At 71.2% G+C, this 55,439-nt stretch carries 54 protein-coding genes, 1 pseudogene and 1 riboswitch (1 of these 56 only partly in view); of the genes and pseudogenes, 28 read left to right on the forward strand and 27 right to left on the reverse strand.

From position 1 onward, the window contains the following. Positions 1-258 precede the first annotated feature (258 nt). From ACZ4UU_RS19860 to ACZ4UU_RS19875, 4 genes are all read right to left on the reverse strand, one after another. Entirely contained in the window at positions 259-1,323 is a 1,065-nt protein-coding gene (locus ACZ4UU_RS19860) for a hypothetical protein (RefSeq protein ID WP_471904713.1), read from the reverse strand. Continuing rightward, positions 1,323-1,985, reverse strand: a complete 663-nt coding sequence (locus tag ACZ4UU_RS19865) for an RNA polymerase sigma factor (protein WP_471904714.1) — start codon at positions 1,983-1,985, stop codon at positions 1,323-1,325. The genes ACZ4UU_RS19860 and ACZ4UU_RS19865 overlap by 1 nt, the downstream gene beginning before the upstream one ends. Positions 1,986-2,382: 397 nt before the next feature. Continuing rightward, positions 2,383-3,222, reverse strand: a complete 840-nt coding sequence (locus ACZ4UU_RS19870; protein WP_471904715.1) for a hypothetical protein — start codon at positions 3,220-3,222, stop codon at positions 2,383-2,385. A 212-nt stretch (positions 3,223-3,434) separates the two neighbouring features. Then, positions 3,435-4,052, reverse strand: a complete 618-nt coding sequence (locus ACZ4UU_RS19875) for an RNA polymerase sigma factor (RefSeq protein WP_471904716.1) — start codon at positions 4,050-4,052, stop codon at positions 3,435-3,437. 252 nt (positions 4,053-4,304) lie between these two features. On the opposite strand from ACZ4UU_RS19875, the gene ACZ4UU_RS19880 reads away from it, so the two are divergent. After that, entirely contained in the window at positions 4,305-5,195 is an 891-nt protein-coding gene (locus ACZ4UU_RS19880) for a septum formation family protein (RefSeq protein WP_471904717.1), read from the forward strand. Positions 5,196-5,403: 208 nt separating this feature from the next. After that, the gene (locus ACZ4UU_RS19885; RefSeq protein ID WP_471905082.1) at positions 5,404-8,028 is read left to right on the forward strand and encodes an N-acetylmuramoyl-L-alanine amidase; all 2,625 of its coding nucleotides are present in this window, start codon (positions 5,404-5,406) and stop codon (positions 8,026-8,028) included. Positions 8,029-8,155: 127 nt separating this feature from the next. Here ACZ4UU_RS19885 and ACZ4UU_RS19890 read toward each other — a convergent pair whose 3' ends face one another. After that, entirely contained in the window at positions 8,156-8,539 is a 384-nt protein-coding gene (locus ACZ4UU_RS19890; RefSeq protein ID WP_471904718.1) for a hypothetical protein, read from the reverse strand. A gap of 172 nt (positions 8,540-8,711) precedes the next feature. On the opposite strand from ACZ4UU_RS19890, the gene ACZ4UU_RS19895 reads away from it, so the two are divergent. Further along, a complete protein-coding gene (locus ACZ4UU_RS19895) occupies positions 8,712-9,200 on the forward strand; it encodes a DUF1877 family protein (protein ID WP_471904719.1) in 489 nt (162 codons plus the stop codon). 22 nt (positions 9,201-9,222) lie between these two features. Here ACZ4UU_RS19895 and ACZ4UU_RS19900 read toward each other — a convergent pair whose 3' ends face one another. The 3 genes from ACZ4UU_RS19900 to ACZ4UU_RS19910 all read right to left on the reverse strand — a co-directional run bounded on the left by ACZ4UU_RS19900 (position 9,223) and on the right by ACZ4UU_RS19910 (position 12,158). Further along, a complete protein-coding gene (locus ACZ4UU_RS19900) occupies positions 9,223-9,834 on the reverse strand; it encodes a hypothetical protein (RefSeq protein ID WP_471904720.1) in 612 nt (203 codons plus the stop codon). 117 nt (positions 9,835-9,951) lie between these two features. Then, positions 9,952-10,455 (reverse strand): hypothetical protein, encoded by a 504-nt coding sequence (locus ACZ4UU_RS19905; RefSeq protein ID WP_471904721.1) that lies wholly within the window; start codon positions 10,453-10,455, stop codon positions 9,952-9,954. Between the two features lie 89 nt (positions 10,456-10,544). Further along, positions 10,545-12,158, reverse strand: coding sequence for a beta-N-acetylhexosaminidase (locus ACZ4UU_RS19910; RefSeq protein WP_471905083.1), 1,614 nt, complete (start codon positions 12,156-12,158; stop codon positions 10,545-10,547). 214 nt (positions 12,159-12,372) lie between these two features. Between ACZ4UU_RS19910 and ACZ4UU_RS19915 the strand changes: the two genes are divergently transcribed. From ACZ4UU_RS19915 to ACZ4UU_RS19940, 6 genes and pseudogenes are all read left to right on the forward strand, one after another. Beyond that, positions 12,373-12,942 carry a 2-oxo-4-hydroxy-4-carboxy-5-ureidoimidazoline decarboxylase gene (locus tag ACZ4UU_RS19915; RefSeq protein WP_471904722.1) on the forward strand — a complete coding sequence of 190 codons (570 nt, stop codon included), beginning with the start codon at positions 12,373-12,375 and terminating at the stop codon, positions 12,940-12,942. A 166-nt stretch (positions 12,943-13,108) separates the two neighbouring features. Next, positions 13,109-13,489 (forward strand): succinate dehydrogenase, cytochrome b556 subunit, encoded by a 381-nt coding sequence (sdhC, locus tag ACZ4UU_RS19920; protein ID WP_079056196.1) that lies wholly within the window; start codon positions 13,109-13,111, stop codon positions 13,487-13,489. A 5-nt stretch (positions 13,490-13,494) separates the two neighbouring features. Continuing rightward, the gene (locus ACZ4UU_RS19925; protein ID WP_062721899.1) at positions 13,495-13,977 is read left to right on the forward strand and encodes a succinate dehydrogenase hydrophobic membrane anchor subunit; all 483 of its coding nucleotides are present in this window, start codon (positions 13,495-13,497) and stop codon (positions 13,975-13,977) included. A 22-nt stretch (positions 13,978-13,999) separates the two neighbouring features. Further along, positions 14,000-15,754, forward strand: a complete 1,755-nt coding sequence (gene sdhA / locus ACZ4UU_RS19930) for a succinate dehydrogenase flavoprotein subunit (protein WP_471904723.1) — start codon at positions 14,000-14,002, stop codon at positions 15,752-15,754. After that, positions 15,754-16,515, forward strand: a complete 762-nt coding sequence (locus ACZ4UU_RS19935) for a succinate dehydrogenase iron-sulfur subunit (RefSeq protein WP_190072415.1) — start codon at positions 15,754-15,756, stop codon at positions 16,513-16,515. The genes sdhA and ACZ4UU_RS19935 overlap by 1 nt, the downstream gene beginning before the upstream one ends. A gap of 210 nt (positions 16,516-16,725) precedes the next feature. Next, positions 16,726-16,809, forward strand: a pseudogene (locus ACZ4UU_RS19940) (Uma2 family endonuclease); the annotation flags it as partial. A 30-nt stretch (positions 16,810-16,839) separates the two neighbouring features. Here the strand turns inward: ACZ4UU_RS19940 and ACZ4UU_RS19945 are convergent. Both ACZ4UU_RS19945 and ACZ4UU_RS19950 read right to left on the reverse strand, forming a co-directional pair. Next, the gene (locus ACZ4UU_RS19945) at positions 16,840-19,365 is read right to left on the reverse strand and encodes a DUF4132 domain-containing protein (RefSeq protein WP_471904724.1); all 2,526 of its coding nucleotides are present in this window, start codon (positions 19,363-19,365) and stop codon (positions 16,840-16,842) included. Beyond that, entirely contained in the window at positions 19,365-19,757 is a 393-nt protein-coding gene (locus ACZ4UU_RS19950) for a hypothetical protein (RefSeq protein ID WP_471904725.1), read from the reverse strand. Before ACZ4UU_RS19950 ends, ACZ4UU_RS19945 begins: the two co-directional genes overlap by 1 nt. A 68-nt stretch (positions 19,758-19,825) precedes the next feature. Between ACZ4UU_RS19950 and ACZ4UU_RS19955 the strand changes: the two genes are divergently transcribed. From ACZ4UU_RS19955 to ACZ4UU_RS19975, 5 genes are all read left to right on the forward strand, one after another. Further along, on the forward strand, positions 19,826-20,236 hold the full coding sequence (locus ACZ4UU_RS19955) for a VOC family protein (RefSeq protein ID WP_471904726.1): 411 nt from the start codon (positions 19,826-19,828) through the stop codon (positions 20,234-20,236). Between the two features lie 119 nt (positions 20,237-20,355). Continuing rightward, entirely contained in the window at positions 20,356-20,763 is a 408-nt protein-coding gene (locus ACZ4UU_RS19960; RefSeq protein ID WP_471904727.1) for a hypothetical protein, read from the forward strand. A gap of 88 nt (positions 20,764-20,851) precedes the next feature. Beyond that, a complete protein-coding gene (locus ACZ4UU_RS19965) occupies positions 20,852-21,313 on the forward strand; it encodes a DCC1-like thiol-disulfide oxidoreductase family protein (protein ID WP_471905084.1) in 462 nt (153 codons plus the stop codon). Positions 21,314-21,532: 219 nt separating this feature from the next. Continuing rightward, positions 21,533-22,579, forward strand: coding sequence for a trypsin-like serine peptidase (locus ACZ4UU_RS19970; protein ID WP_471904728.1), 1,047 nt, complete (start codon positions 21,533-21,535; stop codon positions 22,577-22,579). Between the two features lie 37 nt (positions 22,580-22,616). Continuing rightward, the gene (locus tag ACZ4UU_RS19975) at positions 22,617-23,438 is read left to right on the forward strand and encodes a TetR/AcrR family transcriptional regulator (protein WP_471904729.1); all 822 of its coding nucleotides are present in this window, start codon (positions 22,617-22,619) and stop codon (positions 23,436-23,438) included. A 17-nt stretch (positions 23,439-23,455) separates the two neighbouring features. Here the strand turns inward: ACZ4UU_RS19975 and ACZ4UU_RS19980 are convergent, their stop codons facing one another. Beyond that, positions 23,456-25,867 (reverse strand): MMPL family transporter, encoded by a 2,412-nt coding sequence (locus ACZ4UU_RS19980; protein WP_471905085.1) that lies wholly within the window; start codon positions 25,865-25,867, stop codon positions 23,456-23,458. Between the two features lie 165 nt (positions 25,868-26,032). On the opposite strand from ACZ4UU_RS19980, the gene ACZ4UU_RS19985 reads away from it, so the two are divergent. Next, a complete protein-coding gene (locus ACZ4UU_RS19985) occupies positions 26,033-26,722 on the forward strand; it encodes a response regulator transcription factor (protein ID WP_471904730.1) in 690 nt (229 codons plus the stop codon). Next, positions 26,719-28,191, forward strand: a complete 1,473-nt coding sequence (locus tag ACZ4UU_RS19990) for a sensor histidine kinase (protein WP_471904731.1) — start codon at positions 26,719-26,721, stop codon at positions 28,189-28,191. The genes ACZ4UU_RS19985 and ACZ4UU_RS19990 overlap by 4 nt, the downstream gene beginning before the upstream one ends. Here ACZ4UU_RS19990 and ACZ4UU_RS19995 read toward each other — a convergent pair. The 3 genes from ACZ4UU_RS19995 to ACZ4UU_RS20005 form a co-directional block, all read right to left on the reverse strand. After that, entirely contained in the window at positions 28,178-29,734 is a 1,557-nt protein-coding gene (locus ACZ4UU_RS19995; RefSeq protein WP_471904732.1) for an ABC transporter substrate-binding protein, read from the reverse strand. The genes ACZ4UU_RS19990 and ACZ4UU_RS19995 overlap by 14 nt on opposite strands. 215 nt (positions 29,735-29,949) lie before the next feature. Then, positions 29,950-31,398: a metallophosphoesterase gene (locus ACZ4UU_RS20000; RefSeq protein ID WP_471904733.1), complete on the reverse strand. Its 1,449-nt coding sequence runs from the start codon at positions 31,396-31,398 to the stop codon at positions 29,950-29,952. A 57-nt stretch (positions 31,399-31,455) separates the two neighbouring features. Next, on the reverse strand, positions 31,456-31,695 hold the full coding sequence (locus ACZ4UU_RS20005) for an SCO4848 family membrane protein (protein ID WP_062702372.1): 240 nt from the start codon (positions 31,693-31,695) through the stop codon (positions 31,456-31,458). 91 nt (positions 31,696-31,786) lie between these two features. Between ACZ4UU_RS20005 and ACZ4UU_RS20010 the strand changes: the two genes are divergently transcribed. Then, positions 31,787-33,073 carry a D-alanyl-D-alanine carboxypeptidase family protein gene (locus tag ACZ4UU_RS20010; protein WP_471904734.1) on the forward strand — a complete coding sequence of 429 codons (1,287 nt, stop codon included), beginning with the start codon at positions 31,787-31,789 and terminating at the stop codon, positions 33,071-33,073. Here ACZ4UU_RS20010 and ACZ4UU_RS20015 read toward each other — a convergent pair. The 4 genes from ACZ4UU_RS20015 to ACZ4UU_RS20030 are packed head-to-tail and all read right to left on the reverse strand — an operon-like array spanning position 33,021 to position 36,001. Further along, positions 33,021-34,022, reverse strand: a complete 1,002-nt coding sequence (locus ACZ4UU_RS20015) for a YihY/virulence factor BrkB family protein (RefSeq protein WP_471904735.1) — start codon at positions 34,020-34,022, stop codon at positions 33,021-33,023. The genes ACZ4UU_RS20010 and ACZ4UU_RS20015 overlap by 53 nt on opposite strands. Continuing rightward, on the reverse strand, positions 34,010-34,486 hold the full coding sequence (locus ACZ4UU_RS20020) for a GtrA family protein (RefSeq protein ID WP_471904736.1): 477 nt from the start codon (positions 34,484-34,486) through the stop codon (positions 34,010-34,012). Before ACZ4UU_RS20020 ends, ACZ4UU_RS20015 begins: the two co-directional genes overlap by 13 nt. Then, positions 34,480-35,472 carry a decaprenyl-phosphate phosphoribosyltransferase gene (locus ACZ4UU_RS20025; RefSeq protein WP_471904737.1) on the reverse strand — a complete coding sequence of 331 codons (993 nt, stop codon included), beginning with the start codon at positions 35,470-35,472 and terminating at the stop codon, positions 34,480-34,482. The genes ACZ4UU_RS20020 and ACZ4UU_RS20025 overlap by 7 nt, the downstream gene beginning before the upstream one ends. Beyond that, complete coding sequence (locus ACZ4UU_RS20030) at positions 35,465-36,001, reverse strand: phosphatase PAP2 family protein (RefSeq protein ID WP_471904738.1); 537 nt, start codon at positions 35,999-36,001, stop codon at positions 35,465-35,467. Before ACZ4UU_RS20030 ends, ACZ4UU_RS20025 begins: the two co-directional genes overlap by 8 nt. Positions 36,002-36,134: 133 nt before the next feature. On the opposite strand from ACZ4UU_RS20030, the gene ACZ4UU_RS20035 reads away from it, so the two are divergent. Beyond that, positions 36,135-37,490, forward strand: a complete 1,356-nt coding sequence (locus ACZ4UU_RS20035; protein WP_471904739.1) for an FAD-binding protein — start codon at positions 36,135-36,137, stop codon at positions 37,488-37,490. Positions 37,491-37,516: 26 nt separating this feature from the next. Continuing rightward, a complete protein-coding gene (locus ACZ4UU_RS20040; RefSeq protein WP_471904740.1) occupies positions 37,517-38,272 on the forward strand; it encodes a decaprenylphospho-beta-D-erythro-pentofuranosid-2-ulose 2-reductase in 756 nt (251 codons plus the stop codon). Between the two features lie 189 nt (positions 38,273-38,461). On the opposite strand, the gene ACZ4UU_RS20045 is transcribed toward ACZ4UU_RS20040, so the two are convergent. Next, positions 38,462-39,040, reverse strand: a complete 579-nt coding sequence (locus tag ACZ4UU_RS20045; RefSeq protein WP_471904741.1) for a 2'-5' RNA ligase family protein — start codon at positions 39,038-39,040, stop codon at positions 38,462-38,464. Between the two features lie 215 nt (positions 39,041-39,255). Beyond that, a complete protein-coding gene (trpS, locus tag ACZ4UU_RS20050) occupies positions 39,256-40,269 on the reverse strand; it encodes a tryptophan--tRNA ligase (protein WP_471904742.1) in 1,014 nt (337 codons plus the stop codon). Between the two features lie 89 nt (positions 40,270-40,358). Between trpS and ACZ4UU_RS20055 the strand changes: the two genes are divergently transcribed. The 4 genes from ACZ4UU_RS20055 (at position 40,359) to ACZ4UU_RS20070 (ending at position 43,563) form a co-directional block, all read left to right on the forward strand. Next, positions 40,359-40,961, forward strand: a complete 603-nt coding sequence (locus tag ACZ4UU_RS20055; RefSeq protein WP_471904743.1) for an RNA polymerase sigma factor — start codon at positions 40,359-40,361, stop codon at positions 40,959-40,961. Further along, complete coding sequence (locus ACZ4UU_RS20060) at positions 40,948-41,973, forward strand: hypothetical protein (RefSeq protein ID WP_471904744.1); 1,026 nt, start codon at positions 40,948-40,950, stop codon at positions 41,971-41,973. Before ACZ4UU_RS20055 ends, ACZ4UU_RS20060 begins: the two co-directional genes overlap by 14 nt. A gap of 196 nt (positions 41,974-42,169) precedes the next feature. Further along, positions 42,170-42,850 carry a hypothetical protein gene (locus tag ACZ4UU_RS20065; protein WP_471904745.1) on the forward strand — a complete coding sequence of 227 codons (681 nt, stop codon included), beginning with the start codon at positions 42,170-42,172 and terminating at the stop codon, positions 42,848-42,850. Continuing rightward, positions 42,847-43,563: a hypothetical protein gene (locus ACZ4UU_RS20070; RefSeq protein ID WP_471904746.1), complete on the forward strand. Its 717-nt coding sequence runs from the start codon at positions 42,847-42,849 to the stop codon at positions 43,561-43,563. The genes ACZ4UU_RS20065 and ACZ4UU_RS20070 overlap by 4 nt, the downstream gene beginning before the upstream one ends. Before the next feature lie 41 nt (positions 43,564-43,604). Here the strand turns inward: ACZ4UU_RS20070 and ACZ4UU_RS20075 are convergent, their stop codons facing one another. Beyond that, entirely contained in the window at positions 43,605-45,053 is a 1,449-nt protein-coding gene (locus ACZ4UU_RS20075; protein WP_471904747.1) for a glycine hydroxymethyltransferase, read from the reverse strand. Between the two features lie 31 nt (positions 45,054-45,084). Continuing rightward, positions 45,085-45,187: riboswitch (ZMP/ZTP riboswitch) on the reverse strand. Positions 45,188-45,349: 162 nt separating this feature from the next. On the opposite strand from ACZ4UU_RS20075, the gene rocD reads away from it, so the two are divergent. After that, entirely contained in the window at positions 45,350-46,564 is a 1,215-nt protein-coding gene (gene rocD / locus ACZ4UU_RS20080) for an ornithine--oxo-acid transaminase (protein WP_471904748.1), read from the forward strand. Between the two features lie 51 nt (positions 46,565-46,615). Here rocD and ACZ4UU_RS20085 read toward each other — a convergent pair whose 3' ends face one another. Both ACZ4UU_RS20085 and ACZ4UU_RS20090 read right to left on the reverse strand, forming a co-directional pair. Next, entirely contained in the window at positions 46,616-47,803 is a 1,188-nt protein-coding gene (locus ACZ4UU_RS20085) for a glutathionylspermidine synthase family protein (RefSeq protein ID WP_471904749.1), read from the reverse strand. Between the two features lie 12 nt (positions 47,804-47,815). After that, entirely contained in the window at positions 47,816-48,163 is a 348-nt protein-coding gene (locus tag ACZ4UU_RS20090; RefSeq protein WP_471904750.1) for a hypothetical protein, read from the reverse strand. Between the two features lie 146 nt (positions 48,164-48,309). On the opposite strand from ACZ4UU_RS20090, the gene ACZ4UU_RS20095 reads away from it, so the two are divergent. Continuing rightward, positions 48,310-49,140: a DMT family protein gene (locus tag ACZ4UU_RS20095; RefSeq protein WP_471905086.1), complete on the forward strand. Its 831-nt coding sequence runs from the start codon at positions 48,310-48,312 to the stop codon at positions 49,138-49,140. 145 nt (positions 49,141-49,285) lie between these two features. On the opposite strand, the gene pdxR is transcribed toward ACZ4UU_RS20095, so the two are convergent. Beyond that, complete coding sequence (gene pdxR / locus ACZ4UU_RS20100; RefSeq protein ID WP_471904751.1) at positions 49,286-50,692, reverse strand: MocR-like pyridoxine biosynthesis transcription factor PdxR; 1,407 nt, start codon at positions 50,690-50,692, stop codon at positions 49,286-49,288. Between the two features lie 47 nt (positions 50,693-50,739). Between pdxR and ACZ4UU_RS20105 the strand changes: the two genes are divergently transcribed. Genes ACZ4UU_RS20105 through ACZ4UU_RS20115 form a run of 3 tightly spaced genes read left to right on the forward strand, consistent with a single transcriptional unit; the run spans position 50,740 to position 52,423 of the window. Then, a complete protein-coding gene (locus ACZ4UU_RS20105) occupies positions 50,740-51,252 on the forward strand; it encodes a carboxymuconolactone decarboxylase family protein (protein ID WP_471904752.1) in 513 nt (170 codons plus the stop codon). Further along, positions 51,249-51,707 (forward strand): carboxymuconolactone decarboxylase family protein, encoded by a 459-nt coding sequence (locus ACZ4UU_RS20110; RefSeq protein WP_471904753.1) that lies wholly within the window; start codon positions 51,249-51,251, stop codon positions 51,705-51,707. The genes ACZ4UU_RS20105 and ACZ4UU_RS20110 overlap by 4 nt, the downstream gene beginning before the upstream one ends. Next, positions 51,704-52,423: an isocitrate lyase/PEP mutase family protein gene (locus ACZ4UU_RS20115; protein ID WP_471904754.1), complete on the forward strand. Its 720-nt coding sequence runs from the start codon at positions 51,704-51,706 to the stop codon at positions 52,421-52,423. Before ACZ4UU_RS20110 ends, ACZ4UU_RS20115 begins: the two co-directional genes overlap by 4 nt. Positions 52,424-52,427: 4 nt before the next feature. Here ACZ4UU_RS20115 and ACZ4UU_RS20120 read toward each other — a convergent pair whose 3' ends face one another. The 3 genes in view from ACZ4UU_RS20120 to ACZ4UU_RS20130 are tightly spaced (at most 1 nt apart) and all read right to left on the reverse strand, a layout consistent with a single transcriptional unit that may run on beyond the window. Beyond that, positions 52,428-53,414, reverse strand: coding sequence for an ABC transporter substrate-binding protein (locus tag ACZ4UU_RS20120; protein ID WP_471904755.1), 987 nt, complete (start codon positions 53,412-53,414; stop codon positions 52,428-52,430). A gap of 1 nt (position 53,415) precedes the next feature. After that, a complete protein-coding gene (locus ACZ4UU_RS20125; RefSeq protein WP_471904756.1) occupies positions 53,416-55,365 on the reverse strand; it encodes an ABC transporter permease in 1,950 nt (649 codons plus the stop codon). After that, positions 55,365-55,439, reverse strand: partial view of a quaternary amine ABC transporter ATP-binding protein gene (locus ACZ4UU_RS20130; RefSeq protein WP_471904757.1) — the 3' portion only. Its footprint extends 1,083 nt past the window's final position; 75 of the gene's 1,158 nt are visible here — the last part of the coding sequence; the start codon falls outside the window, past its right edge — the gene reads right to left on this strand; the stop codon is at positions 55,365-55,367. The genes ACZ4UU_RS20125 and ACZ4UU_RS20130 overlap by 1 nt, the downstream gene beginning before the upstream one ends.

A 55,439-nucleotide genomic window follows, 5' to 3' on the forward strand; every position in this document is an offset into this window, starting at 1 on the left:
GGGTGGGGGGGGGGGGGGGGGGGGGGGGGGGGGGGGGGGGGGGGGGGGGGGGGGGGGAGGGGGGGGGGGGGGGGGGGGGGGGGGGGGGGGAGGGGGGCACCCCCCCCCCCCCGCGCCGATGCACGAGCCGCAGGTACGGGGGGAACCCCGGCTCTGTGCGACGGCCGATGACCAGTCGGCTCACTCAGATCAGCGCCGTGCCGGCCGAAAGTGTCACTCCTGCCGCGAAGAAATTTCCAGGAATCACAAAACCGCAGGTCAGCGACGTGCGAGCGGAGTGAGTGGAGGGAGGAGCCGACCCGGCAGGAGGTCGGCCGCGGCCGACGGGGCGACCGCGGCGCCGTCCACGCGATGGTCGTTGCCGTCGCCGTTTCCGTGCCGGTCGCCGTGGTCGCCGCCGTACCGGCCGCCTCGGCCGTCGGGACGCCGGTCTGCCCGGTCACCCTCGTCGTCGTCCTTCTCCCGGTCCTCGCCCTTGTCCCGGTTCTTGTCCTTGCCGTTGCCCGGCTTGCTCCAGGTGCCGTCGCCGGTCGCCTTGAGGACGTTCTCGCAGTACTTCCGCACCCGCTCGGAACCGCCCGCGGCGCCCTCCAGGGTGCGGTGGTGGTCGCTCGACAGCCGTTTTCCTTCGCGCAGGTCGCGGCAGTACGAGGTGACGGCCTTCCGCCAGCCGGCGGAGGGCTCGACCCGGTCGTCACCGGCGGACTCGCGGTCCGTGGCCGGGCCACCTGGTGCCGTGTCGTGGGTGCTGCCGGGGTCGGCGGAGGCCTCCGCGTCCTCGTCCGGCGTGGGGTCGCCCTGCACCCGGCTCTCCGGGGAGGGCGAGAGGAGCGGGCGGTCGGACGGGGCCGGTGCCGAGACCGAGGCGGCCGGGCCGCTCCCGTCGTCCCCGTCGAACGGCGTCGGCAGGAATCCGGTTCCGGCCGCCACGGCGACGCCGCCGACCATGCCGACGGCCAGCGCGGCGGCGAGACCGAGCCGTACCGGACGGGCCCAGCGGGGGCGACGGGCTGCGCGGGCGGGGCCGCCGATCCGGACCAGCCCCACGTCGTCGGCGTGGTCGGTTTGAGATCCGGCGCCGGGGCGGAGACTTGCGGTGACGTCGTCCCGGTCGGCGCGGGCCGCGCGGAACGCCGCCAGCGCGGCGGCCTCTCCGGGGAGTTCCGCGCTGCTCAGCGGGGGTTCGACGGTCAGTGCCTCAAGGGTCTTGGCCAGGCGTTCGGCCTCGTCGCGGTCGGCCGCGTCGACAGCTTCGAGTGACTCTCCGCGCAGCAAACGCTCCGCCGTTTCGCGGTCCAGCCACCTGTACTGCTCGTCGGCCATCACACATCCTTCTGCGTCCGCGAACGCATATGCGTCACACTCGCGGACGTCACCGCACGGCCCCGCGGTTCTCGCTGGGGAGGCAGGGCGTCGAGCACCCCGGTCGATTCCGGATCGTCGCCGATCAGCTCGGCCAGCCGCTTCAGACCCCGGTGCGCGGCGGTGCGTACGGCGCCCGGACGCTTGCCCAGCGTCTCCGCGGCCGTCTTGGCGTCGAGCCCCACCACCACGCGCAGGACGACGGCCTCGGCCTGGTCCTGCGGCAGCCGCGCGATGAGGGAGAGGGTGCCGTCGGTGGCCAGGGCCTCCATGGCCTCGCCCGCCGTGTCGGACTCGGCGGCCTTCCCGGTCAGCTCCGTCTCGTCGCCGCCGATGGCGGGGCGGCGGCCGCGCATGCGTATGTGGTCCAGCGCCCGGTTGCGGGCTATGCGTGCGGCCCAGCCGCGGAAGCGGTCCGCGTCCCCGCTGAAGCGTCCCAGGTCGCGGGCTATCTGGAGCCATGCCTCCGACGCGACGTCCTCGGCGTCCGGGTCGCCGACCAGCGTCCGTACGTACCCGAGCAGCCGCGGGTGCACGGAGCGGTACACAGTCCGGAACGCACTCTCGTCCCCGTCCTGTGCGGCAAGCACCGCGGCGGTCAACTCCGCGTCGTCCCCCAGCACTGGTACCTCAATTGGTGGTTGCGGTTGCGAGACCGCAGGTCGTTGCGGTGGTGATACACCTTCCGCGTCCGGCGCGAAAGGCACGTTACGGCCTGAAAGCGCCGCTCGTCCATGTCCGTACAACATGCAACTACCCGGGATTCCGCGAATGTGTCCGCCTGGGTGTGACAGAAAACGCAGTCATGACGCTGTAGAAAGTACGGGCCGCCGCGCGGCCCGTGCCGCGCGACGGCCGGGGCCTCTCCTGTGGGGGGTGGCGGCCCCGGCCGTCTCCGCGGCGTCTCTGCTCCCGCCAGGCCGTCGAGTGGCACTCCGACAGTCCCGGGCCGCACCTTTCCTCCGTCGACGACGAGGAGAAGGCGGCAGGGTCGGATGTCTGCCCTGTCGGCCAAGGAGTTCAGTTTTTCTCCTCGGCCTTCTCGGGCTTCCAGGTGCCCTCGCCCGACGTGTTCTTCCCGCTCGAGCCCTGGCCGTCGCCGGTGGCACCGCCCCCGGCCGTCTTCGTCGGCCCCGTCCTCGTCGCCCCGGGCTGCGTAGCCCCGGCGGGCCGCGTCGCCCCGGACTTCGTCGGCTCGGACCTCGTCGGCTCGGCCTTCGCCGCCTGTGCCAGTTGCTCGGCGCAGTACGCGGGCACCCGGTCCGCGCCGCCCGCCGCCGTGACGAGCCGTTGCCAGGCCGTGGAGTCCAGGGCCTTGCCGTTGCCCCCGACCTGGTCGTAGGCGCGGCACTTGGCCTCGGTGTCCTGGGCGGTGGTGGGGTGGCCGGGCCGTCCGCCGCGGGTGTCGGACACCGCGGCGGACGGCTCGGCGGACGGCCGGTCGGGGGCACCGGCCGTCGGGGTGGAGCCGACCTTGTCGTCGGCGGGGTGGTCGGAGGAGCCGGACGAGCCGATCGCGGCGACCGCGACGCCGCCCAGGGCGAGGCTCGCGGCGAAGAGGGAGAGCGTGGTCTTCACGGACAGCGCCAGGCGCCGCGGCGCGGAGGGGCGCCAGTCGTCCCGGCGTCGGGTGCGTGCCCGGTGCGCCCCCGCGGCGCGGGCCGCCCGGTACGCGGCCACGGCACGCTGCTCGCCGTCGAGGTCCGCGCGGTGCCCGCGCAGTACGGCGGCGGAGAGCAGCGCCTCCAGCGCGGCGTCGTCGAACGTCATGTGGGGGCCGGCCGCCCGGCCGGTGCCGAGACCGTCAGGGTGCGCACGCCGACGGCCGGGGGTCCCACCGCCGCTCTGCTGTTCACCCATGTCCGTTTCCTGTTCCTGTCCGACCTGGCCTGTACGCGGTCCGTGTGACGCACGTGTCGTACGTGAGCTCCGTGACCTTCATGACGGCTGTGACTGGCAAGCTCCGTAGAGCCTGTACGTCCCTCACGCCCCGTATGACTCACCGAACACACACGGTTCGCCTCGTCGAGGCGCTGGTGTGCCGCTGCGGTCGCCGCCGTCACGTTCACTGTTCATTTCGATTCCCCCAGCGTCCTGGGGCCGTCATCCGTCACACCTGAGACGCCGAGCTGCTGGGCCAGACGCTTCAGACCCCGGTACGCGGCCGTCCGCACCGCACCCGGGCGCTTGCCGAGGACGCGTGCGGCGGCGGGGCCGTCGAGACCGACGACGACACGCAGCAACACCGCCTCGGCCTGGTCCCGCGGCAGCCCGCCGACCAGTGCCAGGGCGCGTTCCGTGGAGATCGACTCCAGCGCCTGGTCGTAGGTGCTGTGCGGCCCGGGCAGGTCCAGTACGTCGCTCTCCAGCGCCGACGCCCGGGGCCGTACCTTCTGCCGGCGCAGATGGTCCAGCGCCCGATGCCTGGCGATGGTCGCGGTCCAGCCCCGGAACCCGGCGCCGTCGCCCTTGAACCGGCCCAGGTCGCGGGCGATCTCCAGCCAGGCGTCGGACGCCACGTCCTCCGCGTCGTCCCCGACCAGACCGCGCAGGTACCCGAGCAGCGCGGGCTGCACCAGGCGGTACGCGACCGCGAAGGCGGCCTCGTCACCTTCCTGAGCCCGCGCGACGGCCGCGCTCAACTCCCCGTCGTGCGCGCGCACGCGGCGGGGTTCCCCTCCCTGGCCCAAGAACTGTCCTCGTCCGTACCGGTTCGCGGCGAATCCGCGCCTCGCGATGCGCCACCCTTTCGCACGCCCCTCCACGGTCAACAGCGCCCGGCCGCACAGAAGTGTCACAGGGCGGTCGGGATACAACCCTCGCGGTTCATCGGGAGTCACACAGACGCCGCGAGAGGCAAGGGCCTTGGCGCAGCGTCAGCCCCCGGATGGCATACGATGCGCGCGACCCTCATAAAGATCATATAAGAGGATGTACACGTCATGTCGATGCCTCGACCTTCCCGTCCCCTTCGCGGCATAACCGCCGCCGTCGCCCTGCTCGCCCTCGGCGCGGCCGGGTGCTCGGACGTCTCGGACGCCGTGGACAGCGCCAAGGACGGCGCGAAGAAGGTGGCCCGTCAGCGCTCGGTGTTCTCGCTGGCCGTCGGGGACTGCTACAACCCCAACACCAAGGGCGAGGGCGAGGAGGTCCTGGTCGAGATCGTGCCCTGCACCGAGGCGCACGCCGGTCAGGTCGTCGCCGACTTCAAGATCGACGAAGGCAGCTCGTATCCCGGCGACGACGCGATCACGTCCATCGCCGACAAGCGGTGCCCGGTCGAGGCGGGGAAGTTCGCCCCGGACACCTGGGCGCTCCCCAAGGGTGTCTCGATCTTCTACTACACCCCCACCAAGGAGAGCTGGGCGACGGGCGACCGCGCCGTCACCTGCACCTACAACAAGGAGTCGGGCAATTTCACCGGCACGCTGAAGGCCGACGCGAACGCGCTGAAGCCGGCGCAGAGCACGTATCTGCAGGGTTCGAACTCCGTCTACGACGCGCTGTGGGCGAACCAGTCCGAGAAGGACACCGTCGAGGAGGACCTGCCCGGCTACAAGGCGCAGGCCAAGGCTGTCGCGGCCGCCCTCGACACGCACCTCAAGGGCCTGAAGGGCATCGAGGGCACGGAGGTCGGCAAGCTCCGTGAGCAGCTGACGAAGACGGCCGAGCAGTGGAAGAAGGCCGCGAACGCCGCCGACGTCGACGCGTTCTACATCGCCTACGACCCGGCCTTCACCGGCCTCGACCCGAACAAGACGGTCGCCGCCCGCAAGGAGCTGGGCCTGGCCACCACCGTCCCGGCCGACGACGCCGAGGTCTGGGCCGGCTGACGCCCAACCGGAGCAGCGGGGCCGGGTCCGTCGAGGACCCGGCCCCGCTCTCCTGTTCCATGGGTGACAGTTCCCGCCACCTGTGCGCTGTCTGTAGAGCCACCTGTGTGACAGGTGATGCAGTCGTGACCATTCAATAGGGGTGGGACAGTTGAGTCCTCGCAGGACCCATGCGTACAAACCGCTCAGCCTGAAGAGACGTACGTGGCTGACGGTGGGAGCCGTCATCCTGAGCGGTGCCGGTGTCGTGACGTACGCGATCGCGGAGCCCTCCGCGCCGGCCGACGCCAAGCCGGAGAGCCGCAAGCCGTCGATCCACACGCTCAAGCTGAAGGACCGCGGCTCCGGCCGCAAGGGCCTCGCCCGGCAGGACACGGACCGCTTCAGCGCGGTCGCGCTGACCTGGAGCGACCCCGAGGCGGCGGCCAAGGGCACGCCCGAGGTACGCACCCGGGACACCGAGTCGGGCAAGTGGTCCGGCTGGCAGCGGGTCACCCAGGAGCCGAGCCAGGCGGACGGCGACGAGGGCGCGCGAGCGGCGCTGCGCGGCGGTACGGAGTCGGTGTGGACCGGCGACTCCGACGGCATCGAGGTGCGGATCGTGAACGCGGACGGCACCGAGGCGACCGGCCAGCCGGCCGGCATGGACGTCAAGCTGCTCGACCCCGGCACGGACCCCGAGGGCACGATGCGCCCGGCGGCCTTCGCGGCGGCGGAGACCACGGCACCGGCGACTCAGACCCCGCTGCCGACGGACCCGGCCACGCCCACGGACACGGCCACCCCGACCGAGCCGGCCACCCCCACCGACTCCCCGACGGCCACCGCAACGCCCACCGAGTCGGCGTCCCCGACGGCCTCGCCCACCCCGACCTCCACCGTCCCGGCGCCCCGGCCCTCGACGGTCGTGAAGCCGCCGGTGATCACGCAGGCCGAGTGGGGCGCGTCGACGGACTACGACGGCACCCCGGAGTACGGCACGGAGATCAAGGCCGCCGTCATCCACCACACCGGCGTGGACAGCGACAACGCCGTGTCCTGCGCCGAGTCCCGGGCCCGGCTGCGCACCATTCAGCAGGAACATTTCTCCCGCGGCTACTTCGACATCGGCTACAACTTCGTCGTCGACCGGTGCGGCCAGATATTCGAGGGCCGCAGCGGCGGCATGGACCTGCCGGTCATCGGCGCGCACGACGCCGGGTTCAACACCGGCACGGTCGGCATCTCGTACATCGGCAACTTCGAGAAGGCCAAGCCCAGCCGGGCCGGCCTGGACGCCATCGCGCGGGTCGTCGCGTGGAAGTTCGGGATGTACGGCATCGACCCGACCGGCAAGGTGACGATGACCTCCGGCGTCCCGCAGGGCTACAGCGGCAACAAGATCCCCGAGGGCACGTCGGTCACCCTGCCGCGCGTCTTCGGCCACCGGGACACCAACGCCACGGCCTGCCCCGGCGCCAACCTCTACCCCCAGCTCGGCCGGATCGCCCAGGTCGCCAAGACGCCGGGCATCTCGCACGCCCTGGCCACCTCGGACTTCAACCGGGACGGCATCAGCGACCTGGTCGCCGGCACGCCCCGCGCGCTCAGCAACGGCGGCACGCTCACCGTCGTGCCGGGCGGCGTCGACGGCCCGGTCACCGGCTCCAGGATGACGCTCACCCAGAACAGCACCGGCGTCCCCGGCGGCCACGAGGCAGGCGACAACTTCGGCGCGGCCACCGCATGGGGCGACGTCAACGGCGACGGCTATGCCGACCTGGCGATCGGCGTGCCCGGCGAGGACAGCAGCGGCCAGGACCGCGGCGCGGTCACCGTGCTGTACGGCCCCGGGCTCGACTCCGGCGACTGGTACACCACGTCGGGCGGTGTCACGGCGGAAGGGGCCAGGCTCGGCTCCACGGTGGCGGTCGGCGACTTCAACGGCGACGGCAAGGCGGACGTCTTCGCGGCCGGCACCGGCCGGGGCGGCAACTGGAACGTGCGGCTGACCGGCGGCACCACCTCGTCCGGCACGCTCACCGCGGCCACCGGATCCGTGGCCCACCTGGACGCCGCGACCGGTGACTTCAACCGGGACGGCTACGCCGACGTCGCGCTCAACTACCGCGACACCGGCGGCATCGGCCGTGTGGTCCGCTTCGCGGGCTCGGCGGCCGGCCTCACCAAGGTCGGCGTGATCTCCGTCAAGGGCGGCCGCTCCATCGCCGCGGGCGACGTCAACGGCAACGGCTATGACGACATCGTGATCGGCCAGCCGAACGTCGCCGAGTCCGGGGCCGTGACGGGCGGTCAGATCACGATGCTGTTCGGCACGTCGAGCGGCTTCACCACCACCGGGATGAAGACGATCCACCAGAACACGGCCTACGTTCCGGGCGGCAACGAGGCCGGGGACGACTTCGGCGGCTCGGTGTCGGTCGGCGATTACAACGCCGACGGCTATGCGGACGCCCTCGTCGGCTCACCCGGCGAGGACCTCGCCCGCTCTGGCGTCAACTGTTCCAACGCCGGCATGGCGACCCTCCTCAAGGGCACTTCGTCCGGGCTGACCGGCTCCGGCTCGACCGGCATCTCGCAGGAGACGTCCGGCGTCCCCGGCGGCGCGGAGTCCGGCGACCTGTTCGGCTCGGCGGTGTCACTGACGGATCTGTCGGGCTACGGCCGCGCGGACCTGACGTTCGGTGTGGAGGGCGAGGACAGCGCCAACGGGTTCCTCATGTACCTCCCGAGCAACAGCACGGGCCTCGGCTTCAGCCAGACGGCGATCTACAGCAGGACGACGCTGGGCACTCCGGCGGGCGCCCATCTGGGCCAGACGCTGACGCCGTGACCGGCGAGAACAGCTGATCCGGCCGGGACCCCGCCCATTCACGGGGTCCCGGCCGGATCATGTCCCGACGGCCGCCGTACCCGGGAGGGTGCAGAACACCCGCCGTACCCGGGGGCACGAAACACCTCTAGCCGCTCGTCGCGTCCCGGCACAGCAACCTCAGCGACCCGTCGCCCGCGAAACACCGCCGCGCCTCGTCGATCGGGTCCCACAGCCGCCCGTCGGGCGTGCGGATCCAGTGGTCGCCGCCCGTCGCCCACCACTCGGCGCCGGTCTGACGGGCGATCACCTCACCGGCGTACGCGCCGAGAGCGCGCAGGGTGTTCTCCACGGCCGCGTACGGGGTCCGTTCGCGGCGCAGCTCCTCGATCATCCGGTCGACCCGCCACAGGCTCTGCGCCGAGTAGTCGAGTCGCAGCCGCGCTCCCTCGCGCATCGTCGCCACCGCGTCCGCCGCCCACCGCACCGGCTTGCTCGCGGCTGAGGGCCTGGTCTCCGCTTGAGTCGTCACATCCTGGAGAGCGTGGCCGAACTGCGTTTCGTCACGCGGATCCGGGGGGTGCCCGGGACCGGTGCAGGACCGCCCCACGTCCACCCCATGACAGTCACAGGACTCCCTCAGACATCGGGTTTACGCGGGAGTGACGCTTCGCCGCTCCCGTGCGCTCCAGTCACTGATGAGCATGTACTTCCATCTCCGAGCGGTGCCGCCCTCGGCACTGCGCAACAGCGCGACCTGGTTCCAGCGTCTGTTCGAGGACGACTGGGACACCGTGCGGGAGCGGATCGGCCGGCATCGCGAGGAGGTGCTCGACCGGCAGTACGGCGACGTCGAGCTCCTCTACTCCGGCATCCCCCCGAACCACGCCTCGGACGGCCCCCGCACCCACGTGGTCCTCGGCGGCCGCCCGGTCTTCCACCCCGAGACGCCCCTGCCGCCGTTCCTGATGCTCACCGCGGCCCAGGTGACCGGGGTCGCCGGGTATCTCAAGGCGGCCGACTTCGACGACCTGTGGCGCCACGCACGCACGAAGCTGCTGCGGCCGTACGCCGCGACGGACGCGGAGACCGAGGTGCGCGGCCTCTTCGCGGCGACCCATCGCGACCTGACCGCGTTCTACGCGCAGACGGCCGACTACGGCGACGCGGTGGTGAAGTGGCTGTTGGTCTGACGAACCGGGGCAGGGCCCCCGGTCAGCCCCTGCCCCGGGCCCGCCGCGACACCACGGCGCGCAGCACCCGGCGCCCCTCCGTCGACACCTCCAGCGCCCGGCGCAGTCCGCCCGGGCCATGCCCGGCGAGGATCTCCAGGACGCTGATCTGACGCCGCAGTTCGGCGGCGACGAGCGGCGACATGCCCGCCGTACGTCCCTCCACCGGAACCCCTTCCGCACGCACCGAGCCGAGCTCCTCGGGCAGCGCCCCGGCCGAGGTCGCGTCGTCCTCCGCGGGGTCGAGGAGCCGGTGTACCTGGAGCGAGGCGACGGAGCAGGCGTCGGCCCAGATCCGGGCTTCGGTGGCGGACCGTACGGCCGGGGCGGCGGCCAGCATCCGCCGGGCGAGCAGGGCGGCCTCGTCCTCGACACCCTCGTCGTCCACGATCTCGGCGACGCCGAGCTTTCCGCGTACCTGCTCCAGCAGTTCGCCCCACGCGGTCGGCTCCCCGCCGGCCGCGAGGTTCGCCCAGAGCGGCCGCAGGACCTCGTCGTCACCGCCCAGCAGGGGCACACACCGATCCAAACAAGCCAACCCGCTGGCGGCCAGTCCGCGTTCGTCGGCCTGAGCGATCAGTTCCACCAGGCTCATCCACGCCTCCCTAAGCGGGTCAGTCACGAGGGTCGGGGTCCCCGCACAGGCCCCTGGCAGGCCCCTTCCCTAACGGAGCCCACACCTCCCCTTACTGCGTGCAACGGCCCACGAGTGTCACAGGGGCACGACACCGAGCCGGTCGAGCAGCCGAAAGAAGAGGTTTTCGGCCAAAGGATCCGCTTCAGAGGTGAGTACGTCGATCACCGACTCGGCGTTCACCTCGTGCCCGGCCTCGGCGGCCCAGACGACGGCCCGTTCGGCGGCGTCGGAGGGTTCGAGGAAGTAGTCCTCCAGCGTGAGCCCCTCGTCGCCGGCGCCCAGGTACCCGGCCATCGCGCCCCGCGCCAGACAGGTCGTCCACGCCCCGCTCTCCGGCGCCGCCGCCTCCACCACCACCGAGGCGCTGTCCATGACGTATCCGAAGAGCGCGGGCGCCCCGGTCTCGCCGGCCAGGGCGTTCATGCTCCCGACGTCCCCCTCCCCGTTCGGGTACTCCCACACCTGCCAGCCGTCCGGCGCCTCCTCGCGCAGGGTCATCCCCTCGGCGCCGGCCAGCGCGTCCAGCTCCGCCAGCGGCCGCTCCCCGCGGCCCACGACGAAGTACCCCCAGTAACCCATTTCCGGTTCCCCCCGGCTCTTCGGTACGGCTCGGGCCGAATACACCACAGTCGCACGGGAGTTCGCAGCCGTATCGGCCAATCCACGGCTCAGTCCAGCCGGTCAGCGAGCGCCTTGAACTCGGCCCAGGACAGCCTCGGCTCACCGGAGTCCCACAGCTTCTGCACGGTCGCCCGCAGCGGCATCCTGATGCCGTCCGCGACCTGGGCCTGCGTCTGCGAGTTCGCCAGGTCGCACCACACCGCGAACGACCCGCCCAGGATCTGGTCGTCGTACGTGGCCGGTACGGCCGTCGTCCCGCGCAGGACCCGCGGCGTCCACTGCTGGTAGATGCGCTCACCGGTCGGATAGACGAAGGTCTGCGGCTCGCCGAGCACGTAGTAGAGGAACTCGTCGTTGTAGTTGATGACCTTCCGCCCCTCCCTCAGGTACTCCAGCGGCACCCGCGCGCCGATCTCCTTGCCCGTCCAGTACGCCACCTGGATGTCCTTGTCCGGCTGGACGGAGGTGTTCCGGAAGAACCCGTCGTTCCAGGCCCGCGGCGTGCGGTCGTGGGCGCGGACGGTCGCGGCGCGGTCGTTGAGCCATCCGGTGGCGAGGTCGGCGACGGTGGCGCCGGAGCCGTAGGCCTCCCGGGCGGCGGCGGCGAGCTGCGGGTAGGACGCCTCGGGGTTCGAGACGACCAGCGCCTGGTACTCGTCGGCGCCGAGGTGCCACTGGTTCCCGGGGAAGAGTCCGGCGAACTCGTTCAGCAGGTCGTCGACGATCTCGGCGGACTCGGGCTTGGAGATGTCCACGGCGCCCCGCGTCGCGACCCCGTTCACATTGCGCAGCTGCAGATCCGGGTGCGCGGCGATGACGGCCCCCAGATGCCCCGGCGAGTCGATCTCGGGCACCACCGTGATGTGCCGGCTCTCGGCCAGCTCGACGATCTTCTTGACCTGCGCCTTGGTGAGATGCTGCTGGGAGACGATCTCGGGATGCGAGGTGGACTCGATCCGGAACCCCTGGTCGTCGGAGAAGTGCAGCCCCAGCTGGTTGAACTTCAGGTCCCCCAGCTCCCGCACCCGGTCCTCGATCCAGTCCGCGGTGAAGTGCTTGCGCGCGATGTCGAGCATGAACCCGCGCACCGGCTTGGCCGGCGCGTCCCGCACGACGCCCTCCGGCGCCGTACCCCCGTCGTGGACCTCCTGCTTCAACGTCCTGGTCCCGTAGAAGACCCCCGCCTGGCCGGGCCCGGATATGGTCACCCGTCCCCCGCGCACGGTCATCGAGTACGACTCCGGATCCGCGCCCTCGTCGCCGTTCAGCGCCAGCCGCACGTCCCCGGCCCGCACGTCGTCCTTCTCACCGGCGTACGTCAGCCCCAGCTCACCGGCGATGAGCCGCCCCTCGTCGGCGAGCCCCTTGTCGTTCACGACGACCCGCTCCCCCTTCACGGGACGCCAGCCCGGCCCGCGCGCCGCGGTGTGGGAGGTGACGGCCGGAATGGTGCTCGGGGCCTTCGAGAGCGGATACGACCGGGTGGGTGACGGTGTCGGGGTGGGCGCCTGTCTCGGTGCGGAGGGAGAGGCGGCCTCGGATATGCCCGGGGCGGACCGCCGCTGCTCCGATCCGGCCGACTCGCCGTCGTCGCCGGTGGCCAGGAGCCCGAGGCTCACCCCGGCCGCGACCGTCACGACCACCACGGCGACGATCAGCACCCATGTCTGCTTCAACGCCCTGCGGGCCGGGGCCCGACGCCTGTGCTTGTGCTGGCTCACATCGCCAACCTAGGCCAGGAGAGCTCGGCCCGCCGTCCAGGGAGCGTTCCGAAACTCTCCCGTTCGACTGAAATTCGGGCATCCGTCGGACACGTCACGTCCACACTCGGTAACGTGGCGCCACTCCTGCCCCAGAATCCCCTGTCGAAACCACGTGACGCCCACACACCTTCCTGGCCGAGTCGCCATACCGTCCCTGCCCACCGTCCTGGACGCCTTCAACAGCGCGCCCGCCCACGACGCCCGCGCGCTCCTCATGGACTGCCTGCGCAGCCCCCGCTGGGTCGAGCGCCTCGCCGGCCACCGCCCGTACCCGGACGTCGACTCCCTGCTGGCCGCGTCCGACGAGGCGGCATACGACCTGACGCCGGGCGATCTGGCGGAGGCGCTGGCGGCAGAAACGTTGCCGGCATTGCCGGAGGGGATCTACGGAGCGGCCCATACAGCACTTAATGCAGCGAATGCCGCATACGAGGCCAAGTTCGGGCACGTATTCGTCATCTACCTGGACGATCTGGCGCCGGCGGAGGCCCTGGACCACGTACTTCACGCCATCCGGTCTCGATTGGCAAACGATCCGGACGACGAACGGGTCCTGACGGCAGAGGAGCTCCGGCGCCTGGCCAAAGGACGGCTGGTACGCGCCCTCAGGGGCGCGGGGAACTGCGCGACCAGCCCAAACGGCGCCTCGCTCGGCAACAAACAGACCGACCCACCCCATTAGCCGCACATCACCCATCCGCGTGCCACTTTGATCACATACCCAGACCCCCGCTAAGCCGCGCAGCGCAACGCGGATACGATGCTGAGGGCCGGTGGACCGTACCCGGCCGGGCCCGACCGACAGCACAAGCCGGCTGGCCCCAATCCCCGCTCCCGGAGGAACTTCCGTGCCGGCTGGAACGCTGTACCGCGGCCGGGAAGGAATGTGGTCCTGGGTGGCTCATCGAGTCACCGGCGTCCTCATTTTCTTCTTCCTGTTCGTTCACGTGCTGGACACCGCTCTCGTCCGTGTCTCTCCCGAGGACTACGACAAGGTCGTAGCCACGTACAAGACGCCGATCGTCGCGCTGCTGGAGTACGGCCTCGTCGCCGCCATCCTCTTTCACGCGCTCAACGGCCTGCGCGTCATCGCCGTCGACTTCTGGTCGAAGGGCCCGCGCTACCAGAAGCAGATGCTCTGGTCCGTCGTCGGCCTCTGGCTGGTGCTGATGCTCGGGGCGATCTACCCCGTTCTCGGCCACGCCGCTCAGGAACTGTTCGGGAGCTGACGCGTATGTCCACCACTGAGAAGACCGCCACCGGTATCGGCCCGGTCGAGGGTGAGTCCCTCTACAACGTCGACAACCCGGCCCCCTACATCGAGGCCCCGCGCAAGCGCACCAAGAAGACCCCGAAGTCCACGCGGGGCAACTTCGAGATGGCCGCCTGGCTGTTCATGCGCCTGTCCGGCGTCGTGCTGGTCGTCCTGGTCATCGGTCACCTGCTGATCCAGCTGGTGCTGGACGGCGGCGTGTCGAAGATCGGCTTCGCGTTCGTGGCCGGCCGCTGGGCCTCGCCGTTCTGGCAGGTCTGGGACCTGCTGATGCTGTGGCTCGCGATGCTGCACGGCGCCAACGGCCTGCGCACGGTCATCAACGACTACGCGGAGCGCGCGAACACCCGTCTGTGGCTGAAGGGCCTGCTCTACACCGCCACGGTGTTCACCATCCTGCTGGGCACGCTGGTGATCTTCACCTTCGACCCGAACATCCGCTAGGCACGGGGCTGAGGCAACCACCATGAAGATCCACAAGTACGACACCGTCATCGTCGGCGCCGGTGGCGCCGGTATGCGCGCGGCCATCGAGTCCACGAAGCGCAGCCGTACCGCCGTGCTGACGAAGCTCTACCCCACCCGCTCCCACACGGGCGCCGCGCAGGGCGGTATGGCCGCAGCGCTCGCCAACGTGGAGGAGGACAACTGGGAGTGGCACACCTTCGACACGGTCAAGGGCGGTGACTACCTGGTCGACCAGGACGCCGCCGAGATCCTGGCGAAGGAGGCCATCGACTCCGTTCTCGACCTGGAGAAGATGGGCCTGCCGTTCAACCGCACCCCGAACGGCACGATCGACCAGCGCCGCTTCGGCGGTCACAGCCGCAACCACGGCGAGGCGCCGGTGCGCCGGTCCTGCTACGCCGCGGACCGCACCGGCCACATGATCCTCCAGACGCTGTACCAGAACTGCGTCAAGCACGGCGTGGAGTTCTTCAACGAGTTCTACGTCCTGGACCAGCTGATCACCGAGGTCGACGGCGTGAAGCGGTCGGCCGGCGTCGTGGCCTACGAGCTGGCGACCGGCGAGATCCACGTCTTCCAGGCGAAGGCCGTCATCTACGCCTCGGGCGGCACCGGCAAGTTCTTCAAGGTGACGTCCAACGCGCACACGCTGACCGGTGACGGCCAGGCGGCCGTGTACCGCCGGGGTCTGCCGCTGGAGGACATGGAGTTCTTCCAGTTCCACCCGACCGGCATCTGGCGCATGGGCATCCTGCTGACGGAGGGCGCCCGCGGTGAGGGCGGCATCCTCCGCAACAAGGACGGCGAGCGCTTCATGGAGAAGTACGCGCCGGTCATGAAGGACCTCGCGTCCCGTGACGTCGTCTCCCGCTCCATCTACACGGAGATCCGCGAAGGCCGCGGCTGCGGTCCCGAGGGCGACCACGTCTACCTCGACCTCACGCACCTTCCGCCGGAGCAGCTGGACGCCAAGCTGCCCGACATCACGGAGTTCGCGCGGACGTACCTCGGTATCGAGCCGTACACGGACCCGATCCCGATCCAGCCCACCGCGCACTACGCCATGGGCGGCATCCCGACGAACGTCGAGGGTGAGGTCCTCAGCGACAACACCACCGTGGTTCCGGGCCTGTACGCGGCCGGCGAGGTCGCCTGTGTGTCCGTGCACGGCGCCAACCGCCTCGGCACCAACTCGCTGCTGGACATCAACGTCTTCGGCCGTCGGGCCGGCATCGCGGCCGCGGAGTACAGCCAGAAGGCCGACTTCGTGGAGCTGCCGGAGAACCCGGCGGAGCTGGTGATCGAGCAGGTCGAGCGGCTGCGTACCTCCACCGGCACCGAGCGCGTGGCGGCCCTGCGCAAGGAGCTCCAGGAGACCATGGACGCCAACGTCATGGTGTTCCGCACGGAGCAGACCATCAAGACGGCGGTCGAGAAGATCGCGGAGCTGCGCGAGCGCTACCGGAACGTCTCGATCCAGGACAAGGGCAAGCGGTTCAACACGGACCTGCTGGAGGCCATCGAGCTGGGCAACCTGCTCGACCTGGCCGAGGTCATGGCCGTGTCCGCCCTGGCCCGCAAGGAGTCCCGCGGCGGTCACTACCGCGAGGACTACCCGAACCGCGACGACGTCAACTTCATGCGCCACACCATGGCGTACCGCGAGGTCGGCGACGACGGCACGGAGTCCATTCGTCTCGACTACAAGCCGGTCGTCCAGACCCGCTACCAGCCGATGGAGCGTAAGTACTGATGGCTACCCCCGTTATGGACAAGGTGGAGGCCGAGTCCGCCGCGTCTCCCTACATCACGGTCACCTTCCGGGTCCGCCGCTTCAACCCGGAGGTCTCGGCCGAGGCGACCTGGGAAGACTTCCAGCTGGAGATCGACCCGAAGGAGCGCGTCCTCGACGGCCTCCACAAGATCAAGTGGGACCTGGACGGCACGCTGACCTTCCGGCGCTCCTGCGCGCACGGCATCTGCGGCTCCGACGCGATGCGGATCAACGGCAAGAACCGCCTCGCCTGCAAGACGCTGATCAAGGACATCAACCCCGAGAAGCCGATCACGGTCGAGCCCATCAAGGGCCTCACGGTCCTGAAGGACCTCGTGGTCGACATGGAGCCGTTCTTCCAGGCGTACCGCGACGTCATGCCCTTCCTGATCACGAAGGACACGAACGAGCCGACGCGTGAGCGTTTCCAGACGGCCGAGGACCGTGAGCGCTTCGACGACACGACGAAGTGCATCCTGTGCGCCGCCTGCACCTCCTCGTGCCCGGTGTTCTGGAACGACGGCCAGTACTTCGGCCCGGCCGCCATCGTCAACGCGCACCGCTTCATCTTCGACTCGCGTGACGAGGCCGGCGAGCAGCGGCTGGAGATCCTGAACGACAAGGACGGCGTCTGGCGCTGCCGCACGACCTTCAACTGCACGGACGCCTGCCCGCGCGGTATCGAGGTCACGAAGGCCATCGCCGAGGTGAAGAAGGCGCTGATCACGCGCCGCTTCTGAGGTCCTGTGCGGTACTGCTGTGAGGGTCCCGTTTCCGGTGGGAGCGGGGCCCTCTGGTGTGCGGACACCCGTTCGGGTGAACGTGATCGTTCAGGCACACCGGTTGTGCTCGGCCTACGATGATGCTCTCGGCACCACCCACAGGAGGCACCGATGTCCACAGCAGCTGTCGGGCAGCAGCCGCACGACGACATCTCGCTGACGGCCATGGTCACCCTGCCCGATTCCATCGGGGCACAGGTCACCCTCGACGTCGCGGAGGTCCTGAAGGCAGGCCGGCCGAAGGGCAGCTGAGCCTCTCCGGCCGCCTTCGCCGCCCGGCAGCTACAACTGACTCAGGATCGTCGGGTCCGTGATCCTCGTGTCGTCGGCCAGCATCATCGCCTTGCTGAGGATCACCGCCAGCATCCGGTCGCCCTCGTACGGCAGGTAACCGGCTTGCGGAGCGGCCACGTCGGACTTGGGGACGATGCACAGATACCGGTCGTCCGGGGTCATGAGGATGTTGCCCGAGCCGAGGTGGATCTTGTACGTGTGCCGCTCGCCCTTCACATGCAGGAAGCGGCCCTCGATCGTGCAGCGGTCGGCGATCTTCAGCCGCGGTATCAGGCGTTGGAGCAGCCCCCGGCGGGTCTCCGCGCTCGCGCCCAGTTCGCCGAAGCCGTACGACGTCCAGTACTCGCGGAAGCGTCCGTCGGGGCCCCCGTCCTGCCATGTCGGGTCGTTGCCGACGCTCGCCACGCCGACGAACAGGTCCACGTCGCGCAGGACTTCGGAGAGGACCAGGGGCGGGATGTCCGTCAGGGGCAGCGGCTCGACCGGGTCGGTGCCGTCGCGCAGCCACATGCGGTACTCACCGCCGCAGCAGTGCGCCGAGTTGTGCGGGGCGCCGATCGGGTAGAAGCGGACCTGGTCGGTGCGCAGACGCAGGAAGCTGCCCGAGTCGGTGATGTCGTCGTAGTCCTCGCCGCCGTCGCCCGTGATCCAGTACTCGGCGCGCAGACCCCATGGGGGCAGTTCCCGTACGGCGGGCGGCGCCTCGTCGTCGACGGCCAGGCGCAGCTTGTTGTGCCAGCCCCGGATCGCGGCCAGGGAGTGGAACTGGTGCTGGCGCAGGACGTGGGCGGCGAAGCGGTTGGAGTACGTCGCCGTCGCGCGCTCGGCGTCTGTCAGCAGGTACACCTCGCGGTGGGCCTGCTTGAAGGGCTGGGTGACGCCGTGCCGCTCCAGCCAGTCGCGCCAGGCGACGATCTCGGCGGGTTCATGGCCGACCGGGTGCCAGAGCTCCACCCGGGTCCCGTCGGTCACCGGTGTGTCGGCCAGTGTCCGCAGCTCGCCGTCCGCGTACCCGACGGTCGTGCCGTCGACCGTCCACAGGAGACGGCGGGCCAGGGTGCCGACCAAGGGGTGGTCGACGTAGCGCTCGCGCCAGGCGGCGTACGGCCAGGTGCGGCGGGCCAGGAACTGGCGGTCCAGGCGCTCGCTCTGGGCCGTGAGCATCTTGTCGATGTCCTTGACCGCCGCCTTCAGCTCCTTCAGCTCGTCGGCGTGGTCGCGGCGTGCGGCGGCGGGGACGCTCTTCACCGCCTTGCCGCTCGCGTTGCGCCAGCTCAGCACCGCCTTGGCGCCGTGGACCTCGAGCAGGGCCGTGACCTCGCCGAACCGGTGCTCCGAGCGGCCCACCTCGGTCAGGCCGTAGGCCGGTACTGCCAGTTCCTCGACCTCCTCGCGGGCCAGGCCCAGCGCCTGCGCGCGGGCGTCCAGCTCGGTGTTGAGGACCTTGAGGGTGCCCTTGAAGGTGACTCGGGTGGCGAGGCGGGCCAGTTCGGCGAGGGCCGCCTCGGCGTCGATGCGGGCCAGCGCGATGACCGCGGCGTTGGCGACCTTGGGGTTCACCGGTCCGAGACCCGGGACCTTGCGCAGGGACGTCTCGGCCAGGGCGCCCAGGGTGCGGGCGGTCTCGGGGTGGGCGGGCAGGAGGGAGAGCAGCCAGGCGAGGCCGCGCAGAGCGTCGGCGTTGTACGGGTCGTAGGTGGCGTTGGGGTCGGGCCCGTAGCGCGGGGCGAGCAGGGGGCTGGTGCGCGGCCGGCCCGCCAGCCGGAGCCAGGACAGCAGCCGCTCGCGCACCGCGTCGGTGTCGGCGTCGGCGTCGGTGTCGGCGCCCGTCTCGGCGTCGAAGGCCGCGATCAGCGCGCGGCCGGTCTTGTCCCATTTCGCGGAGGGGCGGGCGCTGGTCGCGGTGGCCGCGTGGGCGAGGAGCCGCCGCCAGTCGTCGCCGAGCCCGGCCACCTCGGCGAGGGCCTGGTCGGACCATGCCTCGCCCGGGTTCACCGGTGGTCCGTCGAGCCGCGCCACCAGATCCCCCAGACGCTTCTTGCCGTTCCACACGGTCAGGCACGAGCGGCGGATCACGGCGACGAACTCGCCGGACAGCTCCCGCCCGTCGGCGAGTTCCTGGTCGACGAGCCGGACGAGCCCGTCCGGGTCGTGATGGACGTCCTGGTATGCGATCAGGCTGATCAGCGCGGCGCGCGTGGCGGCCGGCTGTCCCTCGGTGGCGGCCCGCATCATCCGGAAGCTGTTGAGCAGGTCCACTACATGGCGGCGCCCGACGGTGCCGGGCTCCAGCTCGTGGTACCGGGTGGCCAGCCCGTGCAGCAGGCGTGTCTGGAAGGAGGTGTCCGCGGCATAGACGGCTTCGGCGACCTTGTGGCCGTCCCGGCGCCACTTGCCGTCGGTCAGCGCGAAGAGCCCGAGCAGCTCGGGGACGAGCCGCTCCACGTCCTCGGCCTCGATCAGGGCGAGGGCGACGTCGACCAGCTGGGCGTGTTCCGGCGTCGAGGCGACCATCAGCCACCCACCAGCGGGACGAGCTTGAGGAACGTGATCTCGGTGCCGAGCGCGAGCTCGATCTCGTCGTCGAGGCCGGTGACCTGACGGTCCCCCACGAGCACGAGGAAGCCGTTGCCCGCGAAGGCCTTCAGCGCGCGCTCGGTCTGTGCCTCGGGGTCCATCCGGCGGGGCGTGCGCATCGCGTACCCGTTCAGCACACGCTCGGCGTCCCGCGGCCGCACGAGCCCCTGGAACACCTCCGGCCCACGCGCGTTGTACTCGGCGACCTCCTGGAACACCCGGCGTCTGATCAGCTCGCGCACGGTGAGCCGCTCCTCGGCGATCTCCAGCCCCCAGCCGTCGCTGCGGCCCCCGCTTGTCGTCTCGTCGACGAACGTCACGATTCCCATGACGACGACAGTACGAGCCGCCACTGACAATCACCGGATCCGGCCGATCATCGCCTTACTCTGACGGCATGTCAGATGACGAGTCGTACGAACTGCTCGGGTTCGACCATGTGCTACTGCCGGTCGGCGACCTCGGCGAGGCCGTCCGTTTCTACGAGCGCGCCGGGTTCGCGGTCGGATTCCGGCTCGACGAGGCCGGGATCGCGCTGCTGAAGGTCGGGGGCGAGACGCCCGGCATCCTGCTGCGCGCCGAGGACGCGATGGGACACCGGTCTCCCCCCTGGCCCTCCCCTCGCGTATGGCTGGAGGTGCCGGACGCCCGGATGGCGGCGCGGGCACTGCGCGACGCGGGCATCGAGCCGCTCGACGAGCCCTTCTCCGGCGCCACCGGCTGGACCGTCGAGATCGCCGACCCCTGGGGGAACGTCACCGGGTTCACGGACTACTCCAAGCGGCCGGAGCTCGGGCGCAGACCGTGACGCCACGCCGGCCGGGGGCGTGACGGAGGCCTCACCGACGTTGAGTTGAACATGTTCAAAGACAGGGTCTACAGTCTCCCTCGTCAGCGTTTTGAACGCGTTCAAGAAGAGGGGGCGTCATGGACCGCACGGTCATCTCCTACGTCATCTACCTGGTCGTCAGCATCGCCCTGACCGTCTGGGTCGCCCGCACGCTCAGCCGCAACGGGCGGATCTTCCTCGCCGACGTGCTGCGCGGGAACGAGAAGCTCGCCGACGCCGTGAACCATCTGCTCGTGGTCGGCTTCTACCTCGTCAACCTCGGCTTCGTCGCGCTGTATCTGAGCGACGACGACACCGTCCTCGACACGCGCGGGATCTTCGAGGCCCTGTCGACCAAGCTCGGCGTGGTGCTGCTCGTGCTCGGCGTGATGCATCTGGGCAACGTCTACGTGCTCAACAAGATCCGGCGGCGCGGCGTGATGGAGCGCGAGCAGGTACCGCCGGTCGCACCGCAGGGCTGGGTCACTCCGTCGGCCGGGGCGTGAGCGGGTGTCCGGCACGGCAGCGGGCGGGGCGGCCGACGTGACGGTCGGGGCGGGGGCGGGGGCAGCGAGCGGGCCGGCAACCGGCAAGGTGACCGGCGTCGCGGTCCGGCGGCTCACCGTCCTCTACGACGCCCAGTGCTCGGTGTGCGCCTTCCTGCGGGACTGGCTCGTACGGCAACCGCAGTTGGTGCCGCTGGAGCTGGTCCCTGCCGGGTCCGACGAGGCCCGGCGGCGCCACCCCGACCTCGACCACGCGGCCACCCTCGACGAGATCACCGTCGTGGGCGACGCGGGGCAGGTCTACCGGGGCGGGGCCGCCTGGATCGTCACGCTGTGGGCGCTGCGCGAGCACCGGGGACTCGCGCACCGCCTCAGCACCCCGGCCGGTGCGCGGCTCGCCAAGGGTGCCGTGCTCGCCGCCGCCAAGTGGCGCGGGGCGCAGTGGGGCGGGCGGGCCTATCGGCGCGGGGACGGGTGGGCGTACGACCCGCGTCGGGGCTGGACGTACAACGCGCCGGGCTGCGAGGGCGGTTCCTGCGCCACGGGGTGAAGCCGGGGCCGAGCAGCCGTCAGGTCCCGGCCAAGGCACCCAATTCGTCCCGAACGACTCGCTTTCGAACCTCGTTTTGGCAGGCGCCCTTCCAAAACGGGGCTCGGGTTGGCACTCTGCCTCCCGGTTCTCCACTCCGCACTCGCATCGACCGTCTGTCGTCCGCCGGGCGGCGCCGACCCGGTGGCGCCCGGTCCCCCCATCGCAGAAGGAGTACGCGTGAGAGGCATACCCGGCGTCACCCGCATACCCCGTCCCTTCCTCGGCACCCTGATCGGCGTCACCGCGCTGCTCACCGCGGGCGCCCTCGCCACACCGGCGGGCGCCGCGCCGAGGCCCGACACCTCGACCGGCGTCAGCTCGGTCCCGGCCGACGCACAGCGGCAGGCCCGCGAGTTCTGGACACCGGAACGGATGCGCGCGGCGACCCCGCTCGACCTGGTGACCGTCGACGGCCACGTCGACGGCGGCTCGGCTCCCGCCAAGGGCATCGCGACCAAGGTCGCGCCCAGCGCCCCGGCGGGCGAAGTGGCCGGAGCCGTCGGGGCGGTCGGCAAGGCCGCCTCCGACGTCGGCCTGCTGGCCTTCCCGAACGGCGGCGGTCAGTGGACCGGCGGCGGTGCGGTCGTCTCCACGGCCGGCCGCGTGTTCTTCACCTACCAGGGCCGTACGGCGTCCTGTTCCGGCAACGCCGTCACCAGCTCCAACAAGAGCACCGTCATCACGGCGGGCCACTGCGTGAAGCTGGAGGGCGCCTGGCACACCGACTGGGTCTTCGTGCCCGGCTACCACGACGGACAGGCCCCCTACGGCCGCTGGACCGCGTCGAAGACTCTGTCCACCCCGCAGTGGACGGCGAGCGAGGACATCAACTACGACGTCGGCGCGGCGGTCGTCGCCCCGCTGGACGGCAAGCTGCTGACGGACGTCGTCGGCGGGCAGGGGCTGGCCTTCAACACCGGCTACAACCTGCGCATGTACTCGTTCGGCTTCCCGGCCGCCGCCCCGTACGACGGCGAGAAGTTCATCTACTGCTCCGGCACCACCAACCGGGACTTCCTGCTCTCCGACGACCACGGCATGAACTGCAACATGACGGGCGGCTCCAGCGGCGGCCCCTGGTTCACGCAGTTCGACGAGGCCACCGGCAAGGGTCTGCTGTCCTCGGTGAACAGCTTCAAGTACAACTTCCTGCCGAACCGGATGTACGGCCCGTACTTCGGCGCCGACGCCCAGAACCTGTACCAGACGGCACAGACCTCCTGAGCGTCGGCCGAATCACCACTCGTTAGGCTCTCGTTCCGTGCCCTCGAAGAACGACAGCCCTGAGCAGGGCGACGCGCCCAGCAAGTCCGAGCAGACCCGCGCGCTGATCCTGGAGACCGCCATGCGGCTCTTCCAGGAGCGCGGCTACGACAAGACGACGATGCGGGCCATCGCCCAGGAGGCCGGGGTCTCCGTAGGAAACGCGTACTACTACTTCGAGGGCAAGGAACACCTGATCCAGGGCTTCTACGACCGGATCGCCGCCGAGCACCAGGCGGCGATCCGGGACGTCCTGGCCCGCGAGACGGACCTGGAGGCGCGTCTCGCGGGTGTGCTGAAGGTGTGGCTGGACATCGCGACGCCGTACCACGAGTTCGCCGTGCAGTTCTTCAAGAACGCCGCCGACCCCGACAGTCCGCTCAGCCCCTTCTCGGCCGAGTCGGAGCACGCGCGCGTGGAGGCCATCAACATCCATCGGCAGGTGCTGGCGGGCGCGACGAGGACGAAGGTGCCCGAGGAGCTCCGGGACGTGTTGCCGGAGTTGATGTGGCTCTCCCAGATGGGGCTCGTCCTGTACTGGATCTTCGACCGCACCGAGGGCCGCGAGCGCAGCTACCGGCTGGCCGAGCGGGGCGCCCGGCTGACCGCGCGGGGTGTCGCGCTGGCGCGGTTCCGGGTGCTGCGGCCGCTGGTGCGCGAGGTGCACGAGCTGTTCACGGACTTCCTGCCCGGGATGACGAACGCGCTGCCGGATCCGGCGAAGGAGAGGACGGGCAGGAAGGCGGGAGGCAAGGCAGAAGGGAAAGCCGGCGCGCGGGAGGACGAGCAGGGGGCGCCCGCCGATGACGAGCGCCCCTGAAATGCCTCCGGTGACCGTCAGTTGACGGCTTCCACCTCACCGTCGGCCAGCTCGACGTCGTACACGAGCGGCCCGTCCGCCACGACCACCTGGGCCGCCCGGGACCCGTACGACTCGGCGGTGGCCGCCAGCAGATACGTTCCCGGCGCCGGCACCGAGACGATGTACGAGCCGTCGGCCAGGGACGTCACCCCGTCGAGCCGGCGCCCGCCCTTCGTCAGCAGCGTCACCGCCGCGCCGTCGACCGGGTCGCCGTCGGCGGTGCGGATGAAGCCGTGGACGACCGACGCCCGGCCCGCCGGGACCGGCTCCTCCTCGGTCACCGTCGGCTCCTCCCTGGGTTCGACCGCGAGATGCGGCAACCGCTTCTCCAGCCAGTCCGGCAGCCACCAGTTCGACTTGCCGAGCATGTGCATCGCGGCCGGCACCAGTGCCGTACGCAGGATGAAGGCGTCCAGGGCGACGGCCGCCGCGAGGCCGATGCCCGCCATGGCGCCCTCCATGTCGCCGCTCAGCACGAACGCGCTGAACACACAGATCATGATCAGGGCCGCCGAGTTGATGACCCGGCTGGTCTCCGCGAGGCCGACGCGCACCGCGCGCGCGTTGTCCTTCGTGTGGACCCACTCCTCGTGCATCCGGCTCACCAGGAACACCTGGTAGTCCATGGAGAGGCCGAACAGCAGGGACAGCATGATGACCGGCAGGAACGACGTGATCGGCCCCTCCTTGCCGATGCCGAGCAGTTCGGTCCCCCAGCCCCACTGGAAGATCGCCACCAGGACGCCGAAGGACGCGGCCGCGGCGATGAGGTTCATCAGGGCCGCCGTCAGCGGCACCACCAGCGAGCGGAACGCCACCAGCAGAAGCAGGAAGCCGAGCGCGATGATCGTCGCCACGAAGTACGGCAGCCGGTCGCCGGTCACCGACGCGAAGTCCTTGAAGACCGCCGTCACCCCGCCGACATGGGCCTCGGCACCCGACCGCGGGATCACGTCGTCGCGCAGCCGGTCGATCAGCCGGTCCGTCTCCTCGGACTGGGGCGAGGTCGTCGGTACGACCTGGATGACCGTGACGCCGTTCGTGGGCGGGACGGCGGCCACCTGGGCGACACCCTCGGTGGCGCGGATGCCGTCGACCAGTCCCGCGGGGGCGTCGCCGTCGACGACGACCTGGAGCGGGCCGTTGACGCCGGGCCCGAAGCCCTCGGCGAGCAGGTCATAGGCCTGCCGGGTGGTGGTCGACTCCTGGTGGTTGCCCTGGTCGGTGGCGCCCAGACGCAGCGACAGCACGGGGATCGCGAGGACCGCCATGACGACGAGGGCCAGCGCCGCGATCGGCCGCGGGCGCCTTTGGACATACGCCGACCAGCGCGCCGCCGGTCCGCTCGCCTCCGCCGGCTCCGGTCCCGCCGCGGCGAGCCGGCGCCGCTGCCGGCGGCTGAGCACCCGCATGCCGAGCAGACCGAGGAGCGCCGGCAACAGGGTGATCGCGGCCAGCACGCTCAGGACGACGGTGAGCGAGGTCGCGACGACGACGCCGTCGAGGAACCGCATGTTCATCACCAGCATCCCGGCGAGCGCGATGCAGACCGTGCCGCCCGCGAACAGCACCGCGCGGCCGGAGGTGTTGAGGGCGGTCACGGCCGCCTCCTCGGGCTTCATCCCGCGCAGGATGCCGCGCCGGTGCCGGGTGACGATGAACAGGGCGTAGTCGATGCCCACGCCGAGGCCGATCAACGAGCCGAGCAGCGGAGCCACTTCGGGCACATCCGTGACGTGGCTCACCAGCATCGTGGCGATCATTCCGGTACCGACGCCCGCGACGGCCACGACGATCGGCAGCAGCATCGCGAACAGCGAACCGAAGGCGAGGAACAGCACGACCGCCGCCGCCAGGATGCCGACCGCCTCCGCCGTGCCCTGCGGCGGCTCCTGGGTACGGGCGATGGCCTGGCCGCCCAGCTCGACCTGGAGACCGCCCTGTTCGGCGGCCCGCGCCGTGTCGACGACGTCCTCGATCAGCTGCATGGGGACGGCGTTCGCCTGTTCGGTGAACGTGATCTGGGCGTACGCGATCCGCCCGTCCCGGCTGATCTGCGCGGCCCCCTGTGCCACGTACGGGCCGGTGACCTCACCGACCCCCTGCATCCGCCCGATCTCCGCCAGCGCGGGCTCGATGCGGGACCGTACGGACTCGTCCCGTACCGATCCGTCGTCCACCTTCCACACCACCGTGTCGGTGTCGCCCGCGCGCTCCGGGAAGGCCTTCTCCATCAGGTCGTACGCCGTCGCGGAGTCCGTGTCCGGGAGGGAGAAGACGTTCGCGTAGTTCGTGCCGGCGGCGGAACTCGCCGCGCCCAGGCCGAACAGCGCCCCCAACCACAGCAACAGGACCACCAGCCGGTGCCGATAGCACCACCGTGCCAATGTCGCCACGCTCAACGCTCCTTATTCGGTTCGGTCGGTCCCCCCAGGTCCTGGGCAACAGGATTGGGCGCGGCACGCGCGCGTGGCAGGCGACGGCCATGACTCTCAAGGAACTCCAAAGGGCGAACCCGCCCGACTGTCAGTGGCCCCGCCGATACTGGGGGCATGACGACGGGTTCTGGCACCGTGCTGGTCGTGGAGGACGAGGAGAGCATCGCCGACGTCCTCGCCATCGCCCTGCGCTACCACCGGTTCGAGGTCATGATCGCGGGCACGGTCCGCGAGGGCCTCGCCCTGGCCGAGCGCACCCGGCCGGACGTGGCGCTGCTCGACGTCATGCTCCCCGACGGCGACGGCCGGGCGCTGGGGCGTGAACTGCGCGAGCGGCGGCCCGACCTGGCGCTCGTCTTCCTCACCGCACGCGACTCGCCCGCCGAGATCGTCGGCGCCCTCGGCTTCGGCGACGACTACATCACCAAGCCGTTCAACATCGACGAGGTCGTCGCCCGCATCACCGCGGTACTGCGCCGCACGCGACCGGCCGACGTCCTGCCGCAGCGGCCGCCCCTGCGCTACGGCGACCTGGAGCTGGACGAGTCGACGTACTCGGTGCGCCGCGCGGGCCGCACCGTCGAGCTCACCCCCACCGAGTACGCGCTGCTGCGCTTCCTGGTGCGCAACGGCGGCCGGATCGTGCCCAAGGAGCAACTCCTGCGCCACGTCTGGCAGTACGAGCACACACCGCCCGAGTCGACCGTCGTGGAGACCTACATCAGCTACCTGCGGCGCAAGCTGGACGCCCTGGGACCGCCGGTGATCACCACACGGCGGGGCGTCGGATACGGGCTGGCATGAGGGTACCCAGGGTCCTCGGCCGCTTCCGGCGCCGGCGCGGTGTCCACTCGCTGCGCGGCAAGCTGACGCTGACGAACGTGGCGCTGCTGGCCGTCGGCATCGTCGTCGCGACCGCGGTCAGTCTGATGACGGCGCGGTTCTATCTGCTCGACAAGGTGGACACCGAGCTGAAGAGCGCGCGTACCACGCTGGGGAACGCCGGGTTCACCCTCCAGCAGATCGAGTCGCTCAGCGAACTGGGCATCGCGCTGGACAAGTTCACCGGCGACGGCGCCACGGACACGGACCCGCTGCCGAGCCCGACGATGGTGTACGTCGCGGTCGACTCGGCGGGGAAGCCGGTGGCCCTGGGACCGCTGAAGCCGACGCCCCGCCAGCACTCGCTCGCCGCGGCCGCGAAGGACCCGGTCGCCCTCACCGCCGACGAGGAGCCGAGGGACGTACGGGTCGAGGGCGACCGCCATCGGATGGTCGGCGCGCGGCTCTCGGACGGCACGATCGTGCTGATCGCCATGCCGACGGAGGGCCTGCACGAGGGCATGGGCAAGGCGCTGCGGATGGACCTGGCCGTCGGGACGGCGCTGCTGGCGCTGCTCGGCTGTCTGACCATGTTCAGCGTGCGCCGCCGGATGCGGCCGCTGGAGGACATGGTGGAGACCTCGTCGGCCATCGCCGAGGGCGATCTGACCCGGCGCGTCCCGTCCAGCCGCGACCCGACCCTGGAGGTCGAACAGCTCCGGGTGGCCCTCAACTCCATGCTCCACCAGGTGGAGTCGGCGTACCGCACGCGCGAGCGCAGCACGGCCCAGCTGCGCCGCTTCGTCGGTGACGCCTCGCACGAGCTGCGCACGCCGCTGTCCGCGATACGCGGGTATCTCCAGCTGTACGACAAGGGCATGCTCACCGACGCCGCGGAGCGCAGACGGGCCTGGGACCGGATGAACGGCGAGGTCGACCGCATGGGACGCCTCGTCGACGAGCTGCTCACCCTCGCCCGGCTCGACCAGCGGCCCGAACTGCGGTTCCGCAACGTCGACCTGAGCCGTCTGGTGCGCGAGGCGGCCGAGGATCTGCGGGTGCAGCAGCCCGAGCGGCCGATCGCGGTCAGCGCGGACGGGGCGCTGCTCGTGCACGCCGACGAGTCGGGGCTGCGCCAGGTGCTGGGCAATCTGCTGAGCAACGTCCGCACGCACACGCCCGCCGACGTGGCAGTGCGGCTGGGGGTGGAGCGGGCGGACGGTGTGGTCCGGCTGTGTGTCGAGGACGAGGGGCCTGGACTGTGCGAGGAGGACGCGGCACGCGTCTTCGACCGGTTCTTCCGGGCCGGCGGAGGTGCGGGCAGCGGGCTGGGCATGGCGATCGTGCAGGGGGTGGTGGAGGCCCATGGCGGGGAGGTGACGGTGGACTCGGCGCAGGGTGAGGGTCTGAAGGTGACCGTCACCCTGCCGACCGACGTCAGATCCAGGTGAGGCGCCAGAGCCGGAAGACACCGGTGCCGTCCGAGAGGTACTGGCCGCCGCCGACCTCCTCGCTGGCGACCACGTACTCCTTGGCCTGCCACAGCGGGATGGCCGGGACGTCGCGGGCGACGGCCTCCTGGAGCAGGCGGAAGTCCTTCGTGGCCTCGCTGCGGTCGGCGTACTTCTGGCTGGCCGTGATCAACCGGTCCACGGTCTTGTCGCTGTACCCGGTGTTCATGGTGCCGTCGGTGCCGACGAGCGGGCCGCCGTAGGTGTCCGGGTCGGGGAAGTCGGCGACCCAGCCGACGGCGTACGCGTCGAGCTTGCCGCTCGCCCAGCGCTTTTGGAAGTCGGTCCACTCGTAGCCCTTGACCGTCACCTTGAACAGGCCGGTCGCCTCCAGTTGCCGCTTGATCTCCGCGGCCTCCTCGGCTCCGGCGCCGCGGCCGGCGCCATAGCCGTAGGTGAAGCGGACGGGCAGGCTCACGCCCGCCTCGCTGATCAGGACGCGCGCCTTGGCGGCGCTCAGCTTGGGGTAGGTGTCGAAGAACGACGTGGTGTGGCCGGTGATGCCCGTCGGGATCAGCGAGAACAGCGGGTCGACGGTCCCCTTGTACACCGTGGCCGCCAGCCGCTCGCGGTCGATCAGCCAGGCCATGGCCTGCCGGACCCGGACGTCGTGCAGCGGCGAGCCCTCGCGGGTGTTGAAGTAGAGGTTGCGGATCTCGGAGCTGTCGGCCTCGGAGACACGCTGGCCAGGGTCGGCGGTGTTCAGTCCGGCGAGGACCTCGGGCGGCAGCGTCCGGGTGGCGACGTCGATCCGCTTCGCCTTCCAGGCGCTTTCAAGGGCGTCCGCGTCGGTGTAGTAGCGCAGTTCGACGGGGCGGCCGGTGCCCTTGACGGCCCCCTTGTACCGCGTGTTCGGGGCGAGGACGGCCTCCTTCTCCTTCGTGTACGCGGTCAGGGTGTACGGGCCGGTGCCGTCGACAGCGTTGTCGGTGCGCAGCGCGTCGGCCGGATACTTCTCGCGGTCCACGATGGCGCCCGCCCCGGTGGCCACCTTGAGCGGGAATGTGGCGTCGGGCGACGACAGCCGGAAAGTGACCGTACGGCCGCTCGCGCTCACCGAGGCGAGGGTGCTCAGCAGCGAGGACGGGCCGACGTCCGACTTGATCCGCTTGACGCGGTCGAAGGAGTACTTGACGTCCTGCGCGGTCATGGCACGCCCGCTCGGGAAGGTGATCCCCTCCCGCAGTTCACAGCGGTACGTCTTCAGGTCGGTGCCGGCGAAACCGCAGCTCTGCGCCGCGTCCGGCTCGGGTGCGACGCCACCCGGCTCGAAGGCCAGCAGTGACTGGTAGACGTTGTTGAACAGCGCCCAGGAGCCGGCGTCATAGGCGCCGGCCGGATCGAGCGACGTGACGGCGTCCGTCGTGCCGACCGTGATGGTCCTGTTCTCGTCCTGCTGCGATGGCAACAACTGCCAGCCGCCTACTCCCACGGCCGCCAGCACGAGCAGCGTCGCGAGAATCCGCATGCGAATCGAACGCATGGGTGTGCCCTCTCCCCGGCCCTTCACGGGCCCCCACATGAGCAGTGAATTGGTGAACATCCGCCACTCCCCTAAGTGGCGGGCACACCTAATCACACCTGTTTCACCAGGGGGAAGGGCTTTCTGGCGACATGGGAAAGAACTTACCTACGGGCGTTTCCAGCAGGTTTCGCAGGCCGTCCACAGTCGCGGGGCGGCCGGGCCGGTGAGGGCGGTCAGGCCTGACGGGACGCCAGCTCGATCACCGTGATGTCCGACGGGGCGCCCACGCGCGTGGGTGGTCCCCAGGCGCCGGCGCCCCGGCTGACGTACAGCTGGGTGTCGCCGTAGCGGTCCAGTCCGGCCACGGTCGGGTTGGCCAGGCCCGCGATGAGGTTGCCCGGCCAGAGCTGGCCGCCGTGGGTGTGGCCGGAGAGCTGGAGGTCGACGCCGTGGTCGACGGCGTCATGGATCTGCACCGGCTGGTGGGCGAGGAGCACGCACGCGCGTGCCTTGTCCCGGTCGCCGAGGGCCTTGGCGAAGTCGGGGCCCTGGCCCTCGCTCTCGCCCGCGATGTCGTTGACACCGGCCAGGTCGAAATGGGCCAGTTCGGTCCGGGCGTTCTCCAGTGGGCGCAGGCCCAGGCGGCGTACCTCGTCGACCCACTGCTCGGCGCCGGAGAAGTACTCGTGGTTGCCGGTGACGAAGAACGCGCCGTGTCTCGCCCGGAGCTGGGCGAGCGGGGCCGCCGCCGGGCCGAGGTCCTTCACGCTGCCGTCCACCAGGTCGCCGACGACCGCGATGAGGTCGGGCTGGGTGCCGTTGATGGTGTCGACGACCTTCTGCGCGAAGCCGCGGCCCAGGACCGGACCCAGATGGATGTCGCTGACGACCGCGATCCGGTAACCGTGTGCCGCGCGCGGGAGCTTGGCCAGCGGGACGGTGACCCGCTTGACCTTGGGGCCTCTGACGACGCCGTAGGTGCCGTAGCCGACAGTGCCCACGGCGGCCGCGGCGGCGGCACCGGCGACGACCCGGGAGACGAAAAGACGGCGGGTGGGGGTGGCCAGGGGGCGGGACGGGTCGACGGGGCCGGATGCCGAGGTGGGGTCGCTCTGGGACGCCGGGGACGGATCGGCCCCGAGGGCCGAGAGCGGGTCGGCGGAGAGGGCCGAGGCCGTCGGGGACGCTGTGCCGGTGGCGGTCGCGGAAACCGCTGTCGCGCCGGTGGCGGTCGCGGAAGCCGAGGTCGCGCCGGTGGCGGGCGACGAGATCGAGCCGGCCGTGGGGGCCGACGCCGGAACGGGCGTGGGCGCCGGGCCTTCCGCCGGTGCCGGCTCAGACGTGGCCTCCCCCGCACGAGCCCGCCGCTCGAGCCACCGTCGCAGCAGCGGGCGTACGACCTCACCCGCGAGCACGCCCAGCATGAGGTACATCGACAGGGCCAGCCACATGAAGCCGGGCCAGGCGAGGACCTGCTGGAGCCAGAAGGGCGCGCCCGCGCGCTCGGCGACGAGGGCACCGACCGTCAGGGCCCAGCCGCCGGCGATCACCACCACGCCCGTGCGGCGCACGAACCCGGGGCCGCGGGTCGTGTCGCGGAACAGGCGGCGCCACATCCACCAGTTGCCCGCCACCAGGACGGACACCACGAGCAGTGCGACAAGCGCGAAGACGATGACCACGCCGACGTTCCCTTTCCCTTGCGTGCCGGGTGAACGTCCCGGGTCCTGGCCGAGTTCCTATGACGTCCGGCGCAGTGCGCGCACTCCGCGCAACCCGATGACCCCGACGACCGTCCCCAATACGAAGGAGACGACGGCGAGCAGCAGGTGCACCCAGAAGTACGCCGTCGGGTGACCGTCGTCGAACGCGAGCCCGCTGCTGTCCTTGATCAGATTTTTGACGAAAGTGACCCAGATGACCCAGCTCCACACCCCGAAGGCGAGCAGGAACCAGGAGACGGGGCGGCTGAGCTTCATGCGTTCAGTATCACCGCCCGGGGTCCGGTCCTCCGAGCGGGGTGGGGGCAGAAGCGGGACTTCCATGGGTAGGGCATGTACGTTCTCCGTCGTGCCCGCACCCAAGAAGACCGCCAGGCGCGCCCTGCTGGTCACTTCCGCCGTCGTGTCCTCCCTCGCGCTGACCGCGCCCGTCTCCTTCGCGGCCCCCAAGCCGTCACCGAGTACGAGCCCTTCGGCCACTCCCCCGGCGAACATGTCGACCGTGGGCGGCGAGCGGCTGGGACAGGCCGGCACCCAGGTGAATCTCGCGGCCGGTGTCCCCGTGCTGCCCAAGGACCTGACCGCCCGCTCCTGGATCGTCGCCGACGCCGAGTCCGGCGCTGTGCTCGCCGCGCACAACGCGCACTGGCGGCTGCCGCCCGCGAGCACCATGAAGATGCTGTTCGCCGACACGGTGCTGCCGAGGTTCCCCAAGACCATGAAGCACAAGGTCGTCCCGTCCGACCTGGCCGACATCGGGTCCGGCTCCAGCCTCGTCGGGATAAAGGAGGGCGAGACCTACTCCGTCCACGACCTGTGGCTCGGGGTGTTCCTGCGCTCCGGCAACGACGCCGTGCACGTGCTGTCGAAGATGAACCACGGCATCGACAACACGGTCAAGGAGATGAACGAGCACGCCGAGGAGCTCCAGGCCCTCGACACGAACGTGGTGTCGCCCGACGGCTACGACGCTCCCGAGCAGGTCTCGTCGGCGTACGACCTGACGCTGATCGCGCGTTCCGGGCTCCAGAAGAAGGACTTCCGCGAGTACTGCTCGACCGTCACCGCCAAGTTCCCGGGCGCGACGACGAAGAACAAGAAGGGCAAGTCGGTCCGCGAGTCCTTCGAGATCCAGAACACCAACCGGCTGCTGTCCGGCGACAGCGACGTCCCCGTCTACCAGGGCATCGCGGGCGTCAAGAACGGCAACACCACCAATGCCGGCGCCACCTTCACGGGCGTCGCCGAGCGGAACGGCAAGGTGCTGCTCGTCACGGTCATGAACCCGGAGAAGAGCGAGCACAACGAGGTCTACAAGGAGACCGCGCGGCTCTTCGACTGGGGCTTCGCGGCGGCCGGGAAGGTGCAGCCGGTGGGTGAGCTGGTCGCCCCCAAGGGCGCCGCGCAGGCCAGCGCCCAGCCGGGTGCGAACGACGCCGGGGAGGCCGGTGGCGCCGGGGACGCCGAGAAGTCCGCCGAGCCGGCGGTCGGTGCGTCGGCGGCGAGCGGTTCGAGCGGCATGGGCATCGCGATCGGGATCACCGGCGGGCTGGTGGTGCTGCTCGCGACAGGCGCGTTCCTGATCAACCGCCGGTGGCCGCTGCCCGACCTGGTGCGCCGTCGGGGCCGTTCCTGAGTTCCGGTTTCCCGGGCCGGCCTTCGTCCTGCGACCGGTTCGACTCGTCCGGCTCGTCGGCCGTCTCCGCGGACTCCTCGGAGCGGTCGGCGAGTTCGGTCTCCTTGCCCCGCGTCGCCGTCCAGGCTGCGCAGAACACGACCAGCTTCGCGGTGAAGTTGATCCACAGCAGCAGGGCGACCGGCACGCCGAACGCGCCGTACATGCTCTTGGTGGCCACGCCCTGCATATAGCCGCTGAGCAGCAGCTTCAGCAGTTCGAATCCGACCGCGCCGATCAGTGCGGCCACCATCAGCCGACGGCGCGGCGGCTCGACCCCGGGCAGCAGCGTCAGGACGTACAGCAGAAGCAGGAAGTCCGCCAGTACCGCGATGAGGAAGGCGGCGATCCGCAGCAGGATCCCGCCCCAGCCGCCCTCCTCGATGCCCAGCTGCCGGGTGATCCAGCCGACCATGGCGGAGGCGACGGCGGAGGCGACGAGGGTGACGAGTACGGCGCCGCCGAACCCGACCAGGACGCCCGCGTCCTTGGCCTTGCGCAGGACGGGGTTCTCCTCGTCGTCGGGCAGCTCCCACACCGCGCGCAGGCACTCGCGCATGGAGCCGACCCAGCCGATACCGGTGAACAGCAGGACGGCACCGGCGATCAGGCCGACGGTGCCGGCGTTCTGGACCAGCGCGTTGATGTCGAGCTGGTCGGAGATGCCGGGCACCTGGTCGGTGAGCTTGTCCTCCAGCTTGTTCTGCTGGTCCTGGCTGAGGGTCGCGGCTGCGATCGCGGCGGCAAGGGTGAGCAGCGGGAACAGGGCGACGAAGCTGGTGAACGTCATCGCGGCGGCCAGCCGTGTCCACTTCACCCGGTCCATGCGCTCGTACGACCGCCACGCGTGCGTGGTCATCAGCCGGGTCACCGTGGACCCGACGACGGGGAGTTTCTTCAGCCAGTCCATGATCCGACTCTGCCCTCCGCGCGGAAGACCAATGTCCGGGTGCCCCAAAACCGCAGCGCGGTAGCCAGCGCCATGCCGATTCCCGCTCCGGAGACGGTGTCCGCCCGCTGGGAGGTGAGGCCGAGACCGTAGTGGCTCACGGTGAGGCAGAGGAGTTGTACGACTGCTCCGGCGACGTTCACCGCGCAGAAGACGGCGTAGGGGCGCAGACCCCTGGGCCTGGTGTGGCGGTAGGGGCCGAGGGCGTTCCCGGCGTAGGCGACGGTGCAGCCGGCGACGAAGGAGAGGGCCTTGGCCGTGAGGGGGTCGAGGGCGGCCGGGCCGCGCAGCCAGGTGAACAGGGCGAGGTCGACGGCGTAGGCGAGGAGGCCGGCGGTGGCGAAGCCGAGGAGTTCGCGTCGGTCGCCCCACGCGCGTGTGTTGACGGCTTCCCGGCGGCCGCGCCACGCGCGCGTGGCTACCAATTGGCCACCGCCAGCCCGTACATCGCCAGCCACACCAGGCCGATGACCGCGAGGGCGCGGTCGTGCAGGACGACGTCCTCGGGTTCGCCCGCTGTGCCGCGGTCGGCGAAGACGGCGTACCGGAGGATCGCGAGGGTGAAGGCGACCATGGACAGCTGCCGCCAGGGCAGCACGCCGGTGTGCGGGTCGCCGCCCTCCTCCAGGGCCCACAGGCAGTATCCGAGGACGGCGACGCCGGCCGCCAGCTGCCAGACGAAGCGCAGGTAGCCGGTGGTGTACTCGGTGAGCAACGCGCGCGTGGCGCCCGCTTTCCCGGTCATCTGCACGGCCTCGGAGTAGCGCTTGGCCGACACCATGAACAGCGCCCCGAACCCGGTGGTGATCAGGAACCAGCGCGACAGCGGGATGCCGAGCGCGAGCCCGCCGACCATCGCCCGCATCAGGAACCCGGTGGTGACGACGGCGAGGTCGACGACCAGGACGTGCTTGAGGCTGACGCAGTACGCGAGTTGCATGCCGATGTACGCCGTGAGCAGGACCGCGACGGCGGGCGAGGTCAGCCAGGCCGCGGCGGCGGGCCCGAGGGCGGCCAGGACGCCGCCGACGGCGTACGCGACCGGTGCGGGGACCTGTCCGGCGGCGACCGGGCGGCGGCGTTTGACGGGGTGCGCGCGGTCCGCCTCGGCGTCACGGGCGTCGTTGATCAGGTAGACGGCGGCGGCGCAGGCGGTGAAGAGGGCGAAGACCAGGGCGAGTTGGGTCAGGGCATGGGCCGAGAAGAGCTGGCCTGCGGCGGCCGGGGCGGCGATGACCAGGATGTTCTTGACCCACTGCTTGGGGCGCGCGGTCTTGACGAGACCTTTCAGCAGCGCGCCGGGGCCGCCTTTGCGGGGTGGCGGTACGGGCCGTCGCGGGGGCGTGCGCTGTGCGTGCAGCGCCGCTTCCCTGATGCGCGCGGCACTCGCCAGGGGCGCGGTCTCAGCCATGGGCGCCCCCCTTCCTCATCCAGCGTGCCCCGATCCGCGCGGTGAGTGCCCCGAGCGCCGCGCCCGCCGCCACGTCGGAGGGGTAGTGCACGCCGACGACCAGGCGCGAGAGGCACATCGCGGCGGCGAGCGGCGGGATCGCGTACGCGCCGAGTGCACCGAAGGCGACGGCTGCGGCGGTGGCGGAGGCCGCGTGGGAGCTGGGGAAGGAGTGCCGGCCGAGGGTGGGCACCAGGGGCTGGACGTGTGCGGGGCGCGGGCGGCGCACCACCCTCTTCACCCCCATGCTGACCAGGTGCGCACCGGCGGTGAGCGCTGTCCCGCGCAACCAGGCGCCGCGCCGACCGCCGTCCACGGCAGCCCCCGCGAGCCCCGCCGCCAGCCACAGCGTGCCGTGCTCGCCCAGCCGGGACAGGGCGCGCGCGGCGGTGGCGACGCGCGGGTCGCTGCTACGGGCATGGACCGCCGAAAGGATTCGGCGGTCCGCACCCCGGAGGCTTCGGTGATCGATGTCGTCGAGGTGGTCCATGTGGACTCACTGTTCACGCCGACACAGCCAGAATTACGGCAATATTGAGCGACATCCCATTAATCACCCATTTCGGGGAGAGCAGGGATGTTTCATAACTGATCACACACAAACGGGCGCTACGGTCGCCGACATGCCTGCCGACACCGTCTCCGTCACGGGATGGGGCCGCACCGCCCCCACCGTCGCCCGTCTGATCCGTCCCAGGACGTACCAGGAGGCCGCGGCCGCCGTCCGGGGCTGCGGGGCACGCGGAGGCATCCCGAGGGGCCTGGGACGGGCGTACGGGGACGCGGCGCAGAACGCCGGGGGCGCGGTGCTCGACATGACCGGGCTGGACCGCATCCACGCGATCGACGCCGACGGCGGCACCGTCTCGTGCGACGCGGGCGTCTCGCTGCACCGGCTGATGCGGGTGCTGCTCCCGCTCGGCTGGTTCGTGCCGGTGACACCCGGCACCCGCCAGGTGACGGTCGGCGGCGCGATCGGCGCCGACATCCACGGCAAGAACCACCATGTCTCGGGTGCCTTCTCCCGCCACGTCCTGTCGCTGGAACTCCTCACCGCCGACGGCGAGATCCGCACCGTGCGCCGCGGCACGCCCCTGTTCGACGCGACCACCGGCGGCATGGGCCTGACCGGCGTGATTCTCACCGCCACGGTCCAACTCCAGCCGGTGGAGACCTCGCTGATGTCGGTCGACACCGAACGCGCGCGGGACCTCGACGACCTCATGGCCCGCCTGGCCGCCACCGACGACCACTACCGCTACTCGGTGGCCTGGATCGACCTGCTGGCGCGCGGCGCGACGACGGGACGCGCGGTGCTCACCCGCGGCGACCACGCGCCCCTGGACGCCCTGCGCGAGGGCACGCGCGCACGTAGGGACCCGCTCGCCTTCCGCCCCTCCCACCTGCCGGCGCCGCCCGCCTTCCTCCCGGGAGGCCTGCTGAACCGCCGTACCGTGGCCTGCTTCAACGAGCTCTGGTACCGCAGGGCGCCACACGCGCGTACCGGCGAACTGCAGAAGCTCACCACTTTCTTCCACCCCCTGGACGGTGTGCCGCACTGGAACCGGATCTACGGCCGGGGCGGCTTCGTGCAGTACCAGTTCGTCGTCGGACACGGCCAGGAGGAGACCCTGCACCGCGTCGTACGGCGTATCTCCGAGCACCGCTGCCCGTCCTTCCTGGCCGTCCTCAAGCGCTTCGGTGACGCCGACCCCGGCTGGCTCTCCTTCCCCGTCCCCGGCTGGACGCTGGCCCTGGACATCCCGGCCGCCCTGCCCGGCCTCGGCGCACTCCTCGACGCGTTGGACGAGGAGGTGGCCACGGCCGGAGGGCGCGTCTACCTCGCCAAGGACTCCCGGCTGCGGCCCGAGCTGCTCGCCGCGATGTACCCACGCCTGGACGCCTTCCGCTCGCTGCGCGCGGAACTGGACCCGCGCGGGGTCTTCGTGTCGGACCTGGCCCGCCGCCTCGCCCTGTAGAACCCATCGGATCCCTAGGAGCTGTCGTGAAGGACGCCTTCGGCCTCCCCCAGTCCCTGCTCGTCCTCGGCGGTACGTCCGAGATCGCGCTGGCCACCGCCCGCCGCATGATCGCGCGCCGTACCCGCACCGTGTGGCTCGCGGGCCGCCCGTCGCCCGCCCTGGAGCAGTCCGCCGCCGAACTGCGCGCGCTCGGCGCCGACGTGCACACCGTCGCCTTCGACGCCCTCGACCCCGAGTCCCACGAGACCGTGCTCGGCAAGGTCTTCGCCGAGGGCGACATCGACATGGTGCTGCTCGCCTTCGGCATCCTCGGCGACCAGGCACGCGACGAACGTGAGCCGATGAGCGCGGTACGGGTCGCCCAGACCAACTACACGGGCGCCGTCTCGGCGACCCTGGTCAGCGCGAGCGCCCTCCAGACCCAGGGCCACGGCTCCCTCGTCGTCCTCTCCTCCGTCGCCGCCGAACGCGCCCGCCGCGCCAACTTCATCTACGGCTCCAGCAAAGCCGGTCTCGACGCCTTCACCCAAGGCCTCGGCGACGCCCTGCACGGCACCGGCGTCCACGTCATGCTCGTACGCCCCGGCTTCGTCCGCACCAAGATGACCGCCACCCTGGAGGAGACTCCCCTGGCCACCACCCCGGAAGCGGTCGCGACAGCCATCGAGGCAGGCCTACGGCGCCACTCGGAGACGGTGTGGGTCCCCGGCCCCCTCCGCCTGGTGATGTCAGCCCTACGCCACACACCACGATCCCTGTTCCGAAGGCTGCCCTTTTAGTCCCCCGGTTCGACAGCACCTCTTCGGGGGCGCGGGACTGTATCGATATGCGCTTCCGCCGCGCGGCGGCGGCCTCCCCCGACGACAACCCCCTCAGGGGCGCGGGGAACTGCGCGACCAGCCCCCAACATCGCCGCGGACAACAATCAACCCGAACGCGGCACCCACCCCCTGACCCAACCGGCGGAGCTAATTCGCTGGGATGGACCCGCGCTCCACCGCCCCCGCCTGCGAAGGCACCACCGGCCCCCCGAAGGCGAAGTCCCGCAGCTTGCGCCACACCCCGTCGGCGCCCTGCTCGTAGAGGGCGAAGCCGGTGCACGGCCAGCCGGCCTCGTAGTCGGCGAGTTCCTCGAAGGCGCGGTCCATCGACTCCTCGTCGATGCCATGGGCGACCGTGACATGCGGGTGATAAGGGAACTGCAGCTCGCGCGCGACCGGCCCGGAGGCGTCGCGGACCTGCTTCTGGAGCCAGGTGCAGGCCTCGGCGCCCTCGACGACCTGGACGAAGACGACCGGCGAGAGGGGCCGGAAGGTACCGGTGCCGGACAACCGCATCGGGAAGGGGCGCCCGGCGGCCGCGACCTCGAGGAGGTGTGCCTCGATCGCCGGCAGCAGCTCGGCGTCGACCTCGGTCGGCGGCAGCAGTGTGACGTGTGTGGGGATGCCGTGAGCCGCGGCGTCGCCGAAGCCCGCGCGCCGCTCCTGGAGCAGGCTGCCGTGAGGCTCCGGGACCGCGATCGACACACCGATCGTTACGGTCCCCACGTCGTCTCCTGTCGTCTGTCGGTGAGCTCGCCCCTCGCGAACGGCTCGTCCTGTTGTGAGCTCATGCCCTGTTGCTGAGCGTGAATGGCCGCTGATTCGGCCATTCGGCTATCGACTGTACGGCTACGGACGTAGCGCGGGCAGGCGCAACCGTAGTGATGTGCAGCGCTGTGCGGTGGTGCGCCCGTGTGCCGGCCGTGTGCCGTGCCGCGGGCTCAGTGCTTGGCGGGCAGGAAGCCCACCTTGTCGTACGCCTGGGAGAGCGTCTCCGCGGCGACGGCACGCGCCTTCTCCGCGCCCTTGGCCAGGACCGAGTCCAGCGTCTCCGGGTCGTCCAGATACTGCTGGGTGCGCTCCCGGAAGGGCGTCACGAACTCGACCATGACCTCGGCGAGGTCCGTCTTGAGCGCACCGTAGCCCTTGCCCTCGTACTTCTGCTCCAGTTCCGCGATTCCCGTACCCGTGAGGGTCGAGTAGATCGTGAGCAGGTTGCTGACGCCCGGCTTGTCCGCGGCGTCGTAGCGGATCACGGTGTCGGTGTCGGTGACCGCGCTCTTGACCTTCTTGGCGGTGGCCTTGGGCTCGTCGAGCAGGTTGATGAGGCCCTTCGGCGTGGACGCCGACTTGCTCATCTTGATCGCCGGGTCCTGAAGGTCGTAGATCTTCGCCGTCTCCTTGAGGATGTACGGCTTCGGAACGGTGAAGGTCTGGCCGAAGCGGCCGTTGAAACGCTCGGCGAGGTCGCGGGTGAGCTCGATGTGCTGACGCTGGTCCTCGCCGACCGGGACCTCGTGGGCCTGGTACAGCAGGATGTCGGCGACCTGGAGGATCGGGTACGTGAACAGGCCGACGGACGCCCGGTCCGCGCCCTGCTTGGCCGACTTGTCCTTGAACTGGGTCATGCGGGACGCCTCGCCGAAGCCGGTGAGGCAGTTCATGATCCAGGCGAGCTGCGCGTGCTCGGGGACATGGCTCTGGACGAACAGCGTGCAGCGCTCGGGGTCGAGGCCGGCCGCGAGGAGCTGGGCGGCGGCGAGCCGGGTGTTGGCGCGCAGGTCGGCGGGGTCCTGCGGGAGCGTGATCGCGTGCAGGTCGACGACCATGTAGAACGCGTCGTGGGACTCCTGGAGGGCAACCCACTGGCGGACGGCGCCGAGGTAGTTGCCGAGGTGGAACGAGCCTGCGGTGGGCTGGATTCCGGAGAGCACGCGGGGTCGGTCAGAGGCCATGCTCACCATTCTCTCAGGTCCCGGGGGCCGGTCCGGAACTGGTGGGAAACAGATGGGAACCGATCCGTCCTCCGCGGTGTAACAAAGGTGTGAGGACGCGGGAGGGGGGCCGCATCGTCGATGAGGCCGCGGTGATCGCACGCGTACGCGCCGGAGAGCCGGAGGCGTACGCGCAGCTGGTGCGGGCTCATACGGGCATCGCGCTCAGGGCGGCCGCCGCGCTCGGGGCGGGTGCGGACGCGGAGGACGTGGTGCAGCAGGCCTTCGTCAAGGCGTACTGCTCGCTGGGCCGGTTCAAGGACGGTTCGGCGTTCAAGCCCTGGCTGCTGGCGATCGTCGCCAATGAGACGAGGAACACAGTGCGTACGGCGGCCCGTCAGCGCACGCTCGCCGGGCGTGAGGCGGCCTTCGTGGAGGCGGAGCCTCTGATACCGGAATCGGCGGACCCGGCGATGGCGGCGCTGGAGATAGAGCGCCGTGCCGCGCTCCAGGCCGCCCTGGAGAAGCTGAGCGAGGAGCATCGCCTGGTCGTCACCTACCGCTATCTCCTGGAGATGGACGAGTCCGAGACCGCCCAGGCCTTGGGCTGGCCCCGGGGCACGGTGAAATCCCGGCTGAACCGCGCGCTGCGGAAGCTGGGGCGGTTGCTGCCGGACTTTCAGCCTCGGGAAGGAGGTGATGAGCATGGGTGACGGACGCGAGCCGTACGACGGCGACCGCGACGGACGGGAGGCGTACGGGAGCGAGGGGCAGCGTGCGTTCGGACGGGACGGCGCCGGGGGCAGCGGTCGCGCCGGCGGCCGGGGCCCCGGTGATCGCGGCGGGCATGATGACGCGTCCCGGCTGCCCGAGGAGCTGCGGGCGCTCGGGCGGTCGCTGGACGCGCCGGGCGCGGCGGCCGGCGCCGAGACGATGGTCGAGCGGGTGCTGGGTCAGCTGCTCGCCGAGCACGTGCCGGTTCCGGTGGCCGAGCCGCCGGGCGCCGCTGAGCGGCTGCGGGCGGTGCGACGCTGGGCGCGGGTGCGGTGGCGTTCGCTGACCGCGGCACTGTGCGGTCTGCTGGCGGTGCTGGTGCTCACGCCTCCGGTGCGGGCCGCGGTCCTCGACTGGTTCGACTTCGCCGGGGTCGAGGTGCGGTACGACCCGTCGGCGGTCCCCTCCCCCGGAGCCGAGGTCCCGGGCTGCGGCCGCTCCGTGTCGCTCGCCCAGGCGGAGCGCCGGGCCGGCTTCGAGCCGCTCGTCCCGGAGGAGCTCGGCATGCCGGACACGGTCACGGTGACGGGTGAGCCGCGGGGACGGTTCGTGGTGAGCCTGTGCTGGCGGGACGACGGCCGCACCATACGGCTGGAGGAGCGGCGGGCGAGCCTGGACATCGGCTTTGCCAAGACGGTGCGCGAACACCCGGAGTGGATCTCGCTGGGCGCAGACACACCGAACGGCGCCGGGTCCGATCCGGCCCTGTGGTTCCCCCGACCGCACCTGCTGACGTTCTGGCTGGTGGACGCGAGCGGGGAGCGCTACACCCGCGAGGAGCGGACGGCCGGTCCGACGCTGCTGTGGACCCACAGGGCCGACACGGCCGACGGGGGCGACACGGCCGACGGCGAGACCGTGACGCTGCGACTGGAAGGCGTGGGATCGAAGGAGCGCGCGGTGGAGGTCGCACGGTCGCTCGGCCGGCCGTCCAAAGCCTCTTCGAAATAGTTGGTGCGGGGTGGGAACCCAGTCGGGTCGGGCGGTGTACCAGAAGTGACACGCGGCTCGGGGACGCGCCGCACGGGGATCGTTCGGGTTGGGGGTTCGGATGTGGGGACATGAGGTCGGCAGCCGGGAAGGCCGGTCACGCGGGCGTGTGGGTCGGAGGGTCCGGTGTCGTGAACTCACTGCGCTGACGGGGGCGTTGACGACGGCCCTCGCCCTGCTGCTGTGGGGCGCCGCGTCCCCCGCCTCGGCCGGAGGACCGACGAGCGTGCTCCTGGTCTCCCCGGAGAGCACGGAGACGGCGGCGCTGTACTACTCGGACGAGGAGTACGGGGAGCTGGAGCAGCTGCTCGGCACACCGGGCAAGGGCACCCGCGACAAGCCGCCCGAGGCCGGGCTGACGGCGGCCCGCCAGATCAACGTCACCTGGATGGTCCATGACGTGACGCCCTGGCGCCTCGACCGGGTCTACCCGGCCCACAAGGGACCGCACGTCTGGATACACACGTCGGCGAACCTGGACAGCACGACGAACGGCACCTGGCACCGTGCCGAGCATCCGTCCCAGCTGCGCGCCCTGCTCAAGGGGCTCGGCCTGATGGGCAAGGTCTCGGGCGAGGGAAGGGCGGCGATCTTCCCACCGGCGTGGGAGACGGCCGGGACGGGCGAGGCAGCCGAGGAGCAGACGGCCCGGGCGGGGGCAGGGCCAGGATCGGGGTCGGGGTCGGGGTCGGATGACGGCACCGACTGGTGGTGGGCCCTGCCGGGCGCGGCGGCCGGAGCGGTGCTGGCACTGCTCCTGCGGCCCTTCGCCACGCGGCTGTCGCTGGACCGCCTGCGGGGCGAGCCGGGGCCGAGGCAGGAGCTGCGGGACGTATGAAGGCTCACCCGGGTGGAGGGGTGCGGCTGACGCTGCTGCTGGCGGTGTCGGCGGTGTTGGTCCTGTGGGGGACGGCGGCGACCGCCCTGGCCGCCCCGGCGCAAGGGCGGGACGTGCCCGACGTGGCGATGGTCGTCGCGGGCGGCGAGGGGCGGACGACGGCGACGCGCTCGGGCGAGCAGCCCTTCGCCCGCCTCTGGCAGCTGTTGCAGCCGGCCTACGTCGGCACGGAGCGGGTGCCGGAGGACTGGGCCGAGGGGCGTCATCCGCCGATACGGATCACGGTGATCTGGGGACTGACCGGGGTCGGTGGCTGGCCGCAGACGAACCGGCCGCCCGGAGGGGATGTCGCCGTTCAGCGGCAGGACCAGCTGTTCGTGGCCGAGGACGGCACACCCTGGGTGCGGTCGGATCTCGCGCCGGAGCTGGAGGACGACGACATCCGCTGGCACCGGGCACCGCGTTCGGTCTTCGAGCGGCTGGATCTGGAAAAGCTGGTCGGCGTGTCGGAGGACGAGCTCGCCGGGGCCCCGACGGTCGAGGCTCGGCCAGGCTCGGTGATCGGGGATACGGGGTGGGCGGTGGCGGGACTGGCCGTCGGGTTCGTGACCGGCGTCGGTGGGACGCTGCTGATACGCCGCGCGGCGGCCCGGCCGGGAGCCGGACCGCCGCGGGAGGAACCACGTCAGGAGTTGATCGACCTGGACCTTTGAGCCTGAGAGCATGTGAGGCCTCGGTTGATCGTCATTGGGGGTCAGCCCAGGTCGATCTCCGGGTACAGCGGGAAACCGGCCACGAGGTCGGTGGCGCGACGGGAGATCTCGTCGGCGATCTTCGAGTCGAGGACGTGAGCGGCCTTGGAGGGGGCGCCGGACTTGGTGGTGCCGGGCTCGGTGGTGGTGAGGACGCGGTCGATGAGGGCGGCGACCTCGTCCATCTCGCCGGTGCCCAGGCCACGGGTGGTCAGGGCGGGGGTTCCGATGCGGATACCGGAGGTGTACCAGGCGCCGTTGGGGTCGGCGGGGATGGCGTTGCGGTTGGTGACGATGCCGGAGTCGAGGAGCGCGGCCTCGGCCTGGCGGCCGGTGAGGCCGTAGGAGGAGGCGACGTCGATCAGGTTGAGGTGATTGTCGGTGCCGCCGGTCACCAGGGTCGCGCCCCGGCGCATCAGGCCCTCGGCCAGCGCGCGGGAGTTGTCGACGATGCGCTGGGCGTAGTCCTGGAAGGCGGGCTGACGGGCCTCGGCCAGGGCGACGGCCTTGGCGGCCATGACGTGCGGGAGGGGGCCGCCGAGGACCATCGGGCAGCCGCGGTCGACCTGGTCCTTGAGGGAGTCGTCGCACAGGACCATGCCGCCGCGCGGGCCGCGCAGCGACTTGTGGGTGGTGGTGGTGACGATCTGGGCGTGCGGGACCGGGTCGAAGTCGCCGGTGAGGACCTTGCCGGCGACGAGACCCGCGAAGTGGGCCATGTCGACCATGAGCGTGGCGCCGACCTCGTCGGCGATCTCGCGCATGATCCGGAAGTTCACGAGACGGGGGTAGGCGGAGTAGCCGGCGACGATGATCAGCGGCTTGAACTCGCGGGCGGAGACGCGCAGGGCCTCGTAGTCGATGAGGCCGGTGGAGGGGTCGGTGCCGTAGGAGCGCTGGTCGAACATCTTGCCGGAGATGTTCGGGCGGAAGCCGTGCGTGAGGTGGCCGCCGGCGTCCAGGGACATGCCGAGCATGCGCTGGTTGCCGAAGGCCCGGCGGAGCTCGGCCCAGTCGGCCTCGGTGAGGTCGTTGACCTGGCGGACGCCGGCCTTCTCCAGGGCGGGGGCCTCGACGCGGGCGGCGAGGACGGACCAGAAGGCGACGAGGTTGGCGTCGATGCCGGAGTGGGGCTGGACGTAGGCGTGCCGGGCGCCGAAGAGTTCCTTGGCGTGCTCGGCGGCGAGGGACTCGACGGTGTCGACGTTGCGGCAGCCGGCGTAGAAGCGGCGGCCGATGGTGCCCTCGGCGTACTTGTCGCTGAACCAGTTGCCCATCGCGAGGAGGGTGGCCGGGGAGGCGTAGTTCTCGGAGGCGATCAGCTTGAGCATCTCGCGCTGGTCGGCGACCTCCTGGCCGATGGCGTCGGCCACGCGCGGCTCGACGGCGCGGATCACGTCGAGGGCGGCACGGAAGGCGGTGGACTCGGTGGAGAGGGGCTCGGCTGACATGGGGACCTCCGGACGTCGTGTGCAGCGTTCACGGTACGGCCCAGGCGCACGGCACTCGGTCTGGACGCGGTCTGGTCCAGGGGGCCGCTCCCCGATGGTTGGTCCATCTCAGCGCGCCAGTCACGGCCCGTCGATCAGCCTACCGGGCGCGCCGACGGCGCATGGTCCCGCGTCCACCATGCGAGCAACGATAGGAAGGGGCCGCAAAGCACTCGTAAGGCCAGAAATGGACAGTGGCCGCGAGGTTCGTGACGGCCGGGACACGAGCCCTCGTGGTGGCGGAAACGGAGAGCCCCGTGAGTACGTCGAGCACCACCGCATCCCTGATCGCCGCAGTCGAGGCGCACAGCGCCCGCAACTACCACCCGTTGCCGGTCGTGGTGGCGACGGCGGACGGGGCGTGGATGACGGATGTGGAGGGGCGGCGGTATCTGGATCTGCTGGCCGGGTACTCGGCGCTGAACTTCGGGCACGGCAACCGGCGGATCCTGGACGCGGCGAAGGCGCAGCTGGAGCGGGTGGCGCTGACGTCGCGGGCGTTCCATCACGACCGGTTCGCGGCGTTCTGCGAGCAGCTCGCCGAGCTGTGCGGGATGGAGATGGTGCTGCCCATGAACACGGGGGCGGAGGCGGTGGAGACGGCCGTGAAGACCGCCCGGAAGTGGGGTTACCGGGTCAAGGGGGTGCCGGCGGAGATGGCGAAGATCGTCGTCGCGGGCAACAACTTCCACGGCCGTACGACGACGATCGTCAGCTTCTCCACGGACCCGGAGGCGCGGGCGGACTTCGGGCCGTACACGCCGGGCTTCGAGATCGTGCCGTACGGGGATCTGACGGCGATGCGGGAGGCGTTGACGGAGAACACGGTGGCGGTGCTGCTGGAGCCGATCCAGGGCGAGGCGGGGGTGCTGGTGCCGCCGGCCGGATACCTGCCGGCGGTGCGGGAGCTGACGCGGGAGCGGAACGTGCTGTTCGTCGCGGACGAGATCCAGTCGGGGCTGGGGCGCACGGGGCGTACGTTCGCGTGTGAGCACGAGGGCGTGGTGCCGGATGCGTATGTGCTCGGCAAGGCGCTCGGGGGCGGGGTGCTGCCGGTGTCGGCGGTGGTGTCGTCGGCGGAGGTGCTGGGAGTGTTCCGGCCCGGGGAGCACGGGTCGACGTTCGGCGGGAATCCACTGGCGTGCGCGGTGGCGCTGGAGGTGATCGCGATGCTGCGGACGGGTGAGTTCCAGCAGCGGTCGGCGGAGCTCGGCGCGCATCTGCACCGGGAGCTGGGCCTGTTGGCGGGGACGGGGCGGGTGACGGCGGTCCGGGGGCGGGGGCTGTGGGCGGGGGTCGACATCGCGCGTGCGGTGGGGACCGGGCGGGAGGTGTCCGAGCGGCTGGTGGACCGGGGTGTGCTGGTGAAAGACACCCATGGTCCGACGATCCGTATCGCGCCGCCGCTGGTGATCGGGAAGGAGGATCTGGACTGGGGACTGGCCCAGTTGCGGGGTGTGCTCGGGGTTTGAGCCTGTTCAGCGGGGCTCGCCGGCGCGGAAGGGAGGGGTCTGGGGCGGCTGTCAGAGGATCACGTGCGGCAGGAAGCGGGCGTACTCGTCCGTGATCAGGCCGGACGACTCGCGGATGCCGAGGCCCGCGGACTCGTCCTCGACGACCCACGCGCCGAGGACGACGTGGTTGCCGTCGAAGGCGGGGAGGGGGGCCAACCGCTGGTAGCAACAGGGCTCTTCGCGCAGGGGCGCCGCCTCGGTGCCGGGTTCGTGGATCGTGACGCCCGCGCCCTCGCGGCCGAGCAGGGGCTTGGCGACGTAGCCCGTGGTGTGCGCCAGTTCTCTCGGGCCGTCGAGGTAGGCGGGGAGCAGGTTCGGGTGGTCCGGGTAGAGCTCCCAGAGGATGGCTAGGAGGGCCTTGTTGCTGAGGAGCATCTTCCAGGCCGGTTCGATCCAGAGGGTCGTGCCGGTGCCGCCGCCGTTGTCGAGGGTGTCCAGGACGTGGTCGGCGAAGCGGTCGGTGGTGAGCCACTCCCAGGGGTAGAGCTTGAAGCAGCTGCGGATGAAGCGGAGTCGGGTGTCGACGAAGCGGCCGGAGAGACGGTCCCAGCCGATCTCTTCCACGGAGATCCAGCCGGTGTCCAGGCCCGCCTGTTCCGCGGTCTCCTTGAGGTAGGCGACCGTCATCATGTCCTCGCCGAGTTCGTCGGCCGAGGAGTAGGCGAAGTACAGGGGGCCGCCGGGCGGGAGCAGGGCGGACTGCTTCTTCCAGGCGGCGACGAGGCGTTCGTGGAGGGAGTTCCACTGGTCGGCGCCGGGGAAGCGCTCCTCCATCCAGAACCACTGGGGGGACGCCGCCTCGACCAGGGAGGTGGGGGTGTCGGCGTTGTACTCCAGGAGCTTGGCCGGGCCGGTGCCGTCGTAGTGGAGGTCGAAACGGCCGTAGACGGAGGGGAGTTCGGCGCGGCGGCGCCAGGCCTCGGCGACCGCGTTCGCGACGCGCGGGTCGGTGATGCCGAGGTCGGCGAAGCGGTCGGCGGAGACGATGTGGTCCGCTGCGGCGAGGCACATGCCGTGCAGTTCCTCGACGACCTCCTCCAGCGCCTCGACCTCGGCCAGGGAGAAGACGTAGTGGGCGCTCTCGTCCCAGTACGGGCGCAGGGAGTTGTCGGGGTAGCGGGTGAGGGGGTAGATGAGGCCCTGTTCCTCGACGGTCTGCTGCCAGCCGGGGCGGGGTTCGATCGTGCGGCGCTCCATCGGTCTGCCCGCTCAGCCGCCGCTGCTGCCGGAGCCCGAGCAGCCGAAGCCGCCCCGGTCGACGGCGTCGCTGCGGTTGAAGGTGCCGTAGTCGGCGCGGCCCTTGTCGGTGTCGGCGTCGTAGTACCAGGCGGCGTCGGAGCTGCCGGTCTTCTTCCTGGCGCTCTTGCCGTACGACGAGTTGGAGCTGGACGTGCAGTTCTTGTCCGCGATGACCTTGTAGCCCTCGTAGGTGTAGCTGTCGCGGTCGACGCAGCGGCGGTCCGGTTCCGAGCCGCACGAGGCCAGGGCCGCGGCGATGACGCCCATGCCGCCGAGGACGACCGTGCTCGAGCGCAGTCGGCGTCGTGTTTCCGCCATGTGTGTCTCCCCCGGTGATCCGTTCGGTCCCGATGATCCATTGATCCGTTCGGTGTTCAGCGGACAGCCTAAAGATCGCCGTGCGCCGCCGCGCGAGGCCCCCCTGGCTGTGCCCTGCCGCCTACAGTCGCTTTGTGCTCTTCGGAATGATCTGCGCCCTTGGTGCGGCGGTCTGTTTCGGTGCGGCCACCGTCCTTCAGGCCGTGGCCGCGCGGGCGGCGAGTGCGCAGGGGGGACGGGGTGGCGAGGCGGGGGTGCTGCTGCGGGCGCTTCGGCAGTGGCGGTATCTGGCCGGACTCGGCCTGGACGGGCTGGGGTTCGTGTTTCAGGTTCTCGCCCTGCGGTCGCTTCCCATCTACGCCGTGTCGGCGGCGCTGGCGTCCAGTCTCGCGGTGACCGCGGTGGTCGCGGCGCGGTTGCTGGGGGTGCGGTTGCGGCGGAGCGAGTGGGTGGCGGTGGGGGTGGTGTGTGCGGGGTTGGCGATGCTGGGGCTGGCCTCGGGGACGGAGGGGGATCGGGGCGGGTCGGATGCGCTTCGGTTCGCGATGCTCGGGGTGGCTCTGGGGGTGCTGGGGGTGGGGCTCGCGGGTGGGCGGCTGCCGGAGCGGGGGCGAGGGTTGGTGCTGGGGCTGGCCGCGGGGTTCGGGTTCGGGGTGGTGGAGGTGGCGGTGCGGCTGATCGACTCGGTGTCGGTGTCGGAGTTGGCGAATCCGGCGACGTATGCGCTGCTGTTGGGGGGTGGGGCGGCGTTTTTGGCGTTGACGTCGGCGTTGCAGCGGGGGTCGGTGACGGTGGCTACCGCGGCGATGGTGATCGGGGAGACGGTCGGGCCGGCGGTGGTGGGGGTGGTGTGGCTGGGGGATCGTACGCGGGAGGGGTTGGCCTGGCTGGCGGTGCTGGGGTTTGTGGTGTCGGTGGCGGGGGCGTTGGCGTTGGCGCGGTTCGGGGAGGCGCCGGGGTCGTCCGACGGGCGGTGAGCGCCCCCGCCGCCCCTACCCGTCCCATCCCTTGAAGGGGCTCAGCCCCTTCGACCCGGCTGGGGCTGCCGCCCGCCCCAGACCCCCGCCATCGGTCCTGCGGGCCTCGTCCTCAAACGCCGGACGGGCTGAATGAAACGCGCTCTCACGGCAGCACCCTGCACAACGCCTCCAACGTCCCCGCCCACGCATGGTCCGGGGGTGTCCCGTAGCCCACGACCAGGGCGTCGAGGCGTTCCGTCGTGGACGACTCGTGGCGGTAGGCGCTCAGGCCGTGGAGGGCGAGGCCGTGCCAGGTGGCGGCCTGGAGGACGGACTGTTCGGTGCCGGGTGGGAGGCGGAGGACGGCGTGGAGGCCGGCGGCGATGCCGGTGACCTGGAGGTGGGGGGCGTGGGTGGCGAGGGCCTGGACCAGGGCGTCTCGGCGGCGGCGGTAGCGCAGGCGGGCGGCGCGGACGTGGCGGTCGTAGGCGCCGGAGGTGAGGAACTCGGCCAGCGTCAGCTGGTCCACCGCGCCGCAGGTGTCCGAGCCGCCCTTCGCCTCCGTGACCGCGTCCACCAGTGTCGAAGGCAGCACCATCCAGGCCAGCCGCAGGCCGGGGGCGAGGGACTTGCTGGCGGTGCCGAGGTAGACGACGCGGTCGGGGTCGAGGCCCTGGAGCGCGCCGACGGGCTGGCGGTCGTAGCGGAACTCGCCGTCGTAGTCGTCCTCCAGGACCAGGCCCCCGGTGCGGCGCGCCCAGTCCACCACCGTGGCCCGGCGGTCGCGGTGCAGGGGCATGCCCATGGGGAACTGGTGGGCCGGGGTGAGGAGCACCGCGCCGATAGAGCGGTCCTCCCTCAGCCTCGCCGGGTTCGTGCCCATTTCGTCGAAGGCCAGGGGCGTGGTGGTCAGGCCCGCCGCCGTCAGCTGTTTCCAGTGCGGAGGCAGGCCGTACGACTCAACGGCGACCGTCTCCAGGCCGCGCGCCCGCAGGGCTCTGCCGAGCAGTTGCAGGCCGTGTACGAAGCCCGCGCACACCACCACGCGCTCAGGGTCGGCGCGCACGCCTCGTGCTCGGGCGAGGTAGCCGGCGAGGGCGGTGCGCAGTTCGGGGCGGCCGCGCGGGTCGCCGTAGCCGAGGGCCTGGTTCGGGGCGGCGAGGAAGGCGCGGCGGGCCGCCTTGAGCCACTCCGTGCGGGGGAAGGCGGCGAGGTCGGGGGTGCCGGGGATCAGGTCGTGGGCGGGGCGCGGGCGGTCGCGGTGCGGTGGGGCGGTCTGGCCGGTCGGCGGGATCACCGGGCGGTCGGCGACGCGCGTGCCCGAGCCCTGGCGGGCGGTGAGCCAGCCCTCGGCGACGAGTTCGGCGTAGGCCTCGGCGACCGTGTTGCGGGCGATGCCCAGGTCGGCGGCGAGGGAGCGGGAGGAGGGCAGCCGCGTGCCGGGGGCGAGGCGTCCGGTGCGGACGGCCTCGCGCAGGGCGTTTGTCAGGCCCCGGCGCAGGCCCGGCCCCGCCGGTTCCAGGTGGAGGTCCACTCCCAGAGCGGCCTGAGTGGCCCAAGGTTTCGCCATGGAAGTGGACCATACTCCTGGGCTGCTTCGCTCCTAGGGTCGAGATCATGACGACCACTGAAGAGAGCACCACCACGACCGTCACCTATGCGTCAGAACCGGCCCCGCGCCTCGACTGGGCCGCTCTCGCCCCCGATGTCTTCAAGGCCATGATCCGGCTCGACGCGGCGGCGGGGCGGGGGCTCGACCCGGTTCTGCGCGAGCTGGTGAAGATCCGGGCCTCGCAGCTCAACCACTGCGCGTTCTGCCTCGACATGCACACCAAGGACGCGCTCGCGGCCGGCGAGAGCGTCGAGCGGATCGTGCAGCTGAGCGCCTGGGAGGAGTCGCGGCACTTCTACACCGGGAAGGAGCTCGCGGCGCTGGAGCTGACGGAGGCCGTGACCGTGCTGACCGACGGCTTCGTGCCGGACGAGGTCTACGAGCGCGCCGCCGCGCACTTCGAGGAGGCCGAGCTGGCGCAGCTGATCGCCGCGATCAGCGTGATCAACGCGTGGAACCGGTTCGGGGTGACCTGCCGGCGGACCCCGGGTCACTACCGGCCGGGGCAGCACCTGTGACCGTTCGGACGACACTTCGGACGACGCTGCTCGACCCCGCCGTGGCCCAGGCCATGTCGGCCGTGAGCGCCGCCGCGAAGAAGGGACTCGGTGATCCGGCCCTCGCCGAGCTCGTCGTGATCCGGGCCTCGCAGCTCAACCACTGCGCGTTCTGCCTGGACATGCATCTCGGGATCGCCCGCGAGTACGGGGTGAGCGAGGACCGGCTGGACATGCTGGCCGCCTGGGAGGAGGCGGAGGGGCTGTTCGACGCGCGGGAACGGGCCGCGCTGGCGCTGACCGAGGCGGTCACCGTTCTCACCGGCGGCTTCGTGCCCGACGATGTGTACGACCGTGCCGCCGCGCACTTCGACGACACCGGGCTCGCCCATCTCATCGCGTTGATCGTCGCCATCAACAACTGGAACCGGGTGATGGTCACCCGCCGCATTCCACCAGGGGGATACACACCGTGACCAAGGTCGAGACCTTCCGTGCCCTGCACCGGCGCACCGCTCCCGGCGATCCGCTCGTGCTGCCCGGCCCCTGGGACGCCGCCTCCGCACGCGTCTGCGTCGAGGCCGGGTTCCCCGCGCTGGCCACGCCCAGCGCGGCCGTCGCCGCCTCCCTCGGGTACGAGGACGGGCAGACCCCGGCCGACGAGATGTTCGCGGCGGTCGCCCGGATCGTGCGGGCCGTGGACGTGCCGGTGTCGGCGGACATCGAGGGCGGCTACGGGATCGCGCCGAAGGAACTGGTCGAGCGCCTGCTGGAGACCGGTGCCGTGGGCTGCAACCTGGAGGACTCCGAGGCCGGGGTCCTGAAGGACCCTCGCGCGCACGCCGAGTGGCTCGCCGAGGTGCGGTACGCCGCCGGGGACCAGTTGTTCGTCAACGCGCGCGTGGACACGTTCATCCGGGGCGTGCCCGATCCGGAACGGGCCATCGAGCGGGCCGCGCTGTACGTCGCCGCGGGCGCCGACTGCGTGTATCCGATCGGCGCCCCCGTGGACGTACTGCCCCTGCTGCGGTCCGGCATCCAGGGGCCGGTCAATGTGCACGGCACCGTGACCGGGGACGGCCCCTCGCCCACCGCACTGGGTGAACTCGGGGCCACCCGGATCACGTTCGGGCCGGGGATGCAGCGCAGCGCCGCACAGGCGCTGCGCGAGATCGCCGCGCACCTGAACTAGAGGATCAGGACAGCCACGCCTTCCACGTGGACTCGTGGCTGTCCACCCACTTCTTCGCCGCCTCCTCGGGCGACAGCTTCTGCTCGGCGATCATCAGGGAGACCTCGTTCTGGTCCTCGGTCGTCCACTTGAACTTCTTCAGCAGGGCCGCCGCCTCGCCGCCGCTCTTGGCGAAGTCCGCGTTGAGGTACTTCTGGAGCGGGGTGTGCGGATAGGCGCAGGCGACCTTCTCCGGGTCCGCGTCGCAGCCCTCCTTGTACGCGGGCAGCTTCACCTCGGTCATGGGCACCTTCTTGAACAGCCACTGCGGCTCGTACCAGTACGTCAGGAAGGGCTTCTTCGACTTGGCGAACTGTTTGATCTGCGTGATCTGCGCGGCCTCCGAACCGGCGAACACCACCTGGTAGTCCAGGCCCAGGTTCTTCACCAGCGCCTTGTCGTTGGTGACGTAGGACGGCGAGCCGTCCATGAGCTGGCCCTTGCCGCCGCTCTCCGCGGTGCGCAGCTGGTCGGCGTACTTGTTGAGGTTCTTCCAGTCGGTGACGTCCGGGTGGGCCTTCGCGAAGTACGTCGGCACGAACCAGCCGATGTGCCCGGTGACCCCGAGGTCGCCGCCGGGCACGATCGTCTTCTTGTCCTTGACGTACCGCTGCTCCTCCTCCGGGTGCCCCCAGTCCTCCAGGAGCGCGTCGACGCGGCCCTGGCTGAGCGCGTCCCAGGCGGGCACCTCGTCGATCTGGACGGTGTCGACGCGGTAGCCGAGCTCGTGCTCCAGCAGGTACTGGGCGACGGCCACGTTGGCCTGCGCGCCGACCCAGGACTGCACGGACAGGGTCACGGACTTCGCGCCCTGGGCATTGGCGAACGGCGAGGCCTGCTTGGTCATGTCGGCGGCACCGCAGCCGGTCAGCAGCGCCAGCGAGGACACGCCGGCCACTACGGCGGTCGTGCGCGTTCGGCGGGTACTCAGGTGTCGGATTCCCAGTCGCATGTCACGCTCCCTTCTTCGCGCGGCGTTCCGTCGGCTGGGTCACCCGGTCGAGCATCAGGCCCAGGCAGACGATCGCCGCGCCGGCCACCAGGCCGGTCGCCAGGTCGCCCTGGGCGAGGCCGAAGACGACGTCGTAGCCGAGCGCGCCGCCGCCGACCAGGCCGCCGATGATGACGACGGCGAGGACCAGGACGACGCCCTGGTTGACGGCGAGCAGCAGCGCCGGGCGGGCGAGTGGGAGTTGGACCTGCCGGAGCTGCTGGGCGGGGGTCGCGCCGAGCGAGCGGGCCGACTCCAGGGCGGCCGGGTCGACCTGGCGCAGGCCCTGGGTGGTGATGCGGACGACGGCGGGCAGCGCGTAGACGACGGCCGCCGCGACGGCCGGGGCCCGGCCGACGCCGAACAGCGCGACCACCGGGATCAGGTACACGAACTGCGGCATCGTCTGGAAGACGTCCAGGACCGGCCGCAGCAGCCGTTCGACGCGGTCGCTGCGGGCGGCCGCGATGCCGGTCGCGAAGCCCAGGACCAGGGTGACGGCGACGGCCGCCAGGACCTGGGAGAGGGTGTCGAGCGCCGGTGTCCACACGCCCAGGACGCCGATCGCGGCCATGGCGAGGACGGCGGTCAGCGCGGTGCGCCAGGTGCCGATCAGCCAGGCCAGCGCGGCGACGATCAGCAGGACGGACCACCAGGGCAGCCACTGCATGGTGTCGCGCACCGGGTTGAGGACCCAGGTGGTGAAGTGGGCCGCCCAGTCGGCGGTGCCGCCGATGACGGGGACCCCGGAGTAGAGGTGGTCGGTCATCCAGTCGACGGCGCGGTTGACCGGCTCGGCGATGTTCAGGGTCCAGGCCTCGGGCCAGTCGAGACGGCCCAGGAGCCGTCCGGCCACGGCCACGGCCACGGCGGCGACGGCCGCGTAGACCCAGCGTGCCCGGCCGCCCGGCCGCGGCTCCGCGCCGAGACCCTCCCCCGCCGCGCCGGTCACCCGGTCCAGGACGACGGCGAGCAGCACGATCGGGATGCCGGCCGCGAGGGCCGCGCCGACGTCGACCGTGGCCAGCGCCTGGTACACGCGGTCACCGAGGCCGCCGGCGCCGATGACCGACGCGATGACCGCCATCGACAGCGCCATCATGATCGTCTGGTTGAGGCCGAGCAGGAGTTCCTTGCTGGCCAGCGGGATACGGGCGGTCAGCAGGCGCTGCCGTGCGGTGGCGCCGAGCGACTCGACGGCCTCCAGCACCTCCTTGTCCGCGCGGCGCAGACCGAGGGCGGTGAGGCGTGCCATCGGCGGGGCGGCGTAGACGACGGTGGCCAGGACGGCCGCGGGGACGCCCATGCCGAAGACCAGGACGACGGGGAGCAGGTAGGCGTACGCCGGGAGCACCTGCATGGTGTCCAGGACGGGGCGCAGGATCCTGTCCATCCGGTCGGACAGTCCGGCGGCGAGGCCCAGCAGCGCGCCCACGACGACGGAGGCGAGGACCGCCACGACCATCAGCGCGAGGGTCTGCATGGTCGGGATCCACATGCCGAGGAACCCGCAGGCCAGCAGCGCGATTGCCGTACCGGCGGCGAGCTTGAGGCCCGCGACCCGCCAGGCGATCAGGGACGCCGCGGCGGTGACGCCGGCCCAGCCGGCCGCGAGCAGCACGAGGTACACGGCGCGCACGGAGATGACGACCGCGTTGCTGATGTGCCCGAAGAAGTAGACGAACAGCGGGTGGCTGTCCCGGTTGTCGATGATCCAGACGCTGGCCTTGGTCAGCTGGTCGGAGAAGTCGACGGTCAGCGCGGCGGGCCAGCTGCCGCTCGCCCAGCGGGCGTTCGCCAGCGGCACGAGGATCGCGGCGGCGAGGGCGAGCAGCAGGAGCTTGCGGACGACGGGCTGTTTGAGGACGCCCGGAACACCGAGGCGAGGGGCGGCAGTGGTGACGGTGGCCATCAAGCCACCTCCTTGCGCTTCCCCGCCCCCGCCACGACACTCCGCTCAGCCCCGCCCGGGGCGTTGTGCTGCGT

The organism is Streptomyces sp. NPDC028907, assembly GCF_055564995.1.

What these genes read in the sequence shown, in the direction of transcription:
- ACZ4UU_RS19860 (WP_471904713.1), bottom strand. Translation starts at nt 1,323, where the DNA reads ATGGCCGACGAGCAGTACAGGTGGCTGGACCGCGAAACGGCGGAGCGT.
- ACZ4UU_RS19870 (WP_471904715.1), bottom strand. Translation starts at nt 3,222, where the DNA reads ATGGGTGAACAGCAGAGCGGCGGTGGGACCCCCGGCCGTCGGCGTGCG.
- ACZ4UU_RS19880 (WP_471904717.1), top strand. Translation starts at nt 4,305, where the DNA reads ATGTCGATGCCTCGACCTTCCCGTCCCCTTCGCGGCATAACCGCCGCC.
- ACZ4UU_RS19895 (WP_471904719.1), top strand. Translation starts at nt 8,712, where the DNA reads ATGTACTTCCATCTCCGAGCGGTGCCGCCCTCGGCACTGCGCAACAGC.
- ACZ4UU_RS19900 (WP_471904720.1), bottom strand. Translation starts at nt 9,834, where the DNA reads ATGAGCCTGGTGGAACTGATCGCTCAGGCCGACGAACGCGGACTGGCC.
- ACZ4UU_RS19905 (WP_471904721.1), bottom strand. Translation starts at nt 10,455, where the DNA reads ATGGGTTACTGGGGGTACTTCGTCGTGGGCCGCGGGGAGCGGCCGCTG.
- ACZ4UU_RS19925 (WP_062721899.1), top strand. Translation starts at nt 13,495, where the DNA reads ATGTCCACCACTGAGAAGACCGCCACCGGTATCGGCCCGGTCGAGGGT.
- sdhA (WP_471904723.1), top strand. Translation starts at nt 14,000, where the DNA reads ATGAAGATCCACAAGTACGACACCGTCATCGTCGGCGCCGGTGGCGCC.
- ACZ4UU_RS19935 (WP_190072415.1), top strand. Translation starts at nt 15,754, where the DNA reads ATGGCTACCCCCGTTATGGACAAGGTGGAGGCCGAGTCCGCCGCGTCT.
- ACZ4UU_RS19945 (WP_471904724.1), bottom strand. Translation starts at nt 19,365, where the DNA reads ATGGTCGCCTCGACGCCGGAACACGCCCAGCTGGTCGACGTCGCCCTC.
- ACZ4UU_RS19950 (WP_471904725.1), bottom strand. Translation starts at nt 19,757, where the DNA reads ATGGGAATCGTGACGTTCGTCGACGAGACGACAAGCGGGGGCCGCAGC.
- ACZ4UU_RS19955 (WP_471904726.1), top strand. Translation starts at nt 19,826, where the DNA reads ATGTCAGATGACGAGTCGTACGAACTGCTCGGGTTCGACCATGTGCTA.
- ACZ4UU_RS19960 (WP_471904727.1), top strand. Translation starts at nt 20,356, where the DNA reads ATGGACCGCACGGTCATCTCCTACGTCATCTACCTGGTCGTCAGCATC.
- ACZ4UU_RS19985 (WP_471904730.1), top strand. Translation starts at nt 26,033, where the DNA reads ATGACGACGGGTTCTGGCACCGTGCTGGTCGTGGAGGACGAGGAGAGC.
- ACZ4UU_RS19990 (WP_471904731.1), top strand. Translation starts at nt 26,719, where the DNA reads ATGAGGGTACCCAGGGTCCTCGGCCGCTTCCGGCGCCGGCGCGGTGTC.
- ACZ4UU_RS19995 (WP_471904732.1), bottom strand. Translation starts at nt 29,734, where the DNA reads ATGCGTTCGATTCGCATGCGGATTCTCGCGACGCTGCTCGTGCTGGCG.
- ACZ4UU_RS20005 (WP_062702372.1), bottom strand. Translation starts at nt 31,695, where the DNA reads ATGAAGCTCAGCCGCCCCGTCTCCTGGTTCCTGCTCGCCTTCGGGGTG.
- ACZ4UU_RS20015 (WP_471904735.1), bottom strand. Translation starts at nt 34,022, where the DNA reads ATGGACTGGCTGAAGAAACTCCCCGTCGTCGGGTCCACGGTGACCCGG.
- ACZ4UU_RS20025 (WP_471904737.1), bottom strand. Translation starts at nt 35,472, where the DNA reads ATGGCTGAGACCGCGCCCCTGGCGAGTGCCGCGCGCATCAGGGAAGCG.
- ACZ4UU_RS20030 (WP_471904738.1), bottom strand. Translation starts at nt 36,001, where the DNA reads ATGGACCACCTCGACGACATCGATCACCGAAGCCTCCGGGGTGCGGAC.
- ACZ4UU_RS20035 (WP_471904739.1), top strand. Translation starts at nt 36,135, where the DNA reads ATGCCTGCCGACACCGTCTCCGTCACGGGATGGGGCCGCACCGCCCCC.
- trpS (WP_471904742.1), bottom strand. Translation starts at nt 40,269, where the DNA reads ATGGCCTCTGACCGACCCCGCGTGCTCTCCGGAATCCAGCCCACCGCA.
- ACZ4UU_RS20060 (WP_471904744.1), top strand. Translation starts at nt 40,948, where the DNA reads ATGAGCATGGGTGACGGACGCGAGCCGTACGACGGCGACCGCGACGGA.
- ACZ4UU_RS20070 (WP_471904746.1), top strand. Translation starts at nt 42,847, where the DNA reads ATGAAGGCTCACCCGGGTGGAGGGGTGCGGCTGACGCTGCTGCTGGCG.
- ACZ4UU_RS20075 (WP_471904747.1), bottom strand. Translation starts at nt 45,053, where the DNA reads ATGTCAGCCGAGCCCCTCTCCACCGAGTCCACCGCCTTCCGTGCCGCC.
- ACZ4UU_RS20085 (WP_471904749.1), bottom strand. Translation starts at nt 47,803, where the DNA reads ATGGAGCGCCGCACGATCGAACCCCGCCCCGGCTGGCAGCAGACCGTC.
- ACZ4UU_RS20090 (WP_471904750.1), bottom strand. Translation starts at nt 48,163, where the DNA reads ATGGCGGAAACACGACGCCGACTGCGCTCGAGCACGGTCGTCCTCGGC.
- ACZ4UU_RS20095 (WP_471905086.1), top strand. Translation starts at nt 48,310, where the DNA reads ATGATCTGCGCCCTTGGTGCGGCGGTCTGTTTCGGTGCGGCCACCGTC.
- pdxR (WP_471904751.1), bottom strand. Translation starts at nt 50,692, where the DNA reads ATGGCGAAACCTTGGGCCACTCAGGCCGCTCTGGGAGTGGACCTCCAC.
- ACZ4UU_RS20105 (WP_471904752.1), top strand. Translation starts at nt 50,740, where the DNA reads ATGACGACCACTGAAGAGAGCACCACCACGACCGTCACCTATGCGTCA.
- ACZ4UU_RS20120 (WP_471904755.1), bottom strand. Translation starts at nt 53,414, where the DNA reads ATGCGACTGGGAATCCGACACCTGAGTACCCGCCGAACGCGCACGACC.
- ACZ4UU_RS20125 (WP_471904756.1), bottom strand. Translation starts at nt 55,365, where the DNA reads ATGGCCACCGTCACCACTGCCGCCCCTCGCCTCGGTGTTCCGGGCGTC.